Source organism: Proteus sp. fly-1067, assembly GCF_040139345.1.
Lineage (GTDB): Bacteria > Pseudomonadota > Gammaproteobacteria > Enterobacterales > Enterobacteriaceae > Proteus > Proteus vulgaris_B.
The window spans coordinates 57,672-100,898 of record NZ_JBEEUL010000002.1; the positions used below are offsets into that span (position 1 = coordinate 57,672).

General features: G+C 34.9%; 43 protein-coding genes, 2 tRNA genes and 1 pseudogene (1 of these 46 cut by a window edge). 39 read left to right on the forward strand and 7 right to left on the reverse strand.

What is annotated here, in order from left to right:
• The 8 genes from sucA to ybgE form a co-directional block, all read left to right on the forward strand.
• Nucleotides 1-1,385, forward strand: partial view of a 2-oxoglutarate dehydrogenase E1 component gene (gene sucA, locus ABN217_RS04855; protein WP_197269422.1) — the 3' portion only. The gene continues 1,420 nt to the left of window position 1, outside the view; 1,385 of the gene's 2,805 nt are visible here — the last part of the coding sequence; the start codon falls outside the window, past its left edge; its stop codon occupies nt 1,383-1,385.
• Between the two features lie 13 nt (nt 1,386-1,398).
• Nucleotides 1,399-2,604: a 2-oxoglutarate dehydrogenase complex dihydrolipoyllysine-residue succinyltransferase gene (odhB, locus tag ABN217_RS04860; protein WP_109410020.1), complete on the forward strand. Its 1,206-nt coding sequence runs from the start codon at nt 1,399-1,401 to the stop codon at nt 2,602-2,604.
• A gap of 161 nt (nt 2,605-2,765) precedes the next feature.
• Complete coding sequence (gene sucC, locus ABN217_RS04865; protein ID WP_072070203.1) at nt 2,766-3,932, forward strand: ADP-forming succinate--CoA ligase subunit beta; 1,167 nt, start codon at nt 2,766-2,768, stop codon at nt 3,930-3,932.
• Nucleotides 3,932-4,801 (forward strand): succinate--CoA ligase subunit alpha, encoded by an 870-nt coding sequence (gene sucD, locus ABN217_RS04870; protein WP_072070202.1) that lies wholly within the window; start codon nt 3,932-3,934, stop codon nt 4,799-4,801. Before sucC ends, sucD begins: the two co-directional genes overlap by 1 nt.
• A gap of 1,476 nt (nt 4,802-6,277) precedes the next feature.
• Nucleotides 6,278-7,846 (forward strand): cytochrome ubiquinol oxidase subunit I, encoded by a 1,569-nt coding sequence (gene cydA / locus ABN217_RS04875; protein ID WP_088493411.1) that lies wholly within the window; start codon nt 6,278-6,280, stop codon nt 7,844-7,846.
• 14 nt (nt 7,847-7,860) lie between these two features.
• On the forward strand, nt 7,861-9,018 hold the full coding sequence (cydB, locus tag ABN217_RS04880) for a cytochrome d ubiquinol oxidase subunit II (protein WP_088493410.1): 1,158 nt from the start codon (nt 7,861-7,863) through the stop codon (nt 9,016-9,018).
• 12 nt (nt 9,019-9,030) lie between these two features.
• Complete coding sequence (gene cydX / locus ABN217_RS04885) at nt 9,031-9,144, forward strand: cytochrome bd-I oxidase subunit CydX (RefSeq protein ID WP_004244425.1); 114 nt, start codon at nt 9,031-9,033, stop codon at nt 9,142-9,144.
• Nucleotides 9,144-9,428, forward strand: a complete 285-nt coding sequence (ybgE, locus tag ABN217_RS04890) for a cyd operon protein YbgE (RefSeq protein ID WP_349459139.1) — start codon at nt 9,144-9,146, stop codon at nt 9,426-9,428. Before cydX ends, ybgE begins: the two co-directional genes overlap by 1 nt.
• An 89-nt stretch (nt 9,429-9,517) precedes the next feature.
• Here the strand turns inward: ybgE and ABN217_RS04895 are convergent, their stop codons facing one another.
• The gene (locus ABN217_RS04895) at nt 9,518-10,405 is read right to left on the reverse strand and encodes a LysR family transcriptional regulator (RefSeq protein WP_349459140.1); all 888 of its coding nucleotides are present in this window, start codon (nt 10,403-10,405) and stop codon (nt 9,518-9,520) included.
• Between the two features lie 89 nt (nt 10,406-10,494).
• Between ABN217_RS04895 and ABN217_RS04900 the strand changes: the two genes are divergently transcribed.
• The 11 genes from ABN217_RS04900 (at nt 10,495) to ABN217_RS04950 (ending at nt 18,299) form a co-directional block, all read left to right on the forward strand.
• Nucleotides 10,495-11,865: an MFS transporter gene (locus tag ABN217_RS04900; protein WP_349459141.1), complete on the forward strand. Its 1,371-nt coding sequence runs from the start codon at nt 10,495-10,497 to the stop codon at nt 11,863-11,865.
• Nucleotides 11,855-12,262 carry a hypothetical protein gene (locus ABN217_RS04905; RefSeq protein WP_196553417.1) on the forward strand — a complete coding sequence of 136 codons (408 nt, stop codon included), beginning with the start codon at nt 11,855-11,857 and terminating at the stop codon, nt 12,260-12,262. The genes ABN217_RS04900 and ABN217_RS04905 overlap by 11 nt, the downstream gene beginning before the upstream one ends.
• A 310-nt stretch (nt 12,263-12,572) precedes the next feature.
• Nucleotides 12,573-12,968, forward strand: coding sequence for a tol-pal system-associated acyl-CoA thioesterase (ybgC, locus tag ABN217_RS04910; RefSeq protein ID WP_072070591.1), 396 nt, complete (start codon nt 12,573-12,575; stop codon nt 12,966-12,968).
• Nucleotides 12,968-13,654, forward strand: coding sequence for a Tol-Pal system protein TolQ (tolQ, locus tag ABN217_RS04915; protein ID WP_072070590.1), 687 nt, complete (start codon nt 12,968-12,970; stop codon nt 13,652-13,654). Before ybgC ends, tolQ begins: the two co-directional genes overlap by 1 nt.
• Nucleotides 13,655-13,676: 22 nt before the next feature.
• A complete protein-coding gene (tolR, locus tag ABN217_RS04920) occupies nt 13,677-14,102 on the forward strand; it encodes a colicin uptake protein TolR (RefSeq protein WP_072070589.1) in 426 nt (141 codons plus the stop codon).
• A 27-nt stretch (nt 14,103-14,129) separates the two neighbouring features.
• Nucleotides 14,130-15,197, forward strand: coding sequence for a cell envelope integrity protein TolA (gene tolA, locus ABN217_RS04925; RefSeq protein WP_196553416.1), 1,068 nt, complete (start codon nt 14,130-14,132; stop codon nt 15,195-15,197).
• 142 nt (nt 15,198-15,339) lie between these two features.
• Nucleotides 15,340-16,635, forward strand: a complete 1,296-nt coding sequence (gene tolB, locus ABN217_RS04930) for a Tol-Pal system beta propeller repeat protein TolB (protein ID WP_072070587.1) — start codon at nt 15,340-15,342, stop codon at nt 16,633-16,635.
• Nucleotides 16,636-16,681: 46 nt separating this feature from the next.
• Entirely contained in the window at nt 16,682-17,176 is a 495-nt protein-coding gene (pal, locus tag ABN217_RS04935) for a peptidoglycan-associated lipoprotein Pal (RefSeq protein WP_072070586.1), read from the forward strand.
• A gap of 9 nt (nt 17,177-17,185) precedes the next feature.
• Nucleotides 17,186-17,962 (forward strand): cell division protein CpoB, encoded by a 777-nt coding sequence (gene cpoB / locus ABN217_RS04940; RefSeq protein WP_196553415.1) that lies wholly within the window; start codon nt 17,186-17,188, stop codon nt 17,960-17,962.
• 154 nt (nt 17,963-18,116) lie between these two features.
• Nucleotides 18,117-18,192 (forward strand) — tRNA-Lys (locus ABN217_RS04945).
• A gap of 31 nt (nt 18,193-18,223) precedes the next feature.
• Nucleotides 18,224-18,299, forward strand: a tRNA-Lys gene (locus ABN217_RS04950).
• 172 nt (nt 18,300-18,471) lie between these two features.
• Here ABN217_RS04950 and ABN217_RS04955 read toward each other — a convergent pair.
• Nucleotides 18,472-19,356 carry an aminoglycoside 6-adenylyltransferase gene (locus ABN217_RS04955; RefSeq protein ID WP_349459142.1) on the reverse strand — a complete coding sequence of 295 codons (885 nt, stop codon included), beginning with the start codon at nt 19,354-19,356 and terminating at the stop codon, nt 18,472-18,474.
• Between the two features lie 251 nt (nt 19,357-19,607).
• Between ABN217_RS04955 and pnuC the strand changes: the two genes are divergently transcribed.
• Together pnuC and aroG are read left to right on the forward strand one after the other, a co-directional pair.
• The gene (gene pnuC / locus ABN217_RS04960) at nt 19,608-20,336 is read left to right on the forward strand and encodes a nicotinamide riboside transporter PnuC (protein WP_115350860.1); all 729 of its coding nucleotides are present in this window, start codon (nt 19,608-19,610) and stop codon (nt 20,334-20,336) included.
• Nucleotides 20,337-20,581: 245 nt separating this feature from the next.
• Nucleotides 20,582-21,634 carry a 3-deoxy-7-phosphoheptulonate synthase AroG gene (aroG, locus tag ABN217_RS04965; protein ID WP_340895646.1) on the forward strand — a complete coding sequence of 351 codons (1,053 nt, stop codon included), beginning with the start codon at nt 20,582-20,584 and terminating at the stop codon, nt 21,632-21,634.
• A gap of 78 nt (nt 21,635-21,712) precedes the next feature.
• Here aroG and ABN217_RS04970 read toward each other — a convergent pair whose 3' ends face one another.
• Nucleotides 21,713-22,519, reverse strand: coding sequence for a tetratricopeptide repeat protein (locus tag ABN217_RS04970; RefSeq protein ID WP_197269420.1), 807 nt, complete (start codon nt 22,517-22,519; stop codon nt 21,713-21,715).
• Nucleotides 22,520-22,607: 88 nt separating this feature from the next.
• Here ABN217_RS04970 and ABN217_RS04975 point away from each other — a divergent pair, with 88 nt between their 5' ends.
• Entirely contained in the window at nt 22,608-23,075 is a 468-nt protein-coding gene (locus tag ABN217_RS04975; protein WP_072070599.1) for an Hcp family type VI secretion system effector, read from the forward strand.
• A gap of 4 nt (nt 23,076-23,079) precedes the next feature.
• On the opposite strand, the gene ABN217_RS04980 is transcribed toward ABN217_RS04975, so the two are convergent.
• The 3 genes from ABN217_RS04980 to modF form a co-directional block, all read right to left on the reverse strand.
• Nucleotides 23,080-23,985 carry a hypothetical protein gene (locus ABN217_RS04980; protein ID WP_196553413.1) on the reverse strand — a complete coding sequence of 302 codons (906 nt, stop codon included), beginning with the start codon at nt 23,983-23,985 and terminating at the stop codon, nt 23,080-23,082.
• A 265-nt stretch (nt 23,986-24,250) separates the two neighbouring features.
• Nucleotides 24,251-25,003, reverse strand: a complete 753-nt coding sequence (gene gpmA, locus ABN217_RS04985; RefSeq protein WP_349459143.1) for a 2,3-diphosphoglycerate-dependent phosphoglycerate mutase — start codon at nt 25,001-25,003, stop codon at nt 24,251-24,253.
• 390 nt (nt 25,004-25,393) lie between these two features.
• Nucleotides 25,394-26,860: a molybdate ABC transporter ATP-binding protein ModF gene (gene modF, locus ABN217_RS04990; RefSeq protein WP_349459144.1), complete on the reverse strand. Its 1,467-nt coding sequence runs from the start codon at nt 26,858-26,860 to the stop codon at nt 25,394-25,396.
• 181 nt (nt 26,861-27,041) lie between these two features.
• Here modF and ABN217_RS04995 point away from each other — a divergent pair, with 181 nt between their 5' ends.
• From ABN217_RS04995 to ABN217_RS05070, 16 genes and pseudogenes are all read left to right on the forward strand, one after another.
• The gene (locus ABN217_RS04995; RefSeq protein WP_349459145.1) at nt 27,042-28,586 is read left to right on the forward strand and encodes a ShlB/FhaC/HecB family hemolysin secretion/activation protein; all 1,545 of its coding nucleotides are present in this window, start codon (nt 27,042-27,044) and stop codon (nt 28,584-28,586) included.
• A 16-nt stretch (nt 28,587-28,602) separates the two neighbouring features.
• Entirely contained in the window at nt 28,603-33,936 is a 5,334-nt protein-coding gene (locus ABN217_RS05000) for a DUF637 domain-containing protein (protein WP_349459146.1), read from the forward strand.
• Nucleotides 33,936-34,442, forward strand: a complete 507-nt coding sequence (locus ABN217_RS05005; RefSeq protein WP_196553409.1) for a contact-dependent growth inhibition system immunity protein — start codon at nt 33,936-33,938, stop codon at nt 34,440-34,442. Before ABN217_RS05000 ends, ABN217_RS05005 begins: the two co-directional genes overlap by 1 nt.
• Before the next feature lie 591 nt (nt 34,443-35,033).
• Nucleotides 35,034-35,540: a contact-dependent growth inhibition system immunity protein gene (locus ABN217_RS05010; RefSeq protein WP_502935121.1), complete on the forward strand. Its 507-nt coding sequence runs from the start codon at nt 35,034-35,036 to the stop codon at nt 35,538-35,540.
• Nucleotides 35,541-35,609: 69 nt separating this feature from the next.
• Nucleotides 35,610-36,137, forward strand: a complete 528-nt coding sequence (locus ABN217_RS05015) for an SMI1/KNR4 family protein (RefSeq protein WP_349459148.1) — start codon at nt 35,610-35,612, stop codon at nt 36,135-36,137.
• Between the two features lie 92 nt (nt 36,138-36,229).
• A complete protein-coding gene (locus ABN217_RS05020) occupies nt 36,230-36,463 on the forward strand; it encodes a hypothetical protein (protein WP_349459149.1) in 234 nt (77 codons plus the stop codon).
• Nucleotides 36,454-36,729, forward strand: a complete 276-nt coding sequence (locus ABN217_RS05025; protein ID WP_349459193.1) for an endonuclease toxin domain-containing protein — start codon at nt 36,454-36,456, stop codon at nt 36,727-36,729. The genes ABN217_RS05020 and ABN217_RS05025 overlap by 10 nt, the downstream gene beginning before the upstream one ends.
• A gap of 3 nt (nt 36,730-36,732) precedes the next feature.
• On the forward strand, nt 36,733-37,239 hold the full coding sequence (locus ABN217_RS05030; RefSeq protein ID WP_349459150.1) for a contact-dependent growth inhibition system immunity protein: 507 nt from the start codon (nt 36,733-36,735) through the stop codon (nt 37,237-37,239).
• A gap of 69 nt (nt 37,240-37,308) precedes the next feature.
• Entirely contained in the window at nt 37,309-37,827 is a 519-nt protein-coding gene (locus ABN217_RS05035; RefSeq protein WP_284551529.1) for an SMI1/KNR4 family protein, read from the forward strand.
• Nucleotides 37,828-37,882: 55 nt separating this feature from the next.
• Nucleotides 37,883-38,410: a hypothetical protein gene (locus ABN217_RS05040; RefSeq protein WP_349459151.1), complete on the forward strand. Its 528-nt coding sequence runs from the start codon at nt 37,883-37,885 to the stop codon at nt 38,408-38,410.
• Nucleotides 38,411-38,700: 290 nt separating this feature from the next.
• A complete protein-coding gene (cdiI, locus tag ABN217_RS05045; RefSeq protein WP_349459152.1) occupies nt 38,701-39,078 on the forward strand; it encodes a ribonuclease toxin immunity protein CdiI in 378 nt (125 codons plus the stop codon).
• Nucleotides 39,079-39,084: 6 nt separating this feature from the next.
• Nucleotides 39,085-39,255 (forward strand): annotated as a pseudogene (locus tag ABN217_RS05050) (contact-dependent growth inhibition system immunity protein); the annotation flags it as partial.
• A gap of 21 nt (nt 39,256-39,276) precedes the next feature.
• Nucleotides 39,277-39,591, forward strand: coding sequence for a zinc ABC transporter substrate-binding protein (locus ABN217_RS05055; RefSeq protein ID WP_349459153.1), 315 nt, complete (start codon nt 39,277-39,279; stop codon nt 39,589-39,591).
• 57 nt (nt 39,592-39,648) lie between these two features.
• On the forward strand, nt 39,649-39,891 hold the full coding sequence (locus ABN217_RS05060; RefSeq protein WP_349459154.1) for a hypothetical protein: 243 nt from the start codon (nt 39,649-39,651) through the stop codon (nt 39,889-39,891).
• Between the two features lie 26 nt (nt 39,892-39,917).
• On the forward strand, nt 39,918-40,112 hold the full coding sequence (locus ABN217_RS05065) for a contact-dependent growth inhibition system immunity protein (protein ID WP_349459155.1): 195 nt from the start codon (nt 39,918-39,920) through the stop codon (nt 40,110-40,112).
• Nucleotides 40,113-40,240: 128 nt separating this feature from the next.
• Nucleotides 40,241-41,653: a hypothetical protein gene (locus tag ABN217_RS05070; RefSeq protein ID WP_349459156.1), complete on the forward strand. Its 1,413-nt coding sequence runs from the start codon at nt 40,241-40,243 to the stop codon at nt 41,651-41,653.
• Between the two features lie 132 nt (nt 41,654-41,785).
• On the opposite strand, the gene modE is transcribed toward ABN217_RS05070, so the two are convergent.
• Complete coding sequence (gene modE / locus ABN217_RS05075; protein ID WP_349459157.1) at nt 41,786-42,577, reverse strand: molybdenum-dependent transcriptional regulator; 792 nt, start codon at nt 42,575-42,577, stop codon at nt 41,786-41,788.
• A 159-nt stretch (nt 42,578-42,736) separates the two neighbouring features.
• Here modE and ABN217_RS05080 point away from each other — a divergent pair, with 159 nt between their 5' ends.
• Nucleotides 42,737-42,880, forward strand: coding sequence for an AcrZ family multidrug efflux pump-associated protein (locus ABN217_RS05080; RefSeq protein WP_071788544.1), 144 nt, complete (start codon nt 42,737-42,739; stop codon nt 42,878-42,880).
• Nucleotides 42,881-43,227: the final 347 nt, after the last annotated feature.

Below are 43,227 nucleotides of genomic sequence, written 5' to 3' on the forward strand. Positions count from 1 at the left end.
TGTATCAAAAAATCAAGAAACACCCAACACCACGTAAAATTTATGCAGATAAACTGGTTGCTCAATCACTGCTTGATGCCAATGATGTGACTGAACTGGTTAATCTCTATCGTGATGCACTAGATCGTGGTGATTGTGTTGTTGAAGAATATCGCCCAATGGGGCTGCATTCTTACACATGGGAGCCGTATTTAAATCACGAATGGAATGAAGAGTATCCACATAAAGTAGAGCAAACACGTTTACAAGATTTAGCGCGTCGTGTGAGTACTGTCCCGTCAGAAATCGTGATGCAATCTCGTGTTGAGAAAATTTACGCTGACCGTGCTGTCATGGCAGAAGGTGAGAAATTGCTCGACTGGGGTGCTGCGGAAACATTAGCGTATGCAACTTTAGTTGACCAAGGTATTACGATCCGCCTTTCTGGTGAAGATGCCGGTCGTGGTACATTCTTCCACCGTCACGCCGTTATTCATAATCAAACTAATGGTTCTGTTTATGTTCCATTGGCTAATATTCATAATGCTCAAGGGCAATTTAATGTCTGGGACTCTGTATTAACAGAAGAAGCTGTTCTTGCATTTGAATATGGTTATGCAACAACAGAGCCTCGTGGATTGACGATTTGGGAAGCGCAATTTGGTGACTTCGCAAACGTTGCTCAAGTCGTTATCGACCAATTTATTAGCTCTGGTGAGCAAAAATGGGGTCGTATGTGTGGTTTAGTGATGCTGTTACCACACGGTTATGAAGGCCAAGGCCCTGAACACTCTTCTGCACGTTTAGAGCGTTATCTGCAACTGTGTGCAGAGCAAAATATGCAGGTTTGTGTGCCATCAACGCCTGCTCAGGTTTACCATATGTTACGCCGCCAAGCATTACGTGGTATGCGTCGCCCACTTATCGTAATGTCACCAAAATCACTGTTACGTCACCCATTAGCAGTTTCTGCATTGGATGAATTAGCCAATGGTAAATTCTTACCTGTAATTGGTGAAATGGATGATTTAAAACCGGCTGATGTAAAACGTGTTGTGATGTGTTCAGGTAAGGTTTACTACGATTTATTAGAACAACGTCGTGCTAATGAGCAAAACAACGTTGCCATTATTCGTATTGAACAACTGTATCCATTCCCACACGAAGATATTGCACAAATTCTAGCATCTTACTCCCATGTGAAAGATTTTGTTTGGTGTCAAGAAGAGCCTTTAAATCAGGGGGCTTGGTATTGCAGCCAGCATAATTTCCGTGATGCGATCCCTACGGGCGCAACATTACGTTATGCAGGACGCCCTGCATCAGCCTCTCCAGCAGTTGGTTATACCTCTGTTCATCAGGAGCAACAAAAAGCTCTGGTTGAAGACGCACTGAAAGTTGAATAAATAAGGATAGAAAATGAGTAGTGTAGACATTCTAGTACCGGATCTCCCTGAATCAGTTGCTGACGCATCGGTCGCAACTTGGCATAAAAAACCTGGTGATAGCATTCAACGCGATGAAGTGCTGGTTGAAATCGAAACAGATAAAGTTGTTTTAGAAGTTCCTGCAAGTGAAGCGGGCGTATTAGAAAGTATCCTTGAAGATGAAGGCGCTACTGTTGGCTCACGCCAATTACTCGGACGCATTCGTTTAGGTGATAGCACCGGTATTCCTGCTGATGTGAAACCAGCTCAAGATAGCACACCTGCACAACGTCAAAGTGCTGACATTGCTGAAAAAGGCAATAACGATGCATTAAGCCCAACAGCGCGTCGTTTAGTGGCAGAGCACGATGTTAATCCTGCTGATGTGAAAGGTAGCGGTGTAGGTGGTCGTTTAACTCGCCAAGATATCGAAGGCCATGTTGCAAATAAAACGGCAACGAAACCTGTTGAAGAAGCGCCTCAAGCGCTGTTATCTCACCGTAGTGAAAAACGTGTTCCAATGACACGTTTACGCAAACGTGTTGCAGAACGTTTATTAGAAGCGAAAAACACTACTGCAATGTTGACAACGTTTAACGAAATCAACATGCAACCAATCAAAGATTTACGTGCTCAATATGGCGAAGCTTTCGAAAAACGCCACGGTGTCCGTTTAGGCTTTATGTCTTTCTATATTAAAGCGGTTGTTGAAGCACTGAAACGCTACCCAGAAGTGAATGCTTCTATTGATGGCACAGATGTGGTTTATCACAACTATTTCGATATCAGTATTGCGGTATCAACGCCTCGTGGCCTGGTAACACCAGTATTACGTGATGCGGATGCAATGAGCATGGCGGATATTGAGAAAAATATCAAAGCATTAGCAGTAAAAGGTCGTGATGGTAAGTTGACCGTTGAAGACTTAACGGGTGGTAACTTTACTATTACAAATGGTGGTGTTTTCGGCTCATTAATGTCAACGCCTATTATCAACCCACCACAAAGTGCCATTTTAGGGATGCATGCTATTAAAGATCGCCCAATGGCCGTTGATGGTCAGGTTGTTATTCTACCAATGATGTATCTGGCTCTATCTTATGACCACCGTTTAATTGACGGTCGTGAGTCTGTCGGTTTCTTAGTAACCGTCAAAGAGATGCTAGAAGATCCAGCCCGTTTATTACTTGATGTATAGGTAATAAATACCGCTTTTAGGCAGGAGATGCTCCTCCTGCCTACTTAGCAACAGACACAAGCATCAAAGAAGTACAGTGTGTTCGTGAAGTCAGATTTCTCTGGCTTATAGTCAAAAAAATAAGAAAGCCCGACTTTCAACAAGATTATGGATAGAACATCATGAATTTACACGAGTATCAGGCAAAACAGCTTTTCACACGGTATGGATTACCAGCTCCTGCTGGTTTCGCCTGCTCCACGCCGCGCGAGGCAGAAGAAGCTGCATCAAAAATCGGTCAAGGCCCTTGGGTCGTGAAATGTCAGGTTCACGCGGGTGGACGTGGTAAAGCGGGCGGCGTAAAAGTCGTTAAATCTAAAGAAGAGATCCGCGCATTTGCTGAACAATGGTTAGGCAAACGTTTAGTGACTTATCAAACAGACGCTAACGGTCAGCCTGTTACACAGATTTTGGTTGAAGCTGCAACTGATATCGCTAAAGAGCTTTATCTTGGTGCGGTTATTGACCGTGGTACCCGTCGCGTTGTCTTTATGGCTTCAACTGAAGGCGGCGTAGAAATTGAAAAAGTAGCGGAAGAAACGCCAGAACTTATTCATCGCGCAATTATTGATCCACTGACAGGCCCAATGCCTTATCAGGGAAGAGAACTGGCTTTTAAACTAGGTTTAAAAGGTAAGCAAGTCAGTCAATTTGCTAAGATCTTTATGGGATTAGCTACTATTTTCTTAGAGCGTGATCTTGCGCTAATTGAAATTAACCCTTTGGTTATCACTAAAGAAGATGATCTGATTTGTCTAGATGGCAAATTAGGCGTAGATAGCAATGCATTATATCGCCAGCCTGAAATGCGTGAACTGCACGATCCATCGCAAGAAGATCCGCGAGAAGCGCAAGCTGCACAATGGGAACTGAACTACGTTGCATTAGATGGCAACATTGGTTGCATGGTTAATGGTGCTGGTTTAGCAATGGGTACTATGGATATTGTTAAACTTCACGGTGGCGAACCAGCTAACTTCCTCGATGTGGGTGGTGGTGCAACAAAAGAGCGTGTAACAGAAGCATTTAAAATTATTTTGTCAGATGAAAATGTCAGTGCTGTATTAGTCAATATTTTCGGCGGTATTGTTCGTTGTGACTTAATCGCAGACGGTATTATTGGCGCAGTTGAAGAAGTTGGCGTTAATGTTCCTGTGGTTGTTCGTCTTGAAGGAAACAATGCAGAGTTAGGCACCAAGAAATTAGCGGATAGTGGATTAAATATTATCGCAGCTAAAAGCTTAACTGATGCCGCGAAACAAGTTGTTGCAGCAGCGGAGGCAAAATAATGTCTATTTTAATCGATAAAAACACCAAAGTAATTTGCCAAGGTTTTACTGGTAGCCAAGGAACATTCCACTCTGAGCAAGCAATTGCTTATGGTACACAAATGGTTGGAGGTGTTACGCCAGGTAAAGGTGGCACTACGCATTTAGGACTTCCAGTATTTAATACTGTACGCGAAGCTGTTGAGGCAACGGGGGCAACTGCGACAGTTATTTATGTACCTGCGCCATTTTGTAAAGATTCAATCTTAGAAGCGATTGAGGCAGGCATTAAACTCATCATTACTATTACAGAAGGCATCCCTACTTTGGATATGCTAACAGTAAAAGTAAAATTAGATGAAGCAGGCGTACGTATGATTGGCCCTAACTGTCCTGGTGTAATCACACCGGGTGAATGTAAGATTGGCATTATGCCTGGCCATATTCATTTACCAGGCAAAGTTGGCATTGTATCTCGATCAGGTACATTAACGTATGAAGCAGTTAAACAGACAACAGATGTTGGTTTAGGCCAATCAACGTGTGTTGGTATTGGTGGTGACCCAATCCCAGGTTCTAACTTTATTGATATTCTGAAGCTATTCCAAGAAGATCCACAAACAGAAGCAATTGTGATGATCGGTGAAATTGGTGGTACAGCAGAAGAAGAAGCAGCTGCTTATATCAAAGATCATGTGACTAAACCAGTTGTAGGTTACATTGCTGGTGTGACAGCCCCTAAAGGTAAACGCATGGGACATGCGGGAGCTATTATTGCAGGCGGTAAAGGCACAGCAGATGAGAAATTTGCTGCTCTTGAAGCTGCGGGTGTTAAAACTGTGCGTAGCTTGGCCGATATTGGTGAAGCTATTAAATCAATGATCAAGTAAGTAACGATACTGTTAATAATTTCATATTGATACTATCTTAAATGCCAGTTTCTTAATAGGAAGCTGGCATTTTTATATCTAGCTTCATTTAAATATTTATATCTATATCGAGTATTATGATTAACATATCAAATATCTATATGAATTAAGGCTAATCATTTGTTTTAAATCGATTTTTTTAAATTTTGATCTCTATGCGTAATCGCTCTTTTTTCTTTTTCTAAGTTTTTTGCATAAACTGGAAATAACGATAAATATTGTTTGTATCCATTCTTCGTTGTTAAAAATAATATTTTAAATGCATGTTTTTAGGTGAAAAATGGACTAGAAAAAGAAAATAAATAGTTATTTTATGTTGTGAACATCATGCTCTTTTCTATAAACATCGTAACAATAGTCCCTAAATTTCCGCTTCAACATCGCTGTAAGGCAGGTTTTTACTGCGAAGATGTTTTTTTAAACATGTTAATGGATAAGTGAAAAGGGGGGCTGGTAAAGAAGGTTGTCTGAGAAAATATTCTTTTATTATGATAGGGCATCAAAAAGAGGATTAAAGCCGAAACTAGGCTCTTTTATACCTATCAAGTGTAATGATGAAACACTTATGATTGTTGTAAGAAATGTTCTACAAAAATAATAAAATACAATAAAGAAAGATTATTTTCCTTTTTCATTTGGCTGAGTTAGTGTTTTTTATTCTATTGATTTAAAAGATTATTTTCAATTTTATTGAATTGTTGATTTATATTTTAGATATATAATATAAATTAGTTACAGTTTACTTATCTGAAATAAAAAACAAAATAAGCAGTCATTAATATTAAAAATAGACAATCACTATTAGATTTTATTTTTATTTTTATTTGGCGAATTAACTAGATGTCATTTTCTGTATTTACACTTTTGTAAATTTCAACCCATTAATTAATAGATTATTTTTTTTAAATATTTATTTTTTACCTGCAAAAAAATGATTTTGATATTAAAATTAATAAAACACAACTAAAAGTGTTTATTTTTAGGGCTTTTATGAAAATAAAAAGTTAATTTTATTATGGAAAATATAAGGAGATAAATTACACTTAAAAATAAAAACAACATTGCATTAACACAATGGTAACTATTGGGTAATTTATTCGCAACTAGTTAACATTAAAGTGTTTTTTTGATGTGGGTCAAGTTATTAATTGTGGCAAAATTTTCTGAATATGCTTAAATTGGCACACGATCAAATATGCTGTTACAAACCTAAAAGTCGTATTGTTGACCTAAGCTCAGAATTCAAATCTGGGTCACGCAAAATATATTTATTATATGTAAATATAAGCGTACTATTTGTAAGGTATTGTGTTTTTGGTCTTTAATATTCGTTGTTGTTTTTAGAGGCATTTATTGTTGGTAGTTATGAGGCTTTATAATTTAATAAAGTCGGGTTGCCGCAAGTCGGTGTCTTCCTGCTAGGAGCAAGGAGTCAAGATGTTTGATATTGTCGAACTGTCACGGTTACAGTTTGCCTTAACAGCGATGTATCACTTCCTGTTTGTCCCGTTAACGTTAGGTATGGCGTTTATGCTGGCAATCATGGAAACGATATATGTTCTGTCGGGTAAACAAGTTTACAAAGATATGACAAAGTTCTGGGGTAAGTTATTCGGTATTAACTTTGCTCTGGGTGTCGCAACTGGGTTGACCATGGAGTTCCAATTTGGTACTAACTGGTCATATTTCTCTCATTACGTCGGTGATATCTTCGGTGCGCCTTTAGCAATCGAAGGTCTGATGGCGTTCTTCTTAGAATCAACTTTCGTCGGATTGTTCTTCTTTGGCTGGGATCGCTTAGGTAAGAAGCAGCACTTGATGGTAACTTGGTTAGTTGCTTTCGGTTCTAACTTCTCTGCACTGTGGATACTTGTTGCGAATGGTTGGATGCAAAACCCTGTCGCTGCAGACTTCAACTTTGAAACCATGCGAATGGAAATGTTGAGTTTTGCTGATCTGGTTTTAAACCCTGTCGCTCAAGTTAAATTTGTTCACACCGTCGCTGCTGGTTACTGTACTGGTGCATTCTTTGTTCTGGGTATCAGCTCTTACTACCTGCTCAAAGGTCGTGACATCGGTTTTGCAAAACGTTCTTTCGCAGTTGCCGCTACTTTTGGTATCGCAGCTGTATTATCTGTTATCGTGCTGGGTGATGAATCTGGTTACGAAATGGGTGACGTACAAAAAACCAAACTGGCTGCAATTGAAGGTGAATGGCATACAGAAGCGGCTCCAGCTGCATTTAATCTGATTGCATTCCCTAATCAAGAAAAAATGGAAAACTCGTTTGCATTACAAATTCCTTATGTGATGGGGATTATTGCAACGCGTTCTTTCGATACGCCTGTATTAGGTCTTAATGATCTGATGAGTCAGCATGAAGTTCGTATTCGTAACGGTATGAAAGCTTACGAATTATTAAGCGAACTGCGTTCAGGTAATACTGATCCTGCTATTCGTGCTGCATTTAATGACGCTAAACAAGATTTAGGCTATGGCTTATTACTGAAGCGTTATACTGATAAGGTTGTTGATGCAACAGAAGAGCAAATCAAATCTGCTGCAAAAGATACTATTCCTAATGTCGCGCCACTGTTCTGGTCATTCCGTATCATGGTTGCCGCTGGCTTCTTGATGTTACTGGTTGTTGCGATTTCCTTCTGGACTGTTCTGTCTAACCGTATTGGTAACTACAAATGGTTACTGCGTGCTGCACTGTTTAGTATTCCATTACCATGGATCGCAGTTGAAGCAGGTTGGTTTGTTGCAGAATATGGACGTCAACCATGGGCGATTGGTGAAATCCTGCCTACGGCTGTAGCAACTTCTTCACTGACACAGGCTGATATCCTAGTATCTATGGGTCTTATCTGTGGTCTGTATACTCTGTTCTTAGTTGCCGAAATGTTCCTGATGTTCAAATTTGGTCGCCTTGGGCCTAGTAGCCTGAAGACGGGTCGCTATCACTTTGAACAGAAGAACGCTTCTTCTGCACAAAGTAAGTAACACAGGAGTCCACTATGTTTGATTATGAAGTATTGCGATTTGTTTGGTGGCTACTGATTGGTATCTTACTGATTGGCTTTGCAGTCACTGACGGTTTTGATATGGGTGTCGGTGTGTTATTGCGCGTTATCGCGAAAGATGACACTGAACGCCGTATTTTGATTAACTCTGTTGCACCTCACTGGGATGGTAACCAAGTCTGGTTAATCACAGCAGGTGGTGCATTATTCGCTGCATGGCCAATGGTTTATGCTGCGGCATTCTCTGGTTTCTATTTTGGTATGATCTTCGTATTGGCGGCATTATTCTTCCGTCCAGTCGGTTTTGACTACCGTTCTAAACTAGAATCTCCAAAATGGCGTGGTATGTGGGATTGGGGTATCTTTATTGGTAGCTTCGTTCCACCATTAGTTATCGGTGTTGCTTTTGGTAACCTGTTACAAGGTGTTCCATTAGAAGTCGATAGCATGCAACGTGTATCTTATAACGGCACGACTAATGCGCTGATTAACCTGTTAAGTCTGTTAAACCCATATGGTTTACTAGCAGGTGTGGTTAGCTTAATGATGATTGTTGCACATGGTGCAAGTTATCTTCAAATGCGTACTACTGGTGAATTACATGAGCGTACTCGTAAAACAACTTACATTACCTCATTAATTACTTTCATCGCATTCGCATTAGCAGGTGTGTGGTTAATCTATGGTATCGATGGCTTTATTATTACAAGCGCTATTGATACAGCAGGTCCATCATCTCCACTACTGAAAACCGTTTCTCATGAAGCGGGTGCTTGGATGACTAATTACAACAATTATCCAGTATTGTGGGCATTGCCTGCATTAGGTCTGTTATCTCCTTTACTGGCGATTGTTGCAACTAAAGCAAATAAAGGTGGTTGGGCATTCCTGTTCACTTCACTGACTATTGCTTGTGTTATCCTGACTTGTGGTGTGACTATGTTCCCATTTGTGATGCCTTCAAGCACGTTCCCAGATGTGAGCTTAACAATGTGGGATGCAACTTCTAGCTTGTTTACTCTGCAAGTCATGACAGTTGTTGCGATTATCTTTGTACCTATCGTTCTCCTTTACACTATCTGGTGTTACTGGAAAATGCATGGTCGCCTCGATAAGAAATTTATCGAAGGTAATAATCATACTCTTTACTAAGGAGCATAGAGAATGTGGTATTTTGCATGGCTTCTCGGCACACTCTTCGCTTGTAGTATTGCGGTGATCGCAGGACTGGCTTACGAGCATGCTGAAGCGAAAAAAACTTCAGAAAGTGAAGAATAATGTTGGATAAAAGTTACCAACTACTAGACAAGGGCCCTATTAGGGCTCTTGTTTTAATCATGGCGTTGGTGATGGCATTTTGTGTTATGTGGGATCCTAGCCGATTTGCGGCGAACACCAGTTCATTGGCAATTTGGCAAGGTATCCTTCTTATTTGGTCGGTTTGTGCGGGGGCGACTTTTGGCCTAGCATTTCGTCCTAAACATGTAATTGCAAAATGTTTATTGCACCCAATCCCTGTAATTATTGTTTTAGTTGTAGGGTTAAGTTATTTCTTCTTTTAAAAAATACCTTATTTCTGCTCATTATATGAAAAAGAAATAAGGTATTTTGTTATCTAAGGATCCTATCAATATTATCTATCTTTTTGTTTTTATAAATGAATATTCTCTTTTAAGTAATCAATAAATAAACGTGCTTTTCTGGGTATGTGTTCACTATAAGGAAAAATAATATTCACGGACTGCGTTAATAATGAGTATTCAGGAAACAGTACGACTAATTGGCCTTCTAATAATTCTTGATGAATATACCAATGTGGCAAAATAGTCATCCCAGAATGTGCAAGAGCCATCTTTTTTAATGCGGCAATAGTATTAGTTTCAAAATAGGCATCTTGCGCTAATTGAGAGAGCAGGGCACTAAACTGTGCAGAAGTTGATAGTTTACTTTGACGTAAATTACTGTTTGCTAAATAGGGAATAGCACTTAAGTCGTTGATGGTTTTTATCGAGAATTTCTGCAACAAATCAGGTGAAATAACTAAACTTATCTCGTAATTAGCCAATTTGGTTGAGCGATAATTACTGTCTTTTAATGTACCTAAACGAATAGCTAAATCTAACTTATGATTTATTAAATCCTCAATGGAAGAATTAAAGGTGTACTGTACTTTCAACTTTGAGTGTAATTGCATAAATTGACTAAGTAACGGTAAAATATAATATTCACCAAATTCAGCCGTTGAACTTAATCGCAACGATCCCTGTAGTTCCTGCTGACCCAATCTTGCTTTATCTAATGTTTGCTCTAACTGAATTAACACTTGGCGGAAATCTTGATAAAGCATCTCGCCAGTCTCTGTCAGCGTAAATCGACGAGTATTACGATTGAGTAATGAGACATTTAACTCTGTTTCTAATGCTTTGATATGAATACTCACCATTGATTTACTCAAGCGCAAATATTTCGCTGCTTGAGTAAATGATCCGGTATCAACAACAGCAATAAAAGAGCGAATTCGATCAATTTGATTTTGCATGATTGTTTACTCTGATTAAACAATAAGTTCTATTTTGTCAGATAGACGAAATTCGTCAATCTTCCGTACTCTATGCACGGAGGATTTTTATGACTTACCGCTATCAAATTGCAGCTATATTTCTACTCGGTTTCTTTATAGATTGTATTAATATTTTTATGTCAGCAATTGCATTACCTGCACTCGCTGATGATATGCAAATTTCCATTGTTTCAGTGACTTGGGTTTCAAATAGCTATATCTTGGGGTTGACGTTAATCATTCCATTAAGTCATTGGTTATCACAGCGTTTTGGAATTAGAGCATTGATGGTGACATCGATGCTGATGTTTAGTTTGTCTGTGGAGCTAGTGGGAAGCTCAGATTCATTTAGTGAGCTTATTTTGTGGCGTTTTATTCAAGGTGTTAGTGGTGGATTATTGATCCCAATTGGACAAGCACTAACTTTTCAATATTTTCAAGGACATGAAAGAAGCAAAATATCTACGATCATTATGGCGATAGCTTTAATTGCTCCTGCAATATCGCCTACGTTAGGTGGATTTATTGTTGATATGGCTTCTTGGCGTTGGGTATTTTATAGCAATATTCCTTTCTCATTGCTAACCGCATTTTTAGCCTTTATTTGGGTAAAAGAGCCATTACCTAAAGAAAATGCTACACCGGATATTAAAGGTATCATTCTTATTAGTTTGCTCATTGTATCAGGGTTGTTTGCTCTATCGGCTTATGGGGAGTATCACTCAACATTACTTGCATTAGTCATAGCTGTATTATCGGTATGTTTTGCAGTACTTTATTATTATCATTATCGACGCCATACATCTCCAGTTATTAATTTAGCACTATTAAAAAATAGAAACTTATCGATCTCTATTTTTATTTATTACTGTATTCCTGGTGTTTTTACAGGTGTAAATATTCTTGCGATTTTTTATTTACAACAATATTTAAAATTTACTGCTCAAGGCACAGGTGTTTTCATGTTGTTATATGCACTTGGGGCTTTTATTTCAATGACAATAAGTGGCGTATTTTATAATAAATTGGGCATGAAACGTTTATTTATTTTTGCTCTATTATTACACAGTGCAGGTATTGCATTATTAATATTTGTAAATAGTAATACTGATATACTTTTATTAATTATTACTTATCTAGTTATCGGGATTGGTGGCGGAATTGGTGCTAATACTGCGCAAACAACGGCTTTATATGATTTTAATTCACAGAAATTAGTTCAAGCCAGTGTTATTTGGAATATTAATAGACAGGTCGTTTTTAGTGTCGGAGCAACCGTTGTTGCTATGTTATTTAATATTTTCTCTCTTTTTTGTTTACCACAAACTGCTTATAACATGACATTTTTAATATGCGCTTTAATTGGCATATTGCCTCTCACACTATTATTTACATTAAAGAAAAAAAGTATTGCACAGGAAATAAAAGATGAAAATTAATACCGGTTTAATTATAGAAAGCATTAAATCTTTGCATGATGAGATTGAAGCTGTTTTTACACAATTTCCACTTTCTGTTGATGCAATAACTAAGATAGAAAATCTTTTATCTAGTGAGTTTTCGATGGTTGGGATCAACGGAAAAGCAGTGAGTTATGATGATGTTATTGTGATGTTCAGAGAAAATGCAGGGAAAAGAAGAGGTCTGAAAATAAAAACGGATGATTATAAAATAATTTATCAATCAGATTGTTTGGCGATTGTCAGATATCAAGAAATACACAGTGAAAATAAGAAAATTCTTATGCGAGAGTCAGTGGCGTTATTGAGACGCAATTCTCATGAAATGAGTTGGCAGTGGCACTACCTCCATGAGACACCAATCATAAATAATTAATTGATTTATATAAAAAACCGGTTTTAAAACTGGTTTTTTTATGCCATTAAAAATAATACTAATAAATAAGACAATCTATGAATTTCTAATTAGCAAGCATTTTTATGCTGTCTTAATGAAAATATTTTTTCTATTCAGAGCACAAAGCATATTGCGTGTTGCAAAGAAGAGTTTATGATTGGCGCCTGAAAACTGTGTTTTCTATTCTTTACGTTACTATGATTCCCTTAGAGCTACCTCTTAAGTATAGTTAAGTGACTTATAGCTTAATTATTTATGGACTTAACTCGGAAAATGTAAGGAAGATATTATGCAGTTTCTTTGGCCTGTTCGTGTTTATTATGAAGATACTGATGCCGGTGGTGTAGTCTATCACGCCAGCTATCTAAAATATTTTGAACGCGCCCGAACAGAACTACTCAGAGAAAAAGGTTTTCATCAGCATGATTTACGGGAGTATGATCATGTTGTATTTGTTGTACGTAAATTATCAATAGAATATATTGCACCAGCTCGACTTGATGAGCTTTTACAAGTAGAAAGTGAAATTACCACATTACGTGGCGCCTCAATGACATTTTCTCAAAAGCTTATTAATCAAGATGGTTATGTTTTGTGTAGCGCAGATGTGCTTGTTGTCTGCGTAGATTCATTAAAAATGAAGCCTGTAGCGCTTCCTAAGTCCATTATCGCGGAGTTTAAGTAGTGGCTGACATGAATGTTATCGATCTCTTTCTAAAAGCAGGGCTTTTAGTTAAGTTGATCATGTTGATTTTAATCGGATTTTCTATTGCATCTTGGGCGATTATTATTCAGCGAACTAAAGTTCTGAATGCCGCTGATCGTGAAGCTGCAGATTTTGAAGATAAATTCTGGTCAGGTACTGACTTGGCTCGTTTATATAAAGATAGCCAAGCTCGTCGTGATGAGTTATCAGGCTCAGAGCAAATTTTTCATTCCGGTTTTAAAGAGTTTGCACGTTTACATCAAGCAAGCGTTCATGCCCCTGATGCAGTTGTAAATGGTGCATCAAGAGCAATGCGAGTCTCTTTCAATCGTGAATTAGAATCACTAGAAACTCATATTCCTTTCCTTGGTACTGTTGGTTCTATCAGCCCATATATTGGCCTGTTTGGTACCGTATGGGGGATTATGCATGCATTTATTGCATTAGGTAGTGTTAAACAAGCAACATTACAAATGGTCGCACCCGGCATTGCTGAAGCGTTGATTGCAACAGCTATCGGTTTATTTGCGGCGATCCCCGCAGTTATGGCTTATAACCGGTTTACGCAGCGTGTAACTAAACTGGAACAAAGTTACGATAACTTTATGGAAGAGTTCCTGACGATTTTACATCGCCAAGCTTTTGCCTCAGCAGAAAAGAAATAGTTAACGCAGAAGGAGATAGCTGATGGCACGAGGTCGCAGTAACCGCCGAGGCGTAAAATCAGAGATTAACATTGTTCCTTTGCTTGACGTATTGTTAGTGCTTTTGCTTATTTTTATGGCAACAGCGCCTATCATTTCGCAAAGTGTTGAAGTTGATCTTCCTGAAGCAACAGATACACAAACAGTTTCAACCAGTGATAATCCCCCGGTGATTGTCGAGGTTGCAGGAATTGGGCAATATAATATTCGTGTTGATCAAGAAGTATTAGAATTATTGCCTCAAGAACAGATTATGGCTGAAGCTAAACGACAATTGGAAAAAAATCCGAAAGTTATATTTCTGATTGGCGGTGCTAAAGATGTTCCTTATGATGAGATAATTAAAGCGCTCAACATGTTACGTCAAGCAGGTGTTAAATCTGTAGGTTTAATGACTCAGCCTATGTAATAGGTTGAAATAAGTTTGGATAATAGCGTGGGAAAGAAGACGAAGCCAATCCGAAGTAAATTGAGCCGTTCAGTTATCTTGTCTACTGCCTTACATTTGCTTGTTATCGCATTGCTTATCTGGGGGTCATTAACTCAGAAGTGGGATTTAGGTGGTGGCGGTGGTGAAGGCGGGCAAGTTATTGATGCTATTATGGTCGATCCTAATGCTGTAGTACAACAGTATAACCAGCAAAAAGCGCAACAGGCTAACGTCCAAAAAGCAGAACAAGAACGTAAAGCGCGTGCAGAGCAACAAGAAGAAGAGTTGCGTCAGCAGCAAATGAAAGAACAAGAACGTTTGAAAACGTTAGAAGTTGAACGTTTACAAGCAAAAGAGGCAGCAGAGGCTCAAAAACGTGAAGCTGCGTTAGCTGCCGCCAAAGCGAAAGAAGAACAAAAAGTTGCTGAAGAAGCGGCCGCACAAGCGAAAGCAGAACGTGATCGCATCTTAAAAGAACAAGCAGATGCGAAAAAACAAGCAGAAGCTGAAGCGAAAAAACAAGCAGAATTAGCAGCAAAACAAAAAGCAGAAGAAGCTAAGGCGAAAGCCGAAGCTGATGCGAAAGCAAAAGCTGAAGCAGATGCTAAAGCAAAGGCCGAAGCCGATGCTAAAGCCAAAGCTGCAGCTGAGGCAAAAGCAAAAGCCGCTGCAGAAGCTAAAGCAAAAGCAGCAGCTCAACAGCAAAGTAAAGCAGTAGATAGTCTGCTTGATGGTTTAGTGGCTGATGGTAGCAAACAAAGCGGAGCTTCAGCTGCGGGTCAAGGTGGTGGAAATCGCACTGGTGCAAATGGTGAAGGTGTCGATCGCTATAAAGGTCAGCTCAAAGTTGCAATAGAACAGAAGTTTATCGATCCTGAGTTGTATAAAGGACGTACTTGTGAGTTGAGAATTAGTATTGCACCTGATGGGATGTTAATTAATGCGAATATTGTAGGTGGTGATGCGGCATTATGCCAAGTGGCATTGCGAGCCGCAAATACAGCGAAATTACCGAAGCCACCAAAAGATGTCTATGAACAAGTAAAATCATCAGTAATTGAGTTTAAACCCTAAAACTGTCTGATTGTAGGAAAACATACACTAATTTATAGCTATTTTAGAATGTTATTGATGTGTTGTATGGTGTTGTTGAAAAGCGTTTGTTACTATTCTGTGCGTTATTGCGTAATAACCGCAATAATAAAAGGGAGACATGATGAAGCAGGCATTAAATGTTATCTTCGGACTTTTAATTTTATGCGTAACCACTCTGGCTAACGCTGAAGTTCGAATTGAAATTACGCAAGGGGTGAATACTGCACGCCCTATCGGTGTTGTTCCTTTTAAATGGGAAGGCACAGGTCAAATGCCAGAAGATATCGCTGGTGTTATCGCAGCTGATTTACGCAATAGTGGAAAATTTAATCCTATTGATGTATCCCGTTTACCTCAACAGCCAGTCACAGCTTCTGAAGTCCAACCTGCACTTTGGACTGCATTAGGGATTGATTCTGTTGTTGTTGGACGCGTACAACCGTCAGCGGATGGCCAATATTTAGTAAGCTATCAATTAGTTGATGTTGCTGGCTCTCCAGGCGCGGTTTTATCTCAAAGTGAGTTTAAAGTTCCATCAAAATGGCTACGTTATTCTGCTCACACTGCCAGTGATGAAGTGTTTGAAAAACTGACTGGTATTCGTGGTGCATTCCGTACACGTATTGCTTATGTTGTTGTGACTAATGGTGGCGCATATCCTTATGAATTGCGTGTTTCTGACTATGATGGTTTTAACCAAGATCGTGTTTATCGCTCATCACAGCCATTAATGTCACCAGCATGGTCACCAGATGGTGCTAAACTTGCTTATGTTACATTTGAAAGTGGTCAATCCGCTTTAGTTGTACAAACATTAGCGACAGGCGAAATTCGCCAAATAGCATCATTCCCAAGACATAATGGTGCACCTTCGTTTTCACCAGATGGCTCTAAGCTAGCATTTGCGCTTTCAAAGAGTGGTAGCTTAAATCTGTATGTTATGGATTTAGCAAGTGGGAATATGACACAGGTAACCAATGGCAGAAGCAACAATACTGAGCCAAATTGGATGCCAGATGGACAAACCTTAGTCTATACTTCAGATCAAGGTGGACGTCCACAAATATACAAAGTGAATATTAACGGTGGAACACCAGAGCGTATTACGTGGGAAGGTAAGCAAAACCAAAATCCTGCGGTAAGCCCAGATGGTAGTTTCTTAGTTATGGTGAGTTCTGAAAGCGGTAGGCAACATATCGCTAAGCAGGATCTGGAAACGAATTCCGTACAATATCTAACAGATACGTTTCTGGATGAAACGCCAAGCATCGCGCCTAACGGCACAATGGTTATTTATAGCTCTACACAAGGCTTAGGCACCATTTTGCAGCTAGTATCGACTGATGGACGTTTCAAAGCGCGTCTTCCGGCGACTGATGGTCAGGTTAAATCACCTGCCTGGTCACCGTTTATGTGATGCATAAAAATTATGTATGGCAAACAAAATAAAGGAACAAATAGAGATGCAATTAAACAAAGTGTTTAAAGGGTTGATGTTAGCATTACCACTCGTTGCTGTTGCAGCATGTAGCTCAAACAAAAACGAAGATCAAACTGATACAAACAATGTACCAGTTGTTGAACAAGGTCCTACTGCTGAAGAATTAGCACGTCAGCAATTAGAACAACTGAAACAACAAAACATCGTTTACTTCGGTTTTGACAAATATGACATTAGCTCAGACTACGCTAACCTGTTAGATGCACACGCTGCATTCCTGCGTGCTAATCCTTCAGTACGTATCACTGTAGAAGGTCATGCTGACGAACGCGGTACTCCAGAATACAACATCGCTCTGGGCGAACGTCGTGCTAACGCTGTGAAAATGTACCTACAAGGTAAAGGCGTATCTGCTGATCAACTGTCAATCGTATCTTACGGTAAAGAAAAACCAGCTGTACTGGGTCATGACGAAGCCGCTTATGCGAAAAACCGTCGTGCAGTACTGGATTACTAAGAGAACGGCATGAACAACAGTAACTTCAGACCTTTCTTGATGAGTCTGTTGTTACTGGTTGGCGTAGCGGCTCCTGTAGCCGCTATTGCCCAAGCGCCAATCAGTAATATCGGTTCAGGTTCGACCGATGAACGACTCGCCCAACTTGAGCGTTTTTCAAATGCTCACAGCCAGCTTTTGACCCAATTACAGCAACAACTTGCTGATTCTCAGCGTGATATTGATATGTTGCGTGGTCAAATTCAGGAAAATCAATATCAGTTAAATCAAGTTGTCGAACGCCAACGCAATATCTATCAACAATTAGATAGCCTTGGTGGCGGTGCTTCTACATCGACTACATCGACGGAAGCCACACAACCTGATAATGCTACTTCTTCAACACCTTCTGCTACAACTAATTCTGGGCAAGGTGATGAGAAGGCTGATTATAATGCAGCAATTGATATCGTATTGAATTCAAAAGATTACGATAAGGCAATTGTTGAATTAAACAACTTTATCAATAACTATCCTAAATCTAGCTATCAATCAAATGCACATTTTTGGTTGGGTCAGATGTATTACTTAAAAGGTAATAAGGATCAGGCAGCAAGTACATTTGCTATTGTTGTTAAAAACTATCCGAAATCTCAAAAAGCAAGTGAAGCCTTTTATAAAATTGGTCTGATCATGCAAGAGAAAGGGCAAAAGGATAATGCTAAAGCTATTTATCAACAAGTGATTAAGCAATATCCAAATAGTGCTGGCGCTAAATTAGCACAAAAGCAGTTAGCAGCACTCTAATTATTGACCCCGTAATGTAAAATATTGCATTTTCGGGGTTAAATGATTGTTTTTTAAGCTATTGATTGTTTTTTTGAAAAAAAACATTGCACAAAAACATTAAATCAGTATTATTACCCGCCGTTGCCACAGAGAATGTGGCGGATTCGAAAAAGGGTCGTTAGCTCAGTCGGTAGAGCAGTTGACTTTTAATCAATTGGTCGGGCGTTCGAATCGCCCACGACCCACCATTTTCGAATACCAATCCGTTTTTATTGAAATGGGTCGTTAGCTCAGTCGGTAGAGCAGTTGACTTTTAATCAATTGGTCGGGCGTTCGAATCGCCCACGACCCACCATTTCAAACCCCCTCCTTGATTATTTACCATCATTCTAATAACTAACTACATTATCATTTAGTGTCTCTTCAGTTATCTTCTGATAACACTATCTAATCGCTGAATTGAGTAACTAAGATAGTTTTCTCAAAATTGAAAAAACTACCTCGCTTTAATTAAAAATCACTTTGAATCAGTAATGGCAAATAATCGATGACGTAATCTGGGTGTACTCATTTTCAGTCAAAAATTCATTGTCAATTAGCCAATTGCTAACAAGCTCTTGTGTTTTTGTCGCTGTATTAAGAGGGTGATTGAGTCGCTTTGATGCATCAATAAAAAATGCCATCATAATAGAAAGTGACGCGGCTGATTCATAAGGTGTACTCATTGCGAGTGTACTTTCTAGTGAGCGCAATGAATAAAACTTAGGTAACCACTCTTTGAGATTTTTTCCCTGATACCATACATCTTGTGTTGATGTTTGTAGTGCAACTTGCTCAAGTAATGTTATTAGCCATTCTCGCATATCATTCATGCGATAATTCGCAAACCAAAACTCATGGCGTAGAATGGCTATAGCGACTTGTGTGGCTTCAAACCAGAATTCTTGAGCATTGTTATCAGCTTGCTCTTTTGAGAGCGTAGGAGGCGTTATAACGCTAATTTCAGGAAGCCCAACGCATAAACCCGTTTTATCCAGTAAAATTTGATACCCACGTTGATAAACTGGACTAAGTCCTTCAGTTTTCATATTAAAAATACGCTTAGGCTCTGCCATCATGATATCCATTTTTCTGCCTTGCGCTAAAACATGTAAATAAATGGGCGAAAATTTACCTTTAGGATCTTCACATTCTAATTGTAAGCTGACAAGTGCATCACCAAATTGTGACAACCAAGATTGGTTTTTTGCGAGTTCTGTCGCACCATAACCGATAAGTTCTATATCAATATCAGAATAACTGTCTATCTTTTTATTGCGACCTAATGATCCTGTTAGTATTACTGTCTCTATTCTAGGATCAAGCAATGCAAAAGAGAGCATGCGATCGATTAAACGTGTTGTTGGCTCCATATTTCTCTCTAATAATTAAAAGGTATAAAGTTATTTTTCGTTTTTATTGTTTAAAGCGTAAATCAGAATAATTTGTTTAGTATATAAAACATTTTTTTGTTATTTTTATAACTCAACAATATAATGTTTAGTATTAAAAACTAAGTACCATTATAAATATGAATTTATAATATATCTTTACTACTTTGCAAAGATGTCGCAATAACCCATATTTTCTTTGTTTTTTTCTATGATTAAGTCGGGGTTGTAAAATGGATGTCATGAGTTGGTTTAGTATCAATAATATTTTAGTCAACATTCCACTGGGACAAGGTGGCTACCCACTTTCGTGGATTGAAGCTGTGGGTACCATAGCTGGTCTCTTGTGCATATGGCTTGCAAGTCAGGAAAAAATAATTAATTACTTATTTGGACTGATTAACGTTACTTTATTTGCCATTATCTTTTTTCAAATTCAGTTATATGCGAGTTTGTTGCTTCAAATTTTCTTCTTTGCGGCCAATATTTATGGATGGTATGCATGGAGCAGAGTAAATGATTTCGAGCAAGCTGAACTAAGAATTCGTTGGTTAAAACCGAGCCACCGTCTCTTTTTAATTATTATTTCAATCGCGGCTATTGTCGCTTTGACCTTTAATATTGATACTGTATTTGGTTATTTAGCCGTTGTTGCTGTTGAAATATTAAATGTCTTTGGCGCAAATTTAGCTACACCAGTGCTTGAACCTGATGCTTACCCATTCTGGGATTCTACAATGACCGTTCTGTCGATTGTGGCGATGATTTTAATGACGCGGAAATTAGTTGAAAACTGGCTAGTTTGGTCTGTGATCAACGTGATTAGTGTCGTTATATTTTATAAGCAAGGTGTTTATGCCATGTCTGTTGAATACATCATCTTACTGGCTATCGCTATTAATGGTTCTCGTTTGTGGATCAAAACAGCAAAACGCTCTAGCAGAAATAATTACCTCTCCTAATAAAAAAGGCTGGTAGAGTTATCTTTCTCTCCAGCCTTACTATTCATTGTTTTTATTCTTATCTTTAACGCAATTTTGAATCATTATTTTGCTTAAATGCGCTATTTCCATCTTTGACAATTTTTTAGAAAAATAACCATAGATGCTTTGAGGTGAAAGGGTGTTTACAGATAGAAAACGAATGGTTAGATTGGGAAAGCAATAACAACATTGACTAGATAACATAAAAGAGTGGATACACGGGAATGAATTATCAGAATGATGACCTTAAAATAACACAAATCAATGAACTTTTACCGCCCGTCGCTTTATTGGAAAAATTTCCAGCGACTGATAATGCGGCTTTTACAGTTCGTCATGCCCGTGAAGCTATTCATCAAATCCTAGCAGGAAAAGATGATCGTCTATTAGTGGTAATTGGGCCTTGTTCTATTCATGATCCGAAAGCTGCGATGGAGTATGCACAACGTTTAAGTCTTATTCGGGAAGAACTTAAAGACAAACTTGAAATTGTAATGCGTGTTTATTTTGAAAAACCGCGCACGACTGTTGGTTGGAAAGGTTTAATTAACGATCCTCATATGGATCATACTTTTGATATTAATGAAGGTTTGCGCATTGCTCGTAATCTTTTATTAACGATTAATGATAGTGGCTTGCCAACGGCTGGCGAGTTCTTAGATATGATAACACCTCAATATGTTGCTGATTTGATGAGTTGGGGCGCAATTGGCGCTCGTACTACAGAATCACAAGTGCATCGAGAGCTTTCATCGGGTCTATCTTGTCCTGTTGGTTTTAAAAATGGTACAGATGGAACAATTAAAGTTGCTATTGATGCAATCAATGCTGCGGGATCGCCACACTGCTTTCTTTCTGTCACTAAATGGGGTCATTCAGCCATTGTACGCACAGCAGGTAATGGTGATTGCCACATTATTTTACGTGGTGGTAAAGAGCCAAATTACAGCGCTGAGCATGTTGTAGCGGTAAAAGAAGGGCTTAAAAAAGCCGGTTTGCCACAAAACGTCATGGTTGATTTCAGTCATGCCAATAGTTGCAAGAAATTTGAGAAACAAATGGAAGTGGGCGCTGATATTTGCCAACAAATTAGCTCAGGTGAAAAAGCATTAATTGGCGTGATGATTGAAAGCCATTTAGTGGAAGGTAGCCAATCATTAGAAAGCGGCGAACCTTTGGTTTATGGCAAAAGTATCACCGATGCTTGTATTGGTTGGGATGATACCGAAACGCTGTTACGCCAACTCGCTGATGCGGTTGTCGCTCGTCGCGGTTAACTGATATTATTTTAGTGCACAAACTGTAATACCGTTGATATTAATCAACGGTATTTTTTATAAAAAAAAGACAATAAGTTAGTCATGTATATTCAGTAGATCAAGTCTAAATTTGGCGGGTTTAAATCCAAGCTCATATGACTTTTGATACCATTCGCTTGCTTTTTCTTTGTCAGCAACAACACCTAGCCCTTTTTCATATAAATAACCAATGTTATAAATAGCTGAGGGATCATTAACTTCAGCCGCTTTTAAATAAAAAGTCATCGCTTTTTGATAATCCTGCTCAACACCTAAGCCATGTTGATATGAATAAGCAATATTATTGTTTGCTTTGATATGTCCATTGTTAACAGCTTTTAGGTACCATTCCATTGCTTTTTTATAGTCTTGTTCGGCACCAAGACCATCTACATATAAAAGACCTAGATTATTCTGTGCTCTACTAAAATTTTGTTCTGCTGATTTTAAATACCACTCTCTAGCAGTATAATAATTTTGTGTAACGCCTAAACCATCATCATACATGTATCCTATATAAAACTGTGCGCTAGGATTATTTTTGTCTGCTGATTTTAATAACCATTCCATTGCTATCTCATAATCTTTAGGAAAAAATAGATCTCCTTTCATATAAAAGAAACCTATTTTTGTTTGAGCTTCAGCATTATCATTGTAAGCTGATAATAAATAAAATTTACGTGCTTTATTTTTATTATTTCGAGAAAAATAAATATCACCTAGATAGAGTTGATAATGTGACAGGCTTTGTTCAAATAAAGAGGGGGAATGATTATTTATTTTATCTTCCTTAAACGGAAATAAAACAAACATTATTGCAAACATAATGATAATAAATAGAATAGTAGCTATTTTTAATTTCATATTAATGTCCCTATTTTTTATTTGAACTGTGATATTTTATTATAGTAGTATGCTTAATGTTATTATAATTAAAGGATTAAAAAATAAAATGGGAAATTTAATTTATTTAACGATTGAAGGAAATCAACAAGGCTTAATTTCAAGGGGGTGTGGAACCCTTGACTCTATTGGAAATAAATGCCAAGAAGGTAAGGAAGATGAAATTATTATTATTGAATACAGTAGCACGATAACCAGAAACCAAAATGTATCACACCATCCAATAGAGTTTATTAAGAACATTGATAAATCATCACCCTTGTTATTAGTTGCTATTTCTAATAATGAAGTTCTGAAATTAACATTTGATTTCTATAGAACATCACAGCACGGTAAAAATGAAAAATATTATACTATTGTCTTAAATCAGGCTTCTATTGTTGATTACTCGACTCGTTATCCACACAGTATAAATAGCAATAGTTCCCAACCAGAAGAATCTGTTCTTGTGCAATATAGAGATATAACTTGTAGTCACCATATTGCAGGAACATCCGGATATAGTATCGCCGATTAATTATCTATTTGAGTTTACTAAATGCTTGTAAAAACTCGTATGTATCATGCGAGTTTTTATTTTCTATTATATTTAAAATAGGGCTAATATCTTCTTCAAAAAAAAGATAAGTCAGAGATAGCTGCTTGTTATCTAGCCTATAATATAACTCTGGACTAAGAGCGCGTAATCGTTTTGATGCTCTATCTAATTTTTCTATAAAACCATAGGAGCTTACTAAAACAAGTGTAATATCTATCCACCCTTTTGATAAATTCTTTTTATTTTTTAAACTTGCTTTTGATTTAAATAATTTTAATCTTAAAATTGCATTTTTGGTAATTAGATAAATTATTATGGATAAAAGTAATTTTCTTACTACAGTGTTTTCTATAAAGGTGGGTGCTTCGTTAAATCCATTAAAATATGCAAATTCATTAATTTTATATTTATTTGCATTATCATCAATAAATAACTCTCGTTGATTTAACATTCTGTTCAGTTTGTTTTTTTGCTGATCATCTAAATTTTCATAAATATATTCACCAATAATAGTTCCTACAATTTTTACAATTTCAGAAGGATTTTTAGCATAAACTAAAAGGTGTATCGCTTCGACATCTCTATCAAAAATGGGATTTTTTGAGGCTGGTGCTCGTAATAAATGGTGATAAAGATAAAGATCGGATAACCTATCTAAACCTAGTGCTGTTGTTTCAATTAGACTCAGGGTTCCAGATACAGCTTGACCTGAAATAGCCTCAACCATCTCTTCTAATGATTTATTTTTTAGATTTTCATACCCTTTTCTAATTGAGCGAGATAGTGCTTGCCGTTCTGTATAAAAAGGTTGTTCGTGAAGTTCTAAAATTCTTCCTTCAGGTGAACAATACCACCAAGCTCCATAAGAGTTGTAATTGCACTCAGACATAAAATATCCCTATTTTAATAAGCATTTTAAATTTATAAATAATTAAATCACTTTAGATCCCATAGTGACAATATATTAAATATTTAATAACTGTAAGTGATAGTTTAATTTTAATTAATTTAAACTATTGAGCTAGATATTCTATTTTTTATAGAAAATAAATAGTAATGTAAAAAATTGGAGTTTGGAAATTTAATAAAAAAATACCGCTATTATTTTAGCGGTATTTATCATATAAACCTAAATAAATAGATTTAAGGTAAAATTATTTTGCTTTACCTTGGTTAGCAACAGCGGCTGCTTTTGCTGCAATTTCGTCAGCATTACCCAAGTAGTAACGTTTGATTGGTTTCATGTTTTCATCAAATTCGTAAACTAAAGGTACAGCTGTTGGGATATTCAGCTCAAGAATTTCATCTTCGCTCATGTTGTCTAGGTATTTAACCAGAGCACGCAGTGAGTTACCGTGAGCTGCAATAATCACTTTCTCACCAGAAGCCACACGAGGTTTAATCACATCTTCCCAATAGGGTGTTACACGGTCGATAGTCAGCGCTAGGCTTTCTGTTAATGGCAGTTCTGCCGCAGTTAAAGAAGCATAACGTGGATCTTTACCTGGGAAACGTTCATCATCTTTAGTTAATTCTGGTGGAGTGATAGCAAAACCACGACGCCATTGCTTAACTTGCTCGTCACCGTATTTTTCCGCAGTTTCAGCTTTATTTAAGCCTTGCAGTGCACCGTAATGACGTTCGTTTAATTTCCAGCATTTTTCAACTGGCAGCCATTGTTGATCAACTTGATCAAGAATGTTCCACAGGGTGTGAATTGCGCGTTTCAGAACAGAAGTATATGCATAGTCAAAAACGAAACCTTCAGCTTTCAGCAGTTTACCTGCTTCTTGCGCTTCATTACGGCCTTTTTCGGACAGCTCAACGTCAGTCCAGCCTGTAAAACGGTTTTCTTTGTTCCATACACTTTCACCGTGTCGAACTAGCACAAGCTTAGTTACTGCCATAGTTTAGACTCCTATAATTACTTTCTTAATATAAGTTTAAAATTAGCACTTCAATCATTATATGGATCATCGACAAGAACGCCAAACATAAGTGACAAAACAAGGGGGATTAAGTCAAAAATATCGTTTGTTCGATGAATTATTGCACAGTTGTCACACCTTTTGCTTAATCGTTCAAGCTATTAATCTAGCGGGATCGGCGTAAAAAAACAAAATATCCATTTTGTATGAAAAATAGACGAAAATGGCGTCCATAAAAACGACATATTTTTTATTTATAATTGTTCGAATAATAAGCAAAAAAGCGTCGATTTAAATAAATAAAGTAAAGCTAAGTTTACCGTTTATTTCTAAAATCATTGCCCTGATTATGACAGTAAAAATCAACATTTAACAAATTTCTTGCTGGTAACGATAAATTTCGCCTTCTTTAATAAATGTCAATCGATGAGTAATACACGATGGCGCATCTTCTTGATGATGGCTCACAAATAAAAGTTGCGTATTACTGTGGCTTATCATGATATCAATAAAACGCTGTACTAAGAGCCTATTGGTTGTATCTAAGCCTTGTAGAGGCTCATCAAGAATAAGCAAAGTCGGGTGCTTAACTAATGCTCTAACAATTAATACTAAGCGTTGCTGTCCCCAAGATAAGGCATGAAATGGATGGTTAGCATGTGCGGTTAAACCAATCAACGCTAACCATTCATCCGCAAGTTTAAGCTGTTTATCTGTAATAGCTTGATAAATACCAATAGAGTCATGAAAACCTGAAATAATGACATTCTTTACTGTTGAAGAAACTCGATAACTCTGATGCAAGGCATTGCTGACATAACCTATATGGCGTTTAATTTCCCATATTGTTTCGCCACTTCCTCTTTTACGACCAAATAGCGTTAAGTCATTGCTATAACCTTGAGGATGATCGCCCGTAATTAAACTCAATAATGTCGATTTTCCCGCACCATTAGGACCTAAAATTTGCCAATGTTGTTGAGGTTTTACCTCCCAGCTTAAATGGTGAAGAACAGGTTTGTCGTTATAGCTCACTACGCCATTTTTTAGCACAATAGGGGAAAGTGTCGGTGATAATTGAGGAATTGCATCTGGTAGATCTTGTTCCGGTAATGTGAGATTTTCAAGCGTTTCACTGTGAGATAATTGCCCTATTACAGAATCAGATAAAATCTGTTCTTTTTTACCGTTGGCGACTAATTCGCAATTAATTAGTAGACCTGCATACTGAATAAAATCAGGAATATCATTAAAACGATTTAAAATCAGTATAATAGTAAGATTTTGTTGATGTAATAGAGCTAATAGCTCATTTAAAGCGCGACGAGAATCAACATCTAAGCCATCAAAAGGTTCATCTAAAATAAGTAAATCAGGTTTATTCATTAACAGTTGAATAAGCAATACTTTTCGAGATTCACCAGTAGATAGATATTTAAACCGTCTTGATAAAAGATATTCAACACCAAATTGCTTGGCTAATAAAAAGCATCTGTCATCATCTTTTACCTGCATTTGAATAACTTGAGCTACGGTTAAGCCAGTGTCTTCTTCACCTTCACTTAATAAATCTGTGTTATTACGACGCCACTCTTCTTCAATCATTTTTTGTAGTTTTTCAAAAGAGAGACTAATTGGACGAGAAAATGTATTGATAAACTCACCAGAGAGCAAAATACCTTCTTGGCATAATGCATTGGCTAATGCCGTTTTGCCACTTCCATTACTGCCTACAAATGCCCAACTTTCACCTTCATTTATGGCTAAATTATCAATTTGTAAACAGAGTTTGTCGCTTAAGCGAAATTGTGTTTTTTTGAGTTGCAAGTATTTCATTATTCTTATCCGTCACTTTTTAGAACAAGTAGGGTACTTAGCAATATCGGGTTAACCAAAAATTGTCAATATCTGTTGAATTATTCTTAATTTAAAAATTAAAGGTCTTTTAAAAAATGATAACCATTGAGCTAGATAGTTTATGCAATGATATAAAAAATAATTCAAGGATGATTTTTATATGCATAAATTTAAAGATAAAAAGATTAAATTATTATTGTTTTTTTTATTAATATTAGTAAGTAAGATGAGTTTTTCTCATGTTAATAAAAATAATTGTTTTATAATTAATGAAATAAAAATAGAAGATACGAGTTTATTAATTAGTAAAAAACAAAATCAATTAATATTAAAATATTTACATCGATGTTTAACTGAAAATGATATACAGAGTATCGCTAATGTTATAACAAATGAATATATTAAAAAAGGTTATGTCACTTCACAGGCATTTATTTCTCATCAAGATCTTTCTAATAATAAATTCACAGTTAAAGTGATAGAGGGAAAAATAAAAGATATTTTTATTAATAATGCTTCTTCTCGATTAGTTAATGTTATCTTTCCATCGTACAAAGAAAAAATACTTAATTTACGCGATTTAGAGCATGGGCTTGAGCAACTTAATCGATTAACAACATCACAATATACATTGGATATAAAACCAAGCGATAGTGTGGAATATTCTTCTATTTTTGTTGTTCAAAACAATAAAAAAACTCCATTTAAAAATCAACTAACCGTTGATAACTCAGGTACCAAAACAACAGGTAAAATTCTATTAGCGAATACTACAACCATAGATTCTTTATTTGGCTTGGGTGAACAATGGATTTTTTCACTAAAAACAAATACTGATTTCACTCGCACTAACTATTCTCGTGCTTATACTGCAAGTATGAATATTCCTTATGGTTATTGGTTTTATCAGTATCAAGTATCGCATAGCCAATCCTCTTATCCTTTTCAAAGCCATAATGCTCAATATCGTTATAAAAACAAAAATAGCGATCAACACTTTGATATTAGTCGTTTAGTCTATCGTGATAATAAGCAACGAATAATATTAAAGAGTTCCCTGAAACATAAAAAAGCAAGGACACAATTAGCACAACAAAAACTATTAATAACGAGTCCTACATTAACTTCTTTGTCATTTAGTCCTGAATATAATTTAAGTATACATAATGGATATTTAATCATTAATCCAATTGCCGAGCTCGGGATTTCTCTTTTTGGTGCAACACCTGATTATCTTTCTGAAAATTCACCTCGTAGCCATTATCGAAAACTAAGCCTAAACTTAAGCTATCAACATATATTTATTAATAAATTTTCCTATGTTACATCATTCTATGGGCAATATACGCCAGATAATCTTTATAGCATAGAACGGATCGCAATAGGTGGATTGAATTCTATTCGAGGATTTAAAAAAGAAAGTTTAAGTGCAAATCGAGGGTTTTATTGGCGTAATGAAATTAACACCTCTGGGATAATGTCTTTTTTAGGTCAATGGAAATTTATTGCTGCGATTGATTATGGCGTTATAAATTCAGATAAATATGAAACAAAACAGCAATCTTTATTAGGAAGTGCTATAGGAGCTTCTTTTTATCGCTCAACATTCTCTTCACAAATATTAATTAATAAACCTTTATTTTACCCTTCATCATTAAAACCCGATCACTGGTCTTTATTTTGGTCTATTTCTTTGGCGATTTAAAACTTGGAGTTTTTTTATGCACGAAAAGGATATTTCTCAAAAACAGCGTTTAATTAGCTATAGCATCATTTATCTAACAGCTATTTATCCATTACATCCCGCTTGGAGTTCTGCAATTACTCCAATTGATAAAACAATAAAAATAAGTCAGAAAAATACCGTTCCTATTATTAATATTGCAACACCTAATGATACTGGTGTTTCTCATAATCAATTTCACTCTTTTAATGTTGGTAAACAAGGTGTTGTACTTAATAATGCAACAATGCCTGTTAATACTCAATTAGCCAAACAAGTGAATGCTAATACCCATTTAAAAGGTAATGCAGCGCATTTAATTATTAATGAAGTAGTAGGAAATGGACATTCACAGTTATTAGGTAAATTAGAAGTTGCAGGTGAACAAGCGAAAGTTGTTATTGCCAATCCAAATGGTATCACGTGTGATGGCTGTTCGTTTATTAATACCCCAGCAATTACACTTACGACAGGAAAACCTCAATTTAGCTCTCAAGGTGCTTATTCAGCAATAGAAGTGAAAAAAGGCGCTGTTGTTATTGGCACGCAAGGTATAGATCTCCAAGCTCAGAATTATGCCGACATTATTAGCCGAAGTATTGAGTTAAATGGAAAAATTAACGCTAAAACTCTTTCTTTAATGCAAGGCAATAACCGTATTGATTTTGAAAAAGGAACGGTAAACAGCCTTACTGGAGAAGACATAAAGCCAACAATCTCGATTGATACTAAAGCGCTGGGAGGAATGTATGCCAATCAAATACGACTAGTCAGCACAGAAAAGGGTGTTGGTGTTAATTTAAGTGATATTCATACAAATCAAAACAGTGTGAATTTAACGGTTGATGGAAAAATTACCTTTAATGGCAATATTCAATCTGAACAAGATATTAATGTTAGTAGTAAAGAACTACAAATTAATAATAATGCAAAGTTAAAAGCAAAAAGAGATATAACTTTAGCAACTCATGCGCTAGCTAATCATAGTGAAATTATCGCAGAAAAAGATATGCGTTTATTTGCAGATAAACTCACTAATAAAGGTGAAAAGGCACTAGTTCAAGCAAAAGATAACTTATGGATACAAAAAAATGCACAGGGTGATCCTAGCACTTTAATTGAAAATCAATCAGCCATTATAAAAACAGAAAAGGGTGATTTGATTATTAGAACAAAGAAGTTGGTCAATGAATCTATTACACCTTTATTTAAAGAGATTAAACAAGAGCCTGATTCTAAAAAATTTTATAGTGTTAGAAATCAATTTATTCCACCTTATCCTAGTAGCAGTTTTTCCCAGGGTAATTATGAAGCATATATTATTGCTTACATACCTGAGTTAATAGATGAGAGAAGAAAAAAATGGTTTGGGGTGGCAAATTTAAATGATGATTATGGTATAAATAGTGAGAGGAAAAAAGTAGATTTAATTTCAAGTTATATTGGTTCTAAAATTATCTCTGGTAATAATTTATATATTCAATCTAATAGTATATCAAATTATCAATCATATATTTTGGCAAATAATAATTCTATTTTAACTGGTAAGGATGCTTATTTTTTAGATTGTTCAATAGGCCAGTTAGATAAATGGGTAATATATAAAAATAGTGGTATTCTTCCAGAAATAAATCCTCTATTTGAGATCCCTAATAATCAGGTTGAGAAATCAAATTATAGAAAAGAATATATATATATACCATATGTTTCCACTGATATTCATAGTTATAATTTTAAATTTGAAAAAAATAATGAATATATTATAGCGAAGGGTAATTTGGTTTTAGATTTTAAAAACTCTATAAATATAGAAACTAAAGTACCATTTCAATATTCTAAAATAAAAAAAATAATAAATAAATCACACTCAGGATACAATGTTTTAGCTAGTAATATACTGCTTAATTCTAGTTCTATTAACGTATCGTCAAATATAAAATCAAATAATGATCTATCTGTTATTTCTAGTGGAGATCTTATAGTAAAAGATTCACATCTCTCATCTAAAAAATCATTAAACTTAATTTCCAATAAAAATATAGCACTTAGCCAAGTAGATTTAACAGCAAAAGACGGTGTTGTTCTTGCTAAAAATGGAAACATTGATTATACATTAAATCCTACTTCTGCATTTAATGAAAATAATATTTCAACTCCTCCTGTTATTAATGTTTATAATTCTATGTTATTTCAGTCTGGAGAGAATACTACTTTTAATAATATTGAGGTTAATAATGCTAACTCTTTCAATTTAATTTCATCTGGTGATATAAAAATCCAGAGAAATGAATCAGAACTTTTTAAGATATTACCATATTTCCATTTATATACTCAAGAACCTGTATTATCAAAAACGGAAAGCTGGAAAACGCGAGGTGATATTACATTCACTTCCGGTAAAGATATTATTAGTCAAGGAATAAAATATCATAGTGATAAAGCCATAACCTTTAATGCAGGACAAGATATTTTCCTTGCCTCTAAATCAATAAAAGAAGCCGATCCTTTCTTCAGTGATGTTTATTACCCCCAATTACAATCTAAATTATTTTCAGATAATAATCTTATTTTAAATGCCGCTCGTGATATTGATTTAAGTTCAACAATATTAAATTCAAAAGATAAAGCAGTTGTATTAGCAGGTAGAAATATAAAACTGGGTACAAACGCTTATTCTGCTATAAAAGATCCCCATGAAGATGCACAAGATATTCAGTATGCCACAACCGCTATTACGGGAAATAAAGGTATTTCTATTGCGTCATCAGGCACATTAATCACAGAAGGAAGTTCACTTAGATCAGAGGGTGATATTACGATATCCAGTGGTGGCAATATTCAATTAGGATCAGTAAGAACACATTTTCGTAAAGAGTCGGGTTCTGACTTAGAAGAGCTTCGCAAACAAGTTAGCACTGAAATTAATAGTGGCAATAATCTAACACTATTATCTGAAGGCAGTATTTTATTTCAGGCATCAAAATTAACGGTAAATAAAGAGATGGATATCGCTGCTAAAGGTGGATTTCTTTATGCACAAGCGATGGAAGAATCAAGTTATTACGAAGAGGAAAAGAAAAAATGTAATTGGTGGACTTTATGTACGACTAAAAAGAAATATACGAAAACATTTTATAATACCAATAATAAAGTTACCGAATTTATTGCAAATAGCGATATTAACTTATTTGCTAAAGATGATATTACCTTAGAAGCAAGCAAACTAGAAACAGCGAAGAATGCAAAATTAACCAGCAAAACAGGAAAAATTAATTTTAAAGCAGTAAAAAATACGGCATTTAAACAAGTTATTACTAATTCAAAAGATATTTATATTACTCAGCGTGATCAGGGATACACCAAAGGAATATGGGTATTACCTGAGCTCTATATTGGCGGAAAGCTCACTATTGATGCCCCCAAAGGCATATCTGCGGATATTAAAGCTAAGAAAAAAGAATCACTAGAACAAGCATTAACCGTTTTAAGTAATACACCAGAATATGCTTGGTTGAGTGATCTTCAACACCATAAGAACGTTAATTGGAATTTAGTGAAAGACACTTATTCCAGTTGGGATGATAAAACTCAGCAATTAAATCCTGTTATTGGTGCGGTTATTGCTATCGCGGTAGGGGTTGCCACTTACGGTACTGCAACGGCGGCAACCATTGGTGGAATGGCAAGTGAAGCCACCATTGCGGCAGGTGCATCAGCCAGTGTGGCTTCAACAGCATCGGTTGCAGCACAAGCAGGTTTTGCCTCTTTAGTATCGCAAGCTGCGGTGTCTTTAGCTGAGAACAAAGGCAATATTTCTAAAACTTTGGAGTCACTCGGTCGTAGTGACACTGTCAAGTCTGTTGTTACCAGTATGGTGGTTGCAGGGGCATTGCAAGGTCTTGACCAATTTATGGGTTGGGATCAGGCAATCCAAGGAGGAACCTTACCTTCAACAGGTAAGTTACTGCTTACTGATAACGCAACATGGAATCAAGTTGCCCAGCGTGTCGCCTCACATTCAGTTGTTAGCTCAACACTGGGTACGGCAATTCAAGGCGGCAGTTTTATTGATAATTTTAAAACCGCGCTATTAAGCAATATTGGCAGTCAATTTCATGCCGAAGGCGCCAATCTAATTGGTGATAACGGTGCCGTATTAGGGCATGCAGGAAAGGTGTTAAGTCATGCAACATTATCTGGTTTATCTGCACAAATTAGTGGAGGAAATGTTAAAGGTGCAATTATCGGTGGTTTGGCCGCTGAAATTGCGGCTATTTCGTTGGGTGATAACACTATTAAGGTTGAGGAGTGGCATAAAAAATCAGAATCACAAGCTCAATTTGTTAGGTTATTCGGTGGTATAGCAGGCGGTATTTTTACTGGTGAGCCAGGTGGTGTATATAGTGGTGCTAGTTCAGCTGAGAATATATTCCGTTTCAACCATTTATTTCATGATATTTCGATGGATTTCGATCGAGAAATACATAAATGTGGGTCTAATGCTGAATGCCTATCAAAGATAATCGACAAATATACAGTTTTTAGCAATGAAAATAGTTTAAAACTAGATGTTGAATTAAATACTAATCCGTTAGCAGTTATAGAGATCAAGAAAAAAAGAATTGAAAATGCACTTGAATTAACTAAAAGACCATATTGGGCTAGCTATCTTGGTGCTGATACAATGCAAACTGAGATAGCTAAACAATATGTTCAATATTGGAATTCGCAAGATTTAGATAAAATAGATGTAAACACTCCTTCTTGGTTAAAGTTTTCATCGTGGATCTCAGAGCCAGATAACCAGTTTTTTCTTGTTAGTGCTGGTTTTTTAGTTAAAGAATTAAGCGATTTTGCTATTAGATATTTTGGTAGAAATTCAGCAAGTAAAACAATTTCTGCTTCTGAAATTGGTATGAAATGGTCTTCTGGGGGAGGAAATATAAATACACAAGGAATGTCATGGGAAAACTCTATTGCGAAAAGCTTACCTGTTCACACTAGATTGCCAAAAAATTTTAAAACATTTGATTTTTATATTGCTAAAGATAAAGTAGCAATAAGTGCAAAAAGCCTAGATACTCAAACGATGAGTAAACTTAATCGACCAAAACAAATTTATAATACAATTAAAGGTAATATAGATGATGCTGCAAAATTTGAAGGTTATAGATTGTCAGGAGTTAATTTACATTCAGAAATGATAGCAAAACGAGAAATTTGGCTTGCTGTACCACAATCGACAACAAAGGCCCAATGGATTGAAATTAATCGTGCGGTAGCTTATGGAGAAAGTATGAATATTGAAGTAAAAATAACGCAGGTAAAATGATGACGTTTATTAACGATAATGAGTATTGTGCTTTGATAGTAATGACAGATAAATTTTTTTGCTTAAATACGGAATCTGGCTATGGGCTAATGACACTCGATCCTAATTTTTCATCAATTATACTTTCTTTAACATGTTCAAATAAGGAGCTTGGCGAAAGTTTAATTAAAGTTTTAGAGAATAGTCGAACTCAGCTCAAAGATGAGGAATATGACAAACTCTTTAAAAAGGAAAATATAAAAAAAAACTGGGATTCATGGCTAGAATTATTACAGTATAAATATAACTATCGCTCAAAACGTCAACTTTTAGCTAATATGCTAAATTGTTCTGTTTATCTTTATAATAACAAAATATTAATTTCACCTTCTCACCATTCAAGTCTTGAAGGATGGGAAGGAATAGGGGCATCCCATAAGGTTATTTTATCGCTAGATAGCTCATCTGATGAGATAGGTTTGGGTATTCGGCTTGCATTTAGTCGGTGTACTACGAAGAGATTTTAACTTAATGAAAGTGAGTATTTTTGTATAATTGAAATATAATATATATGTGAATTATTAGGCAATAAATAATTAAATGTTTTTAATTTGATTTTTAATTGAATTGATAGGAATTTTTCTTTTTTGAGTTTTTAATGAATTATATGAGTACCGCCCAGTAGGGTATGAAGGAGAAAATAAAATTGGTGATTATTTTCGTTTTATTGTCCCTAGTATTTATGCCTCGATTGAAGATATTCCTGAAGATTTAAGAAAATATGTTGTAGTCTCTGATAATATTGATTTTACTAAAGATAGATTACTCGATAATAATAAGATTAATGATTATTTTACTCGTATGTACTCAAAATAATTTTAGTTACTAAATTTTAATGAGAAAATTATTTAATCCAAAAACTATTGCTTAATATGACAATTAGGTGATGGTTTTTTATTTAACGATAATTATCTAAGTTGTTTATAAAAAGGGAAGTAAAGATGATTATAAACTACTGAATGACAGGAATTAATCAATGGAAAATAATTAGCTATTCAATTAAAAATGCATCTTCAAAGAATATTAGGTTTAATATTACTGTAATTGAGGAGTAGTTAATGATTATATCGAAGGGCTATAATTTATATTCGGATATTTACTTTAATTATGATTACTATATTATAGTAACTATCTCGGGATGCTATATCCACTTTATGGATTTAAAAAATGGATATAACGTTTTATCTAAGAATATCACTGATGATAAGTTAGGTCATTATTCAAAAATTTCTTTAATTAATAGTAGAAAAATAGAAAGTAACTCACAAGAATTTAATGAGATATATAATAATAAAAAATCTTATTCAGAGTGGGTGAAAAAAATAATTAAAGAATATAGTTATAAAAATAAAACAGCTCTATTTGAAAATATGAACTTATGTGGTTTAAGCTTTATAGGTAATGAAATTATTATTAAGCCTCAAAACCATTTACGTATGGATCATTGGGTCGGCGAGGGAATACCTGATAGTGCAATTATTACATTAAAAAGCAATTGTAGTGACGAGGTTTTAGGTGCCTCAATAAAAGAAGCTTTTACACGTTGTATTAGTCGTAAAGTTTAAATGGATACTAAATAAAATCATCTTATGCTAATTATATGTAAGGTGATTTTTTGTTATATGAGTTTATTTATGAAAAATAACCAATTAATAAATTATTTACATTCTGTCTATCCAGAGCTTCCTATCAATATTCATAAAATAAAGGGGTATTCTGATGATGAGATAAGAAAAATTGAACGTTTATATCGTATTAATGTAACAGAGCAATTATATGATTTTCTAAGTTGTATGGGGCGTTGCAGTGGTGGTTTCTTTGGTGATTCCTCGTTGTTATTTTACCGTAATAGTTTCTCTGTTAGAGATCATGTACAGTTTCAAATAGGTAGTTGTTCTGAGCTTTGTGGCATACAAAAACACGATTTATTAGATCAAAAACCTTTCTTTTTTTCGATAGAGTCAGAAACGCAACATCTATTTTTATTAACTTATTCAGATAATCCAAATAAAGTCTATCAGTATGATGAAAATGAAGAAGTGATAAAAAATACTCATTGGGATTTTAATGGTTATCTAAAATATTTAATAAATAAATCAACAAAAAAGAATATAAATAATATTTTAAAATATTATTTTGTTGGTGAGATGATTGAAGTTTAATGATGTAAAATTATATAGTTTAAATGGGTTTTAAATAAAATCACTTTATGCAAATTATATGTAAGGTGATTCTTTGTTATATGAGTTTATTTATGAAAAATGTTCAATTAATAAATAGTTTACATTCTATCTATCCAGAACTTCTTATCAATATCTATAAAATAAAGGGGTATTCTGATGATGAGATAAAAAAATTGAACGTTTTATATCGTATTAACGTAACAAAACAACTATATGATTTTCTCAGTTGTATGGGCGTTGCAGTGGTGGTTTTTTGGGATGATCCTCTCATTATGATGCTAATACAGGTGAATATATTAGTGTAAAGACATTAAATACCCAAACAGCCTCAAGGATTGAAAATCCAAAATCAATAGAAAATACATTAAATACATATATTTCAACTATGGATAAATATAGTGGTGATGGGCGTGGAACTACAGGAATTTCTAAAAAAGATGTGAAATTAAAAACATTAGAATTAGGAGTTCCAGAAAAAACCACTAGAGAACAATGGGATGCTATTAATGATTCTATCAAAAATGCATCATCAAAAAATATAAAAGTTAATATTACGATTATTGAGGAATAGTATATGTTTAAATTAAAAAATAATAAATTAAGAGCAAGTGTTTATTATAATGATGCTTATTATATTTTATTAACTTTTTCTGGTCACTCTATCTATATAATGGATCTAAAAAAAGGCTATAAAGTTTTACCTAATGATATTCTTGATGAAGAATTAGGTTATTATGCAAAACTCGCTCTGATTAAAAGTGAGCAAATTAAAGGAAATTCAGAACAGTTTCATCAAATGTATAATGATAAAAAATCTTATCAAGACTGGATAAAAAAAATAATCAAACAGTATGATTATAAAAATAAAACAGCACTTTTTAATAATATGAATCGATGTAGCTTAGATCTTACAGATGATGAAATTACTATTAGTCCTCTAAACCATTTACGTATGGATCATTGGGTCGGCGAGGGAATACCTGATAGTGCAATTATTACATTAAAAAGCAATTGCAGTGACGAGGTCTTAGGTGCTTCAATAAAAGAAGCTTTTACACGTTGTATTAGTCGTAAAGTTTAAATGGATACTAAATAAAATCACTTTATGCTAATTATGGATAAGGTGATTTTTTATTATATGAATTTATCTATGAGTAATAATCAATTAATAAATGATTTACATTCTATCTATCCAGAGCTTCCTATCAATATTCATAAAATAAAGGGGTATTCTGATGATGAGATAAAGAAAATTGAACGTCTTTATGATATTAAAGTAGCTGGTCAGCTATATGACTTTTTGAATTGCATGGGGCGTTGCAGTGGTGGTTTTTTTTGTGATTATTCATTGTTATTTTATCGATATAATTTTTCGGTTAGAGGACATGTACAGTTTCAAATTGGTACACGTAATGATCTATGTAACATAAAACAATTTAATTTAATTAAAAAGAAACCTTTTTTCATCTCTATAGAGTCAGAAACCCAATATTTATTTTTATTAACTGATTCAGATAATCCAAACCAAGTTTATCATTACGATGAAAATGAAGAAATAGTAAAGGAGACAGAGTGGACACTTTATCAATATTTAAAAAAATTAATCAACACCGAAACTAGAAAATGTGTAAAAAAGCATTGTGTTACAGGCGAATTAATTAATATATGAAGATAACTGTAATAGTAATTTACTACTATTAATTATATAAGGGTGAATAATTTTTATGAAAAACAATCAATTAATAAATAATCTACATTTAATTTACCCCGAGATTTCTATCAATATTCATAAAATAAAAGGATATTCTGATGATGAGATAGAAAAAATAAAACGTTTCTATGATATAAAAATAACAGAACAATTATATAGTTTTCTAAGTTGTATAGGGCGATGTAGTGGAGGGATTTTTGATGATTCATCTCTTTTATTTTATTGCCATACATTTTCTGTTAGAAATCACATTCAATTTCAAATTGATATGTGTGAAAGGTTGTGTAATATACAACAGCATGACTTATTAGATCAAAAACCTTTCTTTTTTTCAATAGAATCAGAAAATGAATATTTATTTTTATTAACTGATTCTGATAATCCAAATAAAGTTTATCAGTATGATGAAAATGAGGAAGTGATAAAAGATACTCATTGGGAATTTAATGATTATCTAAAGTATTTAATAGATAAGTCAAAGAAGAGGAATATAGATAATATTTTAAATGATGATTTTATTGGTGAGTTGATCGAAATTTAATAATATGAATTCATATGGTTTAAATGGATAATAAATAAAATAACCTTATTCTAATTATGTGTAAGGTGATTTTTTATTATATATATAATATTTTTTAATAATTGTAAGTAATCAAATAAAAAATAGAATTATCTTAGCTGGTTTTATTTTTTAATAAAACTAATCATGTTAATAATTAATAAAGAATTGCAATCCTATGATGTAATATCAGAAGGCATAACTTTCAGAGTATATTTAGATAAAGAAACGAAGATGGTTACTAATTTCCATCCTAAGTAGGAGCGTTATTGATGAAATATTTATTTGAATTACCCTATGAAAAGAGTGAGCCTAATTGGACTATAAAAAGTTATTTTGATCTTATATATAATGATGGTTGCTTTTTAGATGCTGTTTCTAATATTGTTCAAAAAGAATCTTTTGTCCTCGATGGAATATATTGCTTTTTCCCAGATATGAATAGCCCTGATGTATCTGATCATTTTTTAGGTGTTAAGTTTGGAGTAGGATATCCTCTAAAAGATAAAGATATTGTTATTGTAAGCGAAGATACTTGTTATCAATTTATTAGATTATCTTGTGAAAAGTATTTGTTAATGCATCCTGAAGATAAGATAAAAATTAAAATATTGCTATCAAAAAATAGATTAAATCACCTTAGTTTATAAATGAAAAATCATTTACGTATGGATCATTGGGTAGGTGAGGGAATACCCGATAGTGCAATTATTACATTAAAAACCAATTGTAGTGACGAGGTTTTAGGTGCCTCAATAAAAGAAGCTTTTACGCGTTGTATTAGTCGAAAAGTTCAATTATTCGGGATTAAATTCGTAATTATTTAAATACTAATGAGTTGATTGTTAATGACTAAAAATGAAATATATATAGATATGATGTATTGGATTTTACCCCAATTAAGAAATATTCAATCTAGAGGAATGATAGCAAAAGAAAAATATAAATCTTGTTATTATGAATTACAGTTAATTCATAATTTACCTAAAAAAATACTTAATCAAAATTTTGATGAAAGTGATATTTCATTTTTAAATTTTCAAGCTAAAACATATACTGAGAAATGTAGTTCAAAAATAAGTATATTGTATGATTGCAATGTAAAGTATATCAAAATGTTATTTGATTTAGTTCCTAATGAATTACGTAACCAATTACGATAGGATGGATCTATTATCTAGAATTTTTTATAATGTTATTCATAAATTAAAGGAAAAAAGATGATGGATTCTAACTTTAAAATCGATTTTGTAAGTGACAATAAATATGAGAATATTACTGTTGAAATTTCATATAAAAAACAAATACTTTGTCAATTAAATAAAGATAATGGAGCCGATAAAATAGAAATTGAATTTTTTAATGATAGTCGGTGTTTAAGTGAAAATGTGAGGCATAAATTTAATTTAGATAATTTTATGGCCATTTTGAATAGTGCCAAATCAGATTTAATTAATTCCTAATGTTATTCCGTTTCCTACTTTAAAATATGAGCCTATGCGGTTTAAGTGTTGTAGGTAATGAAATTATTATTAAGCCTCTAAACCATTTACGTATGGATCATTGGGTCGGAGAGGGAATACCCGAGAGTGTAATTATTACATTAAAAAGCAATTGCAGTGACGAGGTTTTAGGTGCCTCAATAAAAGAAGCATTTACGCGTTGTATTAGTCGAAAAGTTTAAATGTATTATTTCTACTGATATTACTAAATAATTACTCTAAGAAATAGAACTAATTAGTATTAGCAATATATATAGTTATTTTCTGCCATGTTAAATATAAAAAATAATCAATCAGTAAAGGAATATATATGTATAGCTTACGTTTTTTTATTATTTTATTTTTATTTCTACCTTATTTGCTATTTTCTTTTGTCTATGCAACGGATAAGCCTTTATTGATAAATAATGAAATTAATCCATTGTCTATAGTTAGGAACCATGATCGTGTGAATTACATGGTGTCATTAACAGATAATAGTGGAGAAAAAACTCAACATTGGCATTCTGTTGATTGTAAGCAGAATAAGGCTCCGCTTTTATATAAGGATGTATTGAATGAAGAAGGGCTAACCAAAGCTCGCTATTACGGTAATAATTATCTTCGTTATGCACCAGCTCAAGACAATAAGCTGATGACAACAGAAGATATCCGCATGGTTTGTCAATTTCCAATAAAAGAATCGCGATGGGAAAGGTTATCTGACACGTCTATCGGCGGTATGACTAACCTTGTTGATACTAATAGTATTCAGCATATTGGCGACATATTATCAGTACGTACAGGATATGATTTTGCAGAAACCATCTGGGAACCACCTTATGATGCACCTCTTGAGCTAAAGATTGAGCACTATTTATATAATTGTAAAACTCATCAGGGCGACGCTGTAGTTGCAATGAACCTAGATCGTGAGGGGTACATTACTGATTCGCTGATCACTGATGATATTATTCGTCGTAAAAATAGTTTCAAAATAGATCTTCAAATGAGACAACTTTTCAATCAATTATGTCAGTTACCAGAAGGAAAAACGTTCACTGCTGAGGGACACTTTGTACCTGCTATTAATAAGCCTGTATCAACATTGATGGGGCCAACAATGCCCAATTTAAGTAATAATAATCCGCAATGGCTTAATAAATATCCACTTTCTACAGGAATTAATAATCAAACTCAATCATTGATAAAACCATGGGCACTTCCTCGCTTTAAACAGATCCGTTATACCATAGTAAGCGAATACGGTAAGGTCAATGTACAGTTGGATGCCCAATCGGATGGTTATATACGTAATCTAGAAGATTATGGTATCTGGACAGTACAACGTTTAATGTTGGCTAATCAGTTACAATTAAAGTTTGTTATGTCTATCAGTCATGATATTTCACTACTCCGTAAGTTGCAGACAGATCTGCAATTTCCATTAGTCGTTGGCCAACAATATCAAGCACAGTGGGAAAGTATTGATTCTAAAAAAGAAGTAATAACTTCATCAATACGTTGTAATGTGTTAAGCGAAGGAGATGCAGGTAGTATAGCATCTGAGTTTAGTGGAAAATATCTGTTAGTTCAGTGTGATGAAACTCATGAAGGACAACAGAAAATCAGTAGCAAACAAGCTTGGTTGCAAGATTTTAACGTTTTTGTTCCAGTTACCATGCAAGTAGGTGATAGACTAGAAAGCTCAGTAAAACTGGAAAATATTAATGTAATACGTTAATCAGAAGTTTATTAGAATAAATTTGATTTATGTAAATATTATTTCCAATTAAAAACCATCACTTAATATTATTTCTAAAATAATAACTAAGTGATGGTTTTATTTTTTATTTAAAAGCAATCATATTAATGATTAACACAGTGTTGCGACAATCACCTGATCAGCATTAAATAAAGCGGTTACGCTGTCATTAATATGCAGTTTTTGCTCTTTAACATGCTGATTAGAACAGGTGGCACAGACTTCTTGTCCGCCTTCTAATGTCACCACCAATTCACTGTTTTCACTGCCCGTCTCAATTTGAGTGAGTGTGCCTGAAAGCGCGTTGTCATAATGTTGCGTTAAAGAGGCGCCTTTTTCAATATTGACCCAAGGTGCCTTAATTAAAATCAGTACTTCTTTACCTTTTTTAAGCCCTAGGCGATCAGCACTTTTTTCTGTTAGTGCCGCACGAATAATGGTCTTTTTATCAGCAAGTTGAACATTAACATGTTGTTGAACTTGAAGGTTATCACGCTCAATAATGGTGCCGAAAAACTGGTTTCTGGCACTGGTTTGTAATGAAAAACGAGAAATAGCCGCTAAAAGGCTATCCAGAGGGAGTGAATCATCTTTCAATACATCAAAGGCTTTTTGCTGGATTTGACCTAACAGATCGTAAAGTTGTAGTAAGCGCTCGCAATAATGAGTGAGAGTTGCACCTCCGCCACCTTTACCGCCTGTTGCTCTATCAACAAGAAGCTCGTCTGCGAGTTGATTCATTTCATTAATGGCATCCCAAGCACTTTTATAACTAATGCCCGCCATTTTTGCCCCTTGGCTAATTGAACCCGTCGCCTTGATCTGTTTTAACAATGCTACGCGACGAGGATCGGCAAAGAGCTTATCTTGAAGTTTAAGAGTTAATAATATTTCTGCTTGCATAATGATAGGCTTCTTCTTTTTTTGTGTGTTTATCGCATTTTTTGTGCCGACACAAAGCGATAATTCTCTAGAATATATACATCTATAGCGTTATTATTCGTCATTCGTGAAGAAATGCCAACTCTGGCTTTCCGAATATACCATGATAAAGAGGTTATCATGCTTGAATTGTTGAAAAGTTTAGGGTTTGCTCTCTTGATGGTACCTGTTGTAATGGTACTGATTATGGGCATTATTTATGGTTTAGGTGAAGTGTTTAACTTGATTTCACCAAGTCAGCCAAAAGCAGACAAAAAATCATAATTTCTCCCTCCCTGATTTAGAATAGCCCTTTATCTTGAAGGGCTATTTTTTTACTCACGATACTCGTCATACTTCAAGCCATAGCCGTTGTTGACTTCACTCTTTCGCACTGATACTCGTCATACTTCAAGCCACAGCGTTGTTGACTACGCTCATTCGCACTAGTCACATACTTATGTATGCTCCTAGCGACTCATTCACTTGTCGCCTAGCTGTAACTTGAATTATTTAGAGTATCTACTTGTTATACTTTAAGTTGTAGATTGTTTGTCACTTGTCGCCTAGCTGTAACTTGAATTATTTAGAGTATCTACTTGTTATACTTTAAGTTGTAGATTGTTTGTCAC

Bases quoted from the DNA above. Each gene is read 5' to 3' on its own strand.
- odhB (WP_109410020.1), top strand. From the start codon at position 1,399: ATGAGTAGTGTAGACATTCTAGTACCGGATCTCCCTGAATCAGTTGCT.
- sucC (WP_072070203.1), top strand. From the start codon at position 2,766: ATGAATTTACACGAGTATCAGGCAAAACAGCTTTTCACACGGTATGGA.
- sucD (WP_072070202.1), top strand. From the start codon at position 3,932: ATGTCTATTTTAATCGATAAAAACACCAAAGTAATTTGCCAAGGTTTT.
- cydA (WP_088493411.1), top strand. From the start codon at position 6,278: ATGTTTGATATTGTCGAACTGTCACGGTTACAGTTTGCCTTAACAGCG.
- cydB (WP_088493410.1), top strand. From the start codon at position 7,861: ATGTTTGATTATGAAGTATTGCGATTTGTTTGGTGGCTACTGATTGGT.
- cydX (WP_004244425.1), top strand. From the start codon at position 9,031: ATGTGGTATTTTGCATGGCTTCTCGGCACACTCTTCGCTTGTAGTATT.
- ybgE (WP_349459139.1), top strand. From the start codon at position 9,144: ATGTTGGATAAAAGTTACCAACTACTAGACAAGGGCCCTATTAGGGCT.
- ABN217_RS04895 (WP_349459140.1), bottom strand. From the start codon at position 10,405: ATGCAAAATCAAATTGATCGAATTCGCTCTTTTATTGCTGTTGTTGAT.
- ABN217_RS04900 (WP_349459141.1), top strand. From the start codon at position 10,495: ATGACTTACCGCTATCAAATTGCAGCTATATTTCTACTCGGTTTCTTT.
- ABN217_RS04905 (WP_196553417.1), top strand. From the start codon at position 11,855: ATGAAAATTAATACCGGTTTAATTATAGAAAGCATTAAATCTTTGCAT.
- ybgC (WP_072070591.1), top strand. From the start codon at position 12,573: ATGCAGTTTCTTTGGCCTGTTCGTGTTTATTATGAAGATACTGATGCC.
- tolR (WP_072070589.1), top strand. From the start codon at position 13,677: ATGGCACGAGGTCGCAGTAACCGCCGAGGCGTAAAATCAGAGATTAAC.
- tolB (WP_072070587.1), top strand. From the start codon at position 15,340: ATGAAGCAGGCATTAAATGTTATCTTCGGACTTTTAATTTTATGCGTA.
- pal (WP_072070586.1), top strand. From the start codon at position 16,682: ATGCAATTAAACAAAGTGTTTAAAGGGTTGATGTTAGCATTACCACTC.
- cpoB (WP_196553415.1), top strand. From the start codon at position 17,186: ATGAACAACAGTAACTTCAGACCTTTCTTGATGAGTCTGTTGTTACTG.
- ABN217_RS04955 (WP_349459142.1), bottom strand. From the start codon at position 19,356: ATGGAGCCAACAACACGTTTAATCGATCGCATGCTCTCTTTTGCATTG.
- pnuC (WP_115350860.1), top strand. From the start codon at position 19,608: ATGGATGTCATGAGTTGGTTTAGTATCAATAATATTTTAGTCAACATT.
- aroG (WP_340895646.1), top strand. From the start codon at position 20,582: ATGAATTATCAGAATGATGACCTTAAAATAACACAAATCAATGAACTT.
- ABN217_RS04970 (WP_197269420.1), bottom strand. From the start codon at position 22,519: ATGAAATTAAAAATAGCTACTATTCTATTTATTATCATTATGTTTGCA.
- ABN217_RS04975 (WP_072070599.1), top strand. From the start codon at position 22,608: ATGGGAAATTTAATTTATTTAACGATTGAAGGAAATCAACAAGGCTTA.
- ABN217_RS04980 (WP_196553413.1), bottom strand. From the start codon at position 23,985: ATGTCTGAGTGCAATTACAACTCTTATGGAGCTTGGTGGTATTGTTCA.
- gpmA (WP_349459143.1), bottom strand. From the start codon at position 25,003: ATGGCAGTAACTAAGCTTGTGCTAGTTCGACACGGTGAAAGTGTATGG.
- modF (WP_349459144.1), bottom strand. From the start codon at position 26,860: ATGAAATACTTGCAACTCAAAAAAACACAATTTCGCTTAAGCGACAAA.
- ABN217_RS04995 (WP_349459145.1), top strand. From the start codon at position 27,042: ATGCATAAATTTAAAGATAAAAAGATTAAATTATTATTGTTTTTTTTA.
- ABN217_RS05000 (WP_349459146.1), top strand. From the start codon at position 28,603: ATGCACGAAAAGGATATTTCTCAAAAACAGCGTTTAATTAGCTATAGC.
- ABN217_RS05005 (WP_196553409.1), top strand. From the start codon at position 33,936: ATGACGTTTATTAACGATAATGAGTATTGTGCTTTGATAGTAATGACA.
- ABN217_RS05010 (WP_502935121.1), top strand. From the start codon at position 35,034: ATGATTATATCGAAGGGCTATAATTTATATTCGGATATTTACTTTAAT.
- ABN217_RS05015 (WP_349459148.1), top strand. From the start codon at position 35,610: ATGAAAAATAACCAATTAATAAATTATTTACATTCTGTCTATCCAGAG.
- ABN217_RS05020 (WP_349459149.1), top strand. From the start codon at position 36,230: ATGAAAAATGTTCAATTAATAAATAGTTTACATTCTATCTATCCAGAA.
- ABN217_RS05030 (WP_349459150.1), top strand. From the start codon at position 36,733: ATGTTTAAATTAAAAAATAATAAATTAAGAGCAAGTGTTTATTATAAT.
- ABN217_RS05035 (WP_284551529.1), top strand. From the start codon at position 37,309: ATGAGTAATAATCAATTAATAAATGATTTACATTCTATCTATCCAGAG.
- ABN217_RS05040 (WP_349459151.1), top strand. From the start codon at position 37,883: ATGAAAAACAATCAATTAATAAATAATCTACATTTAATTTACCCCGAG.
- cdiI (WP_349459152.1), top strand. From the start codon at position 38,701: ATGAAATATTTATTTGAATTACCCTATGAAAAGAGTGAGCCTAATTGG.
- ABN217_RS05055 (WP_349459153.1), top strand. From the start codon at position 39,277: ATGACTAAAAATGAAATATATATAGATATGATGTATTGGATTTTACCC.
- ABN217_RS05060 (WP_349459154.1), top strand. From the start codon at position 39,649: ATGATGGATTCTAACTTTAAAATCGATTTTGTAAGTGACAATAAATAT.
- ABN217_RS05065 (WP_349459155.1), top strand. From the start codon at position 39,918: ATGAGCCTATGCGGTTTAAGTGTTGTAGGTAATGAAATTATTATTAAG.
- ABN217_RS05070 (WP_349459156.1), top strand. From the start codon at position 40,241: ATGTATAGCTTACGTTTTTTTATTATTTTATTTTTATTTCTACCTTAT.
- modE (WP_349459157.1), bottom strand. From the start codon at position 42,577: ATGCAAGCAGAAATATTATTAACTCTTAAACTTCAAGATAAGCTCTTT.
- ABN217_RS05080 (WP_071788544.1), top strand. From the start codon at position 42,737: ATGCTTGAATTGTTGAAAAGTTTAGGGTTTGCTCTCTTGATGGTACCT.